This is a genomic window from Brachybacterium sp. EE-P12, assembly GCF_003711805.1.
Taxonomy (GTDB): domain Bacteria; phylum Actinomycetota; class Actinomycetes; order Actinomycetales; family Dermabacteraceae; genus Brachybacterium.
Genome location: NZ_QXCP01000009.1, coordinates 1 through 56585, shown reverse-complemented (window position 1 = coordinate 56585; position 56585 = coordinate 1). Strand labels below are relative to the sequence as shown.

Annotated in this window: 50 protein-coding genes (1 of these 50 running past the window's edge); 33 read left to right on the top strand and 17 right to left on the bottom strand. The window is 73.0% G+C overall.

Features of this window, described 5'->3' with window-relative positions:
* The 4 genes in view from D1648_RS12420 to D1648_RS12405 are tightly spaced (at most 50 nt apart) and all read right to left on the bottom strand, a layout consistent with a single transcriptional unit that may run on beyond the window.
* Positions 1-148: the 5' end (the start) of a TIGR02206 family membrane protein gene (locus D1648_RS12420; protein ID WP_122942320.1), read on the bottom strand. The gene continues 668 nt to the left of window position 1, outside the view; the window shows 148 of its 816 coding nt (coding positions 1-148); the start codon lies at positions 146-148; its stop codon lies off the left edge, out of view.
* 31 nt (positions 149-179) lie between these two features.
* Entirely contained in the window at positions 180-2279 is a 2100-nt protein-coding gene (locus tag D1648_RS12415; protein ID WP_122942317.1) for a fructose-specific PTS transporter subunit EIIC, read from the bottom strand.
* A 50-nt stretch (positions 2280-2329) separates the two neighbouring features.
* Positions 2330-3286, bottom strand: coding sequence for a 1-phosphofructokinase family hexose kinase (locus D1648_RS12410; RefSeq protein WP_122942315.1), 957 nt, complete (start codon positions 3284-3286; stop codon positions 2330-2332).
* Positions 3283-4044 (bottom strand): DeoR/GlpR family DNA-binding transcription regulator, encoded by a 762-nt coding sequence (locus D1648_RS12405; RefSeq protein ID WP_122942312.1) that lies wholly within the window; start codon positions 4042-4044, stop codon positions 3283-3285. The genes D1648_RS12410 and D1648_RS12405 overlap by 4 nt, the downstream gene beginning before the upstream one ends.
* Before the next feature lie 233 nt (positions 4045-4277).
* Here D1648_RS12405 and D1648_RS12400 point away from each other — a divergent pair, with 233 nt between their 5' ends.
* Together D1648_RS12400 and D1648_RS12395 are read left to right on the top strand one after the other, a co-directional pair.
* Positions 4278-6416, top strand: coding sequence for a BCCT family transporter (locus tag D1648_RS12400; RefSeq protein ID WP_164518713.1), 2139 nt, complete (start codon positions 4278-4280; stop codon positions 6414-6416).
* 100 nt (positions 6417-6516) lie between these two features.
* Positions 6517-7029 carry a phosphoribosyltransferase gene (locus tag D1648_RS12395; RefSeq protein ID WP_122942310.1) on the top strand — a complete coding sequence of 171 codons (513 nt, stop codon included), beginning with the start codon at positions 6517-6519 and terminating at the stop codon, positions 7027-7029.
* A 264-nt stretch (positions 7030-7293) separates the two neighbouring features.
* On the opposite strand, the gene D1648_RS12385 is transcribed toward D1648_RS12395, so the two are convergent.
* Together D1648_RS12385 and D1648_RS12375 are read right to left on the bottom strand one after the other, a co-directional pair.
* Positions 7294-8892: a glycoside hydrolase family 10 protein gene (locus D1648_RS12385; RefSeq protein ID WP_122942308.1), complete on the bottom strand. Its 1599-nt coding sequence runs from the start codon at positions 8890-8892 to the stop codon at positions 7294-7296.
* A 314-nt stretch (positions 8893-9206) separates the two neighbouring features.
* On the bottom strand, positions 9207-10211 hold the full coding sequence (locus D1648_RS12375; protein WP_122942306.1) for a DUF808 domain-containing protein: 1005 nt from the start codon (positions 10209-10211) through the stop codon (positions 9207-9209).
* 276 nt (positions 10212-10487) lie between these two features.
* Between D1648_RS12375 and D1648_RS12370 the strand changes: the two genes are divergently transcribed.
* On the top strand, positions 10488-11135 hold the full coding sequence (locus tag D1648_RS12370; RefSeq protein ID WP_122942304.1) for an SDR family oxidoreductase: 648 nt from the start codon (positions 10488-10490) through the stop codon (positions 11133-11135).
* A gap of 21 nt (positions 11136-11156) precedes the next feature.
* Here the strand turns inward: D1648_RS12370 and D1648_RS12365 are convergent, their stop codons facing one another.
* Together D1648_RS12365 and D1648_RS12360 are read right to left on the bottom strand one after the other, a co-directional pair.
* Positions 11157-11486 carry an acylphosphatase gene (locus D1648_RS12365; RefSeq protein WP_122942302.1) on the bottom strand — a complete coding sequence of 110 codons (330 nt, stop codon included), beginning with the start codon at positions 11484-11486 and terminating at the stop codon, positions 11157-11159.
* Positions 11487-11697: 211 nt separating this feature from the next.
* Positions 11698-14166, bottom strand: a complete 2469-nt coding sequence (locus D1648_RS12360) for a phosphoketolase (protein ID WP_122942299.1) — start codon at positions 14164-14166, stop codon at positions 11698-11700.
* Positions 14167-14479: 313 nt separating this feature from the next.
* Here D1648_RS12360 and D1648_RS12355 point away from each other — a divergent pair, with 313 nt between their 5' ends.
* The 5 genes from D1648_RS12355 to D1648_RS12335 all read left to right on the top strand — a co-directional run bounded on the left by D1648_RS12355 (position 14480) and on the right by D1648_RS12335 (position 19376).
* Positions 14480-15229, top strand: coding sequence for a PepSY domain-containing protein (locus D1648_RS12355; protein ID WP_122942297.1), 750 nt, complete (start codon positions 14480-14482; stop codon positions 15227-15229).
* Positions 15230-15409: 180 nt separating this feature from the next.
* Positions 15410-16312, top strand: a complete 903-nt coding sequence (locus D1648_RS12350) for a PPK2 family polyphosphate kinase (protein WP_122942295.1) — start codon at positions 15410-15412, stop codon at positions 16310-16312.
* Positions 16313-16428: 116 nt separating this feature from the next.
* A complete protein-coding gene (gene tpx / locus D1648_RS12345) occupies positions 16429-16926 on the top strand; it encodes a thiol peroxidase (protein WP_122942293.1) in 498 nt (165 codons plus the stop codon).
* Between the two features lie 219 nt (positions 16927-17145).
* Entirely contained in the window at positions 17146-18444 is a 1299-nt protein-coding gene (locus D1648_RS12340; protein ID WP_122942291.1) for a globin domain-containing protein, read from the top strand.
* A 56-nt stretch (positions 18445-18500) separates the two neighbouring features.
* A complete protein-coding gene (locus D1648_RS12335) occupies positions 18501-19376 on the top strand; it encodes a sulfite exporter TauE/SafE family protein (RefSeq protein ID WP_122942289.1) in 876 nt (291 codons plus the stop codon).
* A gap of 63 nt (positions 19377-19439) precedes the next feature.
* Here D1648_RS12335 and D1648_RS12330 read toward each other — a convergent pair whose 3' ends face one another.
* The 3 genes from D1648_RS12330 to zupT all read right to left on the bottom strand — a co-directional run bounded on the left by D1648_RS12330 (position 19440) and on the right by zupT (position 23576).
* Positions 19440-20228: an alpha/beta fold hydrolase gene (locus D1648_RS12330; RefSeq protein WP_122942286.1), complete on the bottom strand. Its 789-nt coding sequence runs from the start codon at positions 20226-20228 to the stop codon at positions 19440-19442.
* 140 nt (positions 20229-20368) lie between these two features.
* Positions 20369-22597: an NADP-dependent isocitrate dehydrogenase gene (locus tag D1648_RS12325; RefSeq protein ID WP_122942284.1), complete on the bottom strand. Its 2229-nt coding sequence runs from the start codon at positions 22595-22597 to the stop codon at positions 20369-20371.
* A 148-nt stretch (positions 22598-22745) separates the two neighbouring features.
* Positions 22746-23576, bottom strand: a complete 831-nt coding sequence (gene zupT, locus D1648_RS12320; RefSeq protein ID WP_122942282.1) for a zinc transporter ZupT — start codon at positions 23574-23576, stop codon at positions 22746-22748.
* 102 nt (positions 23577-23678) lie between these two features.
* Here zupT and hisD point away from each other — a divergent pair, with 102 nt between their 5' ends.
* Complete coding sequence (gene hisD / locus D1648_RS12315; RefSeq protein WP_122942280.1) at positions 23679-25016, top strand: histidinol dehydrogenase; 1338 nt, start codon at positions 23679-23681, stop codon at positions 25014-25016.
* 132 nt (positions 25017-25148) lie between these two features.
* On the opposite strand, the gene D1648_RS12310 is transcribed toward hisD, so the two are convergent.
* Positions 25149-25529, bottom strand: a complete 381-nt coding sequence (locus D1648_RS12310) for a DUF3054 domain-containing protein (RefSeq protein ID WP_122942277.1) — start codon at positions 25527-25529, stop codon at positions 25149-25151.
* A gap of 126 nt (positions 25530-25655) precedes the next feature.
* Between D1648_RS12310 and D1648_RS12305 the strand changes: the two genes are divergently transcribed.
* From D1648_RS12305 to D1648_RS12275, 7 genes are all read left to right on the top strand, one after another.
* The gene (locus D1648_RS12305) at positions 25656-26789 is read left to right on the top strand and encodes a histidinol-phosphate transaminase (RefSeq protein ID WP_164518712.1); all 1134 of its coding nucleotides are present in this window, start codon (positions 25656-25658) and stop codon (positions 26787-26789) included.
* Positions 26786-27403 carry an imidazoleglycerol-phosphate dehydratase HisB gene (gene hisB / locus D1648_RS12300; RefSeq protein ID WP_122942273.1) on the top strand — a complete coding sequence of 206 codons (618 nt, stop codon included), beginning with the start codon at positions 26786-26788 and terminating at the stop codon, positions 27401-27403. The genes D1648_RS12305 and hisB overlap by 4 nt, the downstream gene beginning before the upstream one ends.
* Positions 27400-28005, top strand: a complete 606-nt coding sequence (locus D1648_RS12295; protein ID WP_122942271.1) for a hypothetical protein — start codon at positions 27400-27402, stop codon at positions 28003-28005. Before hisB ends, D1648_RS12295 begins: the two co-directional genes overlap by 4 nt.
* A 53-nt stretch (positions 28006-28058) precedes the next feature.
* Entirely contained in the window at positions 28059-28724 is a 666-nt protein-coding gene (gene hisH / locus D1648_RS12290) for an imidazole glycerol phosphate synthase subunit HisH (RefSeq protein ID WP_122943280.1), read from the top strand.
* Positions 28721-28879 (top strand): hypothetical protein, encoded by a 159-nt coding sequence (locus D1648_RS12285; protein ID WP_122942269.1) that lies wholly within the window; start codon positions 28721-28723, stop codon positions 28877-28879. Before hisH ends, D1648_RS12285 begins: the two co-directional genes overlap by 4 nt.
* Positions 28880-28955: 76 nt before the next feature.
* Positions 28956-29690, top strand: coding sequence for a bifunctional 1-(5-phosphoribosyl)-5-((5-phosphoribosylamino)methylideneamino)imidazole-4-carboxamide isomerase/phosphoribosylanthranilate isomerase PriA (priA, locus tag D1648_RS12280; protein WP_122942267.1), 735 nt, complete (start codon positions 28956-28958; stop codon positions 29688-29690).
* The gene (locus tag D1648_RS12275; RefSeq protein WP_122942265.1) at positions 29687-30571 is read left to right on the top strand and encodes an SseB family protein; all 885 of its coding nucleotides are present in this window, start codon (positions 29687-29689) and stop codon (positions 30569-30571) included. Before priA ends, D1648_RS12275 begins: the two co-directional genes overlap by 4 nt.
* Positions 30572-30577: 6 nt before the next feature.
* Here the strand turns inward: D1648_RS12275 and D1648_RS12270 are convergent, their stop codons facing one another.
* Both D1648_RS12270 and D1648_RS12265 read right to left on the bottom strand, forming a co-directional pair.
* On the bottom strand, positions 30578-30958 hold the full coding sequence (locus D1648_RS12270; RefSeq protein WP_122942263.1) for a DUF1844 domain-containing protein: 381 nt from the start codon (positions 30956-30958) through the stop codon (positions 30578-30580).
* Between the two features lie 78 nt (positions 30959-31036).
* Positions 31037-31927 carry a DUF4352 domain-containing protein gene (locus tag D1648_RS12265; protein ID WP_164518711.1) on the bottom strand — a complete coding sequence of 297 codons (891 nt, stop codon included), beginning with the start codon at positions 31925-31927 and terminating at the stop codon, positions 31037-31039.
* Between the two features lie 297 nt (positions 31928-32224).
* On the opposite strand from D1648_RS12265, the gene infC reads away from it, so the two are divergent.
* Genes infC through D1648_RS12240 form a run of 5 tightly spaced genes read left to right on the top strand, consistent with a single transcriptional unit; the run spans position 32225 to position 36528 of the window.
* Positions 32225-32845: a translation initiation factor IF-3 gene (gene infC / locus D1648_RS12260; protein ID WP_122942259.1), complete on the top strand. Its 621-nt coding sequence runs from the start codon at positions 32225-32227 to the stop codon at positions 32843-32845.
* 25 nt (positions 32846-32870) lie between these two features.
* Positions 32871-33065, top strand: a complete 195-nt coding sequence (rpmI, locus tag D1648_RS12255) for a 50S ribosomal protein L35 (protein WP_010550143.1) — start codon at positions 32871-32873, stop codon at positions 33063-33065.
* A gap of 58 nt (positions 33066-33123) precedes the next feature.
* The gene (gene rplT, locus D1648_RS12250) at positions 33124-33504 is read left to right on the top strand and encodes a 50S ribosomal protein L20 (protein ID WP_115413366.1); all 381 of its coding nucleotides are present in this window, start codon (positions 33124-33126) and stop codon (positions 33502-33504) included.
* A 19-nt stretch (positions 33505-33523) separates the two neighbouring features.
* A complete protein-coding gene (locus tag D1648_RS12245; protein WP_122942256.1) occupies positions 33524-34399 on the top strand; it encodes an RNA methyltransferase in 876 nt (291 codons plus the stop codon).
* Positions 34396-36528, top strand: coding sequence for a cytochrome c oxidase assembly protein (locus D1648_RS12240; protein WP_241155482.1), 2133 nt, complete (start codon positions 34396-34398; stop codon positions 36526-36528). The genes D1648_RS12245 and D1648_RS12240 overlap by 4 nt, the downstream gene beginning before the upstream one ends.
* A 477-nt stretch (positions 36529-37005) precedes the next feature.
* Here D1648_RS12240 and D1648_RS12235 read toward each other — a convergent pair whose 3' ends face one another.
* From D1648_RS12235 to D1648_RS12225, 3 genes are all read right to left on the bottom strand, one after another.
* A complete protein-coding gene (locus D1648_RS12235) occupies positions 37006-37626 on the bottom strand; it encodes an MBL fold metallo-hydrolase (protein ID WP_122942254.1) in 621 nt (206 codons plus the stop codon).
* Positions 37623-38723: an S-(hydroxymethyl)mycothiol dehydrogenase gene (locus D1648_RS12230; RefSeq protein ID WP_122942252.1), complete on the bottom strand. Its 1101-nt coding sequence runs from the start codon at positions 38721-38723 to the stop codon at positions 37623-37625. Before D1648_RS12230 ends, D1648_RS12235 begins: the two co-directional genes overlap by 4 nt.
* 77 nt (positions 38724-38800) lie before the next feature.
* The gene (locus D1648_RS12225; RefSeq protein WP_122942250.1) at positions 38801-40612 is read right to left on the bottom strand and encodes a hypothetical protein; all 1812 of its coding nucleotides are present in this window, start codon (positions 40610-40612) and stop codon (positions 38801-38803) included.
* 316 nt (positions 40613-40928) lie between these two features.
* On the opposite strand from D1648_RS12225, the gene pheS reads away from it, so the two are divergent.
* The 12 genes from pheS to tyrS all read left to right on the top strand — a co-directional run bounded on the left by pheS (position 40929) and on the right by tyrS (position 55868).
* Positions 40929-42035, top strand: coding sequence for a phenylalanine--tRNA ligase subunit alpha (pheS, locus tag D1648_RS12220; protein ID WP_122942248.1), 1107 nt, complete (start codon positions 40929-40931; stop codon positions 42033-42035).
* A 1-nt stretch (position 42036) separates the two neighbouring features.
* Positions 42037-44640 (top strand): phenylalanine--tRNA ligase subunit beta, encoded by a 2604-nt coding sequence (gene pheT, locus D1648_RS12215; RefSeq protein WP_122942246.1) that lies wholly within the window; start codon positions 42037-42039, stop codon positions 44638-44640.
* 115 nt (positions 44641-44755) lie between these two features.
* Complete coding sequence (locus D1648_RS12210) at positions 44756-45277, top strand: DUF4870 domain-containing protein (protein WP_164518710.1); 522 nt, start codon at positions 44756-44758, stop codon at positions 45275-45277.
* Positions 45278-45386: 109 nt separating this feature from the next.
* Entirely contained in the window at positions 45387-46499 is a 1113-nt protein-coding gene (gene argC, locus D1648_RS12205; protein ID WP_241155516.1) for an N-acetyl-gamma-glutamyl-phosphate reductase, read from the top strand.
* A gap of 107 nt (positions 46500-46606) precedes the next feature.
* A complete protein-coding gene (gene argJ, locus D1648_RS12200) occupies positions 46607-47776 on the top strand; it encodes a bifunctional glutamate N-acetyltransferase/amino-acid acetyltransferase ArgJ (RefSeq protein WP_122942244.1) in 1170 nt (389 codons plus the stop codon).
* Positions 47773-48729: an acetylglutamate kinase gene (gene argB / locus D1648_RS12195; RefSeq protein WP_122942242.1), complete on the top strand. Its 957-nt coding sequence runs from the start codon at positions 47773-47775 to the stop codon at positions 48727-48729. The genes argJ and argB overlap by 4 nt, the downstream gene beginning before the upstream one ends.
* The gene (locus D1648_RS12190) at positions 48722-50002 is read left to right on the top strand and encodes an acetylornithine transaminase (RefSeq protein ID WP_122942240.1); all 1281 of its coding nucleotides are present in this window, start codon (positions 48722-48724) and stop codon (positions 50000-50002) included. Before argB ends, D1648_RS12190 begins: the two co-directional genes overlap by 8 nt.
* Before the next feature lies 1 nt (position 50003).
* Positions 50004-51005 (top strand): ornithine carbamoyltransferase, encoded by a 1002-nt coding sequence (gene argF, locus D1648_RS12185; protein WP_122942238.1) that lies wholly within the window; start codon positions 50004-50006, stop codon positions 51003-51005.
* The gene (locus D1648_RS12180; protein WP_122942237.1) at positions 51002-51562 is read left to right on the top strand and encodes an arginine repressor; all 561 of its coding nucleotides are present in this window, start codon (positions 51002-51004) and stop codon (positions 51560-51562) included. The genes argF and D1648_RS12180 overlap by 4 nt, the downstream gene beginning before the upstream one ends.
* Positions 51563-51703: 141 nt before the next feature.
* On the top strand, positions 51704-52939 hold the full coding sequence (locus D1648_RS12175; RefSeq protein ID WP_122942234.1) for an argininosuccinate synthase: 1236 nt from the start codon (positions 51704-51706) through the stop codon (positions 52937-52939).
* Complete coding sequence (gene argH, locus D1648_RS12170) at positions 52936-54432, top strand: argininosuccinate lyase (RefSeq protein WP_122942232.1); 1497 nt, start codon at positions 52936-52938, stop codon at positions 54430-54432. Before D1648_RS12175 ends, argH begins: the two co-directional genes overlap by 4 nt.
* A gap of 167 nt (positions 54433-54599) precedes the next feature.
* Complete coding sequence (tyrS, locus tag D1648_RS12165; RefSeq protein ID WP_122942230.1) at positions 54600-55868, top strand: tyrosine--tRNA ligase; 1269 nt, start codon at positions 54600-54602, stop codon at positions 55866-55868.
* Positions 55869-56585 lie beyond the last annotated feature (717 nt).

Genomic DNA, 56585 nt, shown 5'->3' with positions numbered 1-56585 from the left:
TCCGCAGCGCCCGGTCCACCCGCGCGCCCTCGGCGCGTCGGGCCCAGCGGACCGCGAGGAGGGCTGCGAGGAGCAGCAGTGCGAGCATGACCAGGTGCGCCGCGCCGTAGGCGGGCATATGGCCGATGGAGTCACCTGCCTGGTGCATCGTTCCCGCTCCTCGGATCCGTCGGCCGTGCTCAGGCGGCGGCGCCCTGGCGGCGCACACCGACCGCCTTCAGCACGGTCACGAGCGCGGCGGCGACCACGGTGCCCACGAGCAGCGCGAGCACGAAGCCCCAGACCGGGCTGATCGCGAAGGCGACGAAGATGCCGCCGTGCGGGGCCTGCGAGCCGACGCCGAACGCCATGATCAGCGCACCGGTGACCGCGCCGCCGGTCATCATCGAGGGGATCACGCGCAGCGGATCCGCGGCGGCGAAGGGGATCGCGCCCTCGGAGATGAACGCCGCGCCCAGCAGCCAGGCGGTGGTCCCGTTCTCCCGCTCGACGGGGGAGTAGAGCCGGCGGCGCACCAGCGTGGACAGCGCCATCGCCAGCGGCGGCACCATGCCGGCGGCCATCACGGCGGCCATGATCTCGAAGGCGGCCTCGGTGCCCTGGGACAGGCCCGCGGTCGCGAAGAGATAGGCGGCCTTGTTCACGGGCCCGCCCAGGTCGAAGCACATCATCAGCCCGATGATCACGCCGAGCAGCACCGCCGAGGAGCCGGACATGCCGGTCAGGCCGTCCTGCAGGGCGGTCATGAGGGAGGCCAGCGGGCGGCCCAGGAACAGCAGCATCAGCCCGCCCACCACGAAGGTGGTCACCAGCGGGATGATCACCACGGGCATGAGCCCGGCGAGCCAGCGCGGCGGGGTCAGCGTCGTGAACCACAGGGCGATCAGCCCCGCGAGCAGACCGGTGATCAGGCCGCCGAGGAAGCCGGCGCCCACGGCCACCGACGCGGCGCCGCCGATGAAGCCCGGCGCGATGCCGGGACGGCCCGCGAGGCCGAAGGCGATGTAGCCCGACAGCGCTGCGACGAGGAAGCCCATGCCGAGGTTCCCGAGCGTGAACAGCACCGCGCCGAGATAGAGGGCCAGGCCCGCCCGCTCGGTCTGCAGCATCCCGGTCGCGCCCTCGTACTCCTGATGCCCGGGCAGGGAGGACAGGGAGAAGCCGGTCGCCACGTCCTGGGCGACGAAGGCGACGTCGAAGCCCGCCACGAGGAAGCCGAGCGCCATGAGCAGACCGCCCGCGGCGACGAAGGGGATCATATAGGACACGCCCGTCATCACGGCGCCCTGGATCCGGCGGGGCCAGGACTGGGAGGCGCCGCCCTTCTCCTCCGCCGACGGCTCGGCGCCGGCCTGGACGCGGCGCGCCTCGGGATCGGTCGCGGCGGCGAGAGCCTCGTCGATCAGCTCGGGGCCGTGGGAGATCGCGCGCTTGACAGGATGCTCCACCAGCGGCAGTCCGGCGAAGCGCTCCCGACCGGTGATGTTCACGTCCGCGGCGACGATCAGGGCGCCGGCCGCGGCGATCTGCTCCTCGGTGAAGGGGGTGATCCCGCCGGAGCCCTGGGTCTCCACGTGCAGCGCGACGCCCTTGTCCTTCGCGGCGTTCTCGAGGGACTCCGCGGCCATGTAGGTGTGGGCGATGCCAGTGGGGCAGGAGGTGATCGCCAGCAGCACGGGCGTCTCGTCGGCGCCGGCCGAGGGGGCGGCCTCCTGCGCGGGCGCCGCGTCGGCAGAGTCGGCGGCGCCCGCCTGCGCGGCACCGCCCGCCTGTGCGGCGGACGCCGCGGCGACGCCGGCCTCCTCGGCCTGCGCCTGCGGAGCGGGCTCGGGCTCGAGCACGCCCATGACGAGCCCGGAGGCCTCCTCGGGAGTGCTCGCCCCGCGCAGCGAGGCGAGGAACTCGGGACGGATCAGGGCGCGCGAGAGCTGGGCGAGGAGCTTCAGGTGCTGATCGTCGGTGCCCGCCGGGGCGGTGATCGCGATGATCAGGTCGGCCGGGCCGTCGGCGGCGCCGAAGTCGACCGGCTCGCTCAGGCGCACCAGCGCGAGCGCCGCCTCGCGCACGGCCTCGCTGCGGCAGTGCGGGATCGCGAAGCCCCCGGGCATGCCGGTGGCGAAGGACTCCTCGCGCTTCAGCAGCCCCGCCTCGAGGCCGTCGCGCTCGGCGCGTCCGGTCTCGGCGACGAGGTCGGCCATCAGGGCGATCACGGCGTGCTTGTCCCCGGGCGGGGCGACGTCGAGCCTCACCAGCTCGGGGGACATCAGCGGAGCGGACATGGCGGTTCTCCTTCGAACGGGCTCACCCTTGGGGGCGGGTCGGGGCGGGGTCAGAGGCGGACGACGGCGGAGGCGTCGATCCGGACCTGGTCGGGACGGGGGATGGTGGTGCCGGGCAGGCCGACGGCGGCCGTGCCGTAGGCGAGGGCGCGGGCGAGGCGCTCGGCCGGGCCCTCCTCGAGCGCGCGGCCGATGAGATAGCCGGCGGTCGCGGAGTCGCCCGCGCCGACGGTGGAGACGACCGGCCCGGCCGGGGAGGGGCAGTACCAGGCCGCGCCCTCGGTCGCGAGGAGGCCTCCCGCGCCGCCGAGGGTCACGAGCACCGCGCCGACGCCGCGGCGGTGCAGGTCCAGAGCGGCCGCGGCCACGCCGTCGAGACGCCCGGCGGCGGCCTCGGCCTCCAGGGCGGCGCCGTCGGTGCCGAGGATCTGCCCGAGCTCCTCCGCATTGGGCTTGAGGAAGTCGGGGGCGGCGTCCTCGAGCGCCGCCGCCAGGGCGGCGAGCGGTGCGTCGGAGGTGTCCACGCCCACGCGCGCACCGCGGGCCCGCAGGGCACGGACCAGGCGCACGTACTCGTCGACCGGCAGGCCGGGGGCGAGGGAGCCGGAGAGCATGACGCTGTCCCCGGGCCGGGCGCTGTCCAGCAGCAGCTCCTCGAGCGCGGCGACCTCGGCCGCGTCGAGCGCGGCACCGGGCTCGTTGAGCTTGGTGGTCACGGCGGGGGAGGAGAGCACGGTGAGGTTCGTGCGCACCCGGCCCGCGATCGGGCTCGCGCGGTGGGGGAGGCCCTCCGCCTCGAGCAGGGCCAGCAGCGGGTCCGCCGGCGCTGCGGGCAGCACGGCCGTCACGGGCAGGCCCGCGCAGTGCACGCCGAGGGCGACGTTGATCCCCTTGCCGCCGGGCTGGGTGCGGTCGGCGCCGAGGCGGTGCACCCCGCCGGGGATGAGAGGGCCGGCGAGCTCGACGGTCCGGTCCAGCGACGGGTTCGCGGTGAAGGTGAGGATCATGCCGTGACCACCTCGATCCCGGCGTCCTCGAGCTCGGCGGCGAGCTCGGCGGGCAGGTCCGCGTCCGTGACGAGGGCGTCGATCTCGGCGGTGGTGGCGAAGGCGACCAGGTGGCGGGTCCCGGCCTTCGAGGAGTCCGCGAGCATCACGCGCCGCGCGGCGCAGCGGACCATCGCGGACTTCACGGCGGCCTCGTCGGGGTCGGGGGTGGTGAACCCCGCGGCGTCCAGCCCGTTGCAGCCCAGCACGACGAGCTCGGGGTGCAGGGCGCGCACCGCCTCGACGGTCGCGGCGCCGACGGCGGCCTGGGTGGTGGGGCGCACCCGGCCGGGGAGCACGTGCACCTCGAGGTCGGTGTGGACCAGCGCGCCCTGCGCGATCGCCGGGGCGTGGGTGATGACGGGCCCGCGCCGCCCGCTGAGGTGGGGGACCAGCTCGCCGACGGTGCTGCCCGCGTCGAGCATCACCGCGGCGCGCGGATCCTCGGGCAGCAGCCGTGCGGCAGCACGGGCGATCCGGCGCTTGGCCTCGACGTTCGTGATGCGACGGGCGTCGAGATCGGGCTCGACCTCCGCAGTGCTGGGCGGCACGGCCCCGCCGTGGACCCGCACCAGCAGCCGCTCGGCGGCGAGCTGGTCGAGGTCGCGGCGCACGGTCTCGGTGGTGACCTCGAAGTCGGCGGCGAGGTCGGTGACGGTCACGCGGCCGCTCCCCTCGAGCAGCTCGAGGATGCGGCGCTGGCGTTCACGGGCGTACATGGCACCTGCTTCGTCGGAGGTCGGGCGGCGGCCGAGGCGGCCCCGCGGTGAGGACCACTGTACCCCTCAAACCAACATGAAACAACAGTGGTTTTATCTTCGTTTGCGTGGCCGGCGGAAGAGGGCGGTTGCCGACGCGCCCGCTCGGAGCGGTCGGCGGCGGGCGCGTCCGAGGAGCGCCGACGGCGAGACCGCCCTAGTGTTGGGCCAGCCGCCCACCGCCAGGAGGAACGATGACCCCGCCGGAGAAGTCGTCGCGCGCCGACGCGACCGAGGAGGCCGCCGCCGCGTACGCCGCGCAGGCGCGGGTGCGGTACTACACCCGCCGTGGCCAGGCCAAGAGGTTCCTCGACGAGGTGAACTACCCGCACAGCATCCACCCGGCGCTCGTGCCGGGCGTCTCCGTCGAGGACCAGAAGGTCCGCTACGGGATCGACACGGTCATCGTCGGGGCGGTCGGCGCGGTGATCATCGGCTTCGTGGCTTGGGGCGTGCTCGCCCCGCAGCAGGTCTTCGACATCTCCGGCAGCGCCCTGACCTGGGTGATGCACAACCTCGGCTGGGTCTTCAACGTCCTCGCGATCGGCATGGTGCTGCTCCTGCTGGTCATCGCCCTGTCCCGCTACGGGAGGATCCCGCTGGGGCTGGACGGGGAGGAGCCCGAGTACGGCACCGCCTCCTGGGCGGCGATGCTGTTCGGCGCCGGCATCGGCATCGGCATCATCTTCTTCGGCCCCTTCGAGCCGCTGACCTACTACCTCTCCCCGCGCCCCGGCGCCCCCTTCGACGCCGGCTCCGTCGCCGCGATGAAGGGCGCGATCGCGCAGTCGGCGCTGCACTGGGGCGTCAACGCCTGGGCGATCTACGCGATCGTCGGCCTCGCCGTCGCCTACATCTCCTTCCGACGCGGCCGGGTGCCGCTGATGAGCGCGATCGTCGCCGGGCTCTGGGGCGGGGACTCCACCTCGCCCGCGAGCCGCATCATCGATGCCCTCGCGATCGTCGCGACCCTCTTCGGCACCGCCGCGTCCCTCGGCATCGGCGCGCTCCAGATCGCCCGCGGCGTCGAGATCGTCGGCGGCCTGCCGCCCACCGGCACCGCGCTGGCCATGGTGATCATCGGCGTGCTGACCCTCGGCACGATCGCCTCCGCGGTCTCCGGCGTCGCCCGCGGCATCCGCTGGCTGTCGAACATCAACATGGCGCTCGCCCTGGTGCTGGCCGTGTTCATCTTCGTGGTCGGGCCGACGGTGTTCCTCGTGAACATCATCCCCGGCGCGATCACCGAGTACCTCGGCACCCTGCCCGACATGCTCGGCGCGAACATGTCCGAGGGCGCGGACATGCAGGACTTCCTCTCCTCCTGGACCACCTTCTACTGGGCGTGGTGGGTGAGCTGGGCGCCCTTCGTGGGCGTGTTCACCGCGAAGATCTCCCGCGGTCGCACCATCCGGCAGTTCGTGCTCGGCGTGCTGCTGATCCCCTCCTCCATCATCGTGCTCGCCTTCGCGGTGCTCGGCGGCACCGCGATCTGGTTGCAGCGACGCGCGAGCGAGCTGGACGCCGCCGGGAACACCACCGGCATCGCCGACGCCTCGCGGGCGATCGCCCCGGACGGCACCGTCGACTCCCTGCCCGCCCCGGAGGAGATCTTCTTCGCCGTGGTCGACCAGCTGCCCGGCGCCGGCATCATCTCCGCAGTGGTGATCGTGATGCTCGCGATCTTCTTCATCACCTCCGCGGACTCCGCCTCGCTCGTGAACTCGCAGCTCTCACAGAAGGGGAATCCCTCCCCGAACCGGCTCGTGACCGCGTTCTGGGCGCTGTGCATGGCCGGGATCGCCGTGGTGATCCTGCTGTTCGGGGGCGAGAACGCGCTGCAGGGCCTGCAGAACCTCATCGTCGTCTCCGCCCTGCCCTTCGCGGTGGTGCTCGTGCTGATGGCCGTCGCGCTGGTCAAGGAGCTGCGCAACGACCCGATGACGATCCGCGATCACTACCAGGAGGTCGCGGTCGAGAACGCCGTCAAGGCCGGAGTGGCCGAGTACGGCGACCACTTCGCCCTCGCGATCGAGCCGACGGCCCCGGACAGCGAGTACGCCACCGGCGGCGAGTTCGACTCGACCGCCCCCGAGGTCACGGACTGGTACGCCCGCACCGACGAGGACGGCAACCCGATCGACTACGACTACGAGCTGGGCGCCTATCTCGACGAGAACGGCGACCCGCTGCCGGAGGTCGAGGGCGAGAGCGAGGGCGAGGGCGAGGGGGACGGCGATGGCGACGCCGACATCGGCGGCGAAGGCCACGGCACCGACGGCGAGGCGGACGAGCCGGCGGAACGCCCGGACGGGGGTGCTCCGCGGGACTGAGGCGTCGGCCATCCGGAGGCCCTCGCAGGGGCGGGCCGCCCCGGTCGGGCCGCTACCATCGGAGCACTCCGCGACGCCCACCCACAGGAGCAGTGACCCGATGACCCAGGCCTACCACGCCGATTCCTCCGACCTCGTGGAGAAGGAGGTGCTGACCTGGGAGCTGTTCGGCACCGCATCCCGTGAGCTCGCGCAGACCATCGCCGACTCCGACTTCGACCCGGAGATCATCATCGCCGTGGCCCGCGGCGGCCTGCTCCCGGCCGGCGCGCTCTCCTACGCCCTCGGCGTGAAGCTCTCCGACGCGATCAACGTCGAGTTCTACACCGACGTCCACGAGACGCTGCCCGATCCGGTGCTGCTCGCCCCGATGCTCGATACCGAGTCGATCAAGGGCAAGCGCCTGCTGGTCGTCGACGACGTCGCCGACTCCGGCCGCACCCTCGCCCTCGTCCTCGAGCTGCTGCGCGAGATGGGCGCCGACGCCCGCAGCGCCGTCGTCTACGCCAAGCCGCGCTCCGTGGTGGACCCCGACTTCGTGTGGCGTCGCACCGACGAGTGGATCGTCTTCCCCTGGTCGGCCGAGCCGCCGGTCACCCCCTCGGCGAGCTGACGCCGCGCCGCCCCGGGCGTCGGCGGACCATCTCCGCCGGTGCCCATCTCCGCCGGTGCCCGGCGCGGAACGGTCCGTGTCAGATTCTGAGCCACTTCTGCGTCGGAAGTGGCTCAGAATCTGACACTCGTGCTGGGTGCTGGGTGCTGGGTGCTGGGTGCTGGGTGCTGGGTGCTGGGTGCTGGGTGCTGGGTGCTGCGGGGCGCGGGCGCGGGTGCGGGGCGCGGGCTGCGTGCTGCGGGCTGCCGCACCGCGGCGGCGCCGTCAGCCGCGGGCGGCGCGGACGGGACGGGCCTCGGAGGGCTCGCTCTGCTGCCAGGTGCGGTCGTAGGCGGTGACCGCGTAGCAGCCGCTCCCGTCGGCCCCCTCGTGCACGAGCTCCCCGGCGGCGCGCTCGGCCCGCACCACCGCGACCAGGTTCCGCCCGTCGGCGAGCTCGGCCTCGCCGACCTCGGCGGTGGGCAGGTGCCACAGCGCGAGGGTCGTCGCGCCGGGAGCGCGCCAGCGCACCTGCACGCCCTCCTCGACCGCGCGCGCCGAGATCACCGTCGGACGCTCGGGCGCCTCGCCGGGGACGGAGTCGAGCGCGGGCACCAGGGCCGGGCGGCCGTAGTGGCGGGAGACGAGGTCGTCGACCGAGCCTGTGGAATCGTCGCGCAGGCTCTTCGCGCTGAAGAACACGTTCCCGCCCACCTCCGGCAGGGAGCGGGTGAGATCGAGATGGTCGCCGAGCTCGGTCACCGCCTCGAAGGTGCCGTCGATCGCCTTGTAGGCGGCCTCGCCGATGAACAGACCGACCCCGGAGCCCTCGACCGTGTCGCTCCACCAGTGCACGAGGGTCTCGTAGTCGGCGGCCGGGTGCCCGAACTCCCAGTAGATCTGGGGGTTGATGTAGTCGACCCAGCCCTCGCGCACCCAGCGCCGTGAGTCCGCGCAGATGATCTCGTAGGACTCAGAGCCGGAGGTGTCCGAGCCCGCCGGATCGCTGCTCGCGTTGCGCCAGATCCCGAAGGGGCTGATCCCGAAGCGCACCCAGGGCTTCTCCTCCCGGATCCGCTCGTGCATCTCGCGCACCAGTGCGTCGATGTTCCCGCGCCGCCAGTCCTGGATCGGGGTGCTGCCGTCGGAGTGGGCGGCGTAGGTCTCCTGGTCCGGGTAGTCCTCGCCCTCGACCACGTAGGGGTAGAAGTAGTCGTCGAAGTGCACCCCGTCCACGTCGTAGCGCGTGACGGCGTCCATCATCGCGTCCTGCACGAAGGCCCGCACCTCGGGCAGGCCCGGGTCGTAGTAGAGCTTCCCGCCGTAGGGCCACACCCACTGCGGGTGCTGCCGTGCCGGATGGTCCTCGACCAGATCCGGCTCCTCCGACATCGCCACACGGTAGGGATTGAACCAGGCGTGGTACTCCAGACCCCGGGCATGGGCCTGTTCGATCTGGAAGGCGAGCGGGTCGTAGCCGGGGTCCTGCCCCTGCGTGCCGGTGAGATACATCGACCACGGCTCGAGGCGGGAGGGCCAGAATGCGTCGGCGGTGGGCCGCACCTGGGCGATCACCGCGTTCAGCCCCAGCTCCTCGGCGAGGTCGAGCCAGGCCAGGTACTCCGCCCGCTGCTCCTCGACGTCGAGGCCGGGGGCGGAGGGCCAGTCGATGTTCTCCACGGAGGAGAGCCACATGGCCCGGAACTCCCGGGACGGCGGCGCGGGTTCCTCCTGGGCGTCCGCAGCCGCGTGCGCGGCGGGGCCGGCCAGTGCGGAGCCGCCGACGAGGGCGGGGCCTCCGGCCAGCGCGGCGACAACGGCGGTCGAGCCGACGGCCGCGGAGCCGGACAGGCGCAGGAAGGAACGACGATCGACGGGATGCACAGCGCTGAGCTCCTCGGTCGGGATCAGAGGGCCCACCGTCGCACAGCCGACGGAGACGGGCAAGCATGCCGCGCACGGAGGCGGGCGGAGCCGTCAGGAACCATCCGGAGGGAACCATCCGGAGTCGGCCGGAGCCGTCCGTGTCAGATTCTGAACCACTTCCGGCGTCGAAGTGGTTCAGAATCCAGCATGATCGCGGGTGATGATCGCAGGTGCAGGCGCAGGCGCAGGCGCAGGCGCAGGCGCAGGGGCAGGGGCAGGGGCAGGTGCGGGTGCAGGCGCAGGCGCAGGGGCGGGTGCGGGTGCAGGTGCGTTCATCGGGGCGCCGGTGGCTCCGCCGCGCCGCCCGTCGCACCGCCGTGAGCGTCCAGTCCGTGCACCGCTCCCTCCCCGTGATGCCCGAAGGGCAGGAAGTGCACGATCACCGCGACGACCGCGCCGACGACCAGGCCGAGCACGAAGGAGGAGAAGGTGTTGACGAGCCAGGCGAGCACCGCCCCGACACCGGCCGCGCCCGCGACGACCCCCTCGAGATGGTGCACGAGGCCGTAGGGCTGGGCGAGGCCGAGCTCGTGCGTGCCGACCAGCAGGATGTGGCCGCCCACCCACAGCATCGCGACCATGCCCACGTAGCTGATCACGTCCATGACGCGCGGCATCGCGCCGACCAAGCCCCGCCCGAAGCGCTTCTTCCCCTCGGAGGCCTCCTCGTCCGAGGCCATCGCCAGGCCGATGTCGTCCATCTTCACCAGCAGGCCGACGGCGCCGTAGACCAGCGCGGTGATGCCGATCGCGATCACGACGAGCACCGCGGCGCGCATCCACAGGTCGTCGGTGTCCACCGCGTTCATCGAGATCACCATGATCTCGGCGGAGAGGATCAGATCGGTGCGCACCGCGCCGGAGACGACCTTGTCCTCCGCCCCGGCGCCCTTGCTGCTCGCGGGGGCCGCCTTGGGCTTCCCCCGCACGAGCTCCCAGATCTTCTCCGCCCCCTCGAAGCTGAGGTAGAGCCCGCCGAGCATCAGGATCGGCGTGAGCAGCCAGGGGGCGAACACGCTCAGCAGCAGCAGGAGGGGCAGGATGAAGATCAGCTTGTTGCGCAGGGAGCCCTTCGTGATCCGCCAGATGATCGGCAGCTCCCGGTTCGGCGTGATCCCCTGGACGTACTGCGGCGTCACGGCGGCATCGTCGATCACGACGCCCAGCGCCTTCGAGCCGGCCTTGGCGGAGGCGGCGGCGACGTCGTCGGCGCCGGCGGCCGCGAGGCGCGCGAGCGCGGCGATGTCGTCGAGCAGTGCGGCGAGTCCACCGGCCATGAGGGTCCCTTCCACAGTTGTGCGTCGCGTGCGCGACCGGGCAAGGATAACGGCGCGCAGCGCTCCCGCCCTGCGCAGCGCTGCCGCCCTGTGCAGCGCTGCCGCCCCGCGCAGCGCTCCCGCCCTGCGCAGCGCTGCCGCCCTGTGCAGCGCTGCCGCCCCGCGCAGCGCTGCTGCCCTGCGCTCCCGCCCTGCACGGCGTCCCGGCAGTCCCCTCGCGGCGAACACCCCGCCCTGCCCCTCGACGTGATGTCGGGTCGGTGACAGGGTGGGGGCATGGATATCGCACTCATCGGAGGACATGGCAAGGTCGCGCTGCTCGCGGCCCCGCTGCTGGTGGAGGCCGGACACACCGTGCACTCGGTGATCCGCAACCCCGAGCACGTCGACGAGGTCGAGGCGACCGGCGCGAACGCCGTGCTGGCGGACGTCGAAACGCTCGATGCGGGCGGCTGGGACGAGCTGCTGCGCGGGAGGGACGCCGTGGTGTGGTCCGCGGGCGCCGGCGGCGGCAACCCCGAGCGCACCCGCGCGGTCGATCTCGACGCGGCGGTCGCCTCGATGGACGCGGCCGAGCGGGTCGGCGCGCGCCGCTACGTGATGGTCAGCTACTTCGGCGCCTCGCTCGAGCACGGCGTGCCCGAGGGCAACCCCTTCCACGCCTATGCGGAGGCGAAGGCCCGGGCCGACGAGCACCTGCGCGGCACCGGTCTGGACTGGACGATCCTCGGCCCCTCGGGCCTCACGCTCGAGGAGCCGACCGGCCGGATCGACACCGCTGCGGCCGAGAGCGGCACGGTCTCGCGCGGCAACGTCGCACGGGCGATCGTCGCGGCGCTCGCCGAGCCCGGCTCCGTCGGGACGTTCGTGACCTTCAACGACGGCGAGCAGGAGATCGGCGAGGCCTTCGCCGCGCTCTCTTGAGCCCCGGCCCCGCAAGCCGGTTCAGCCGCTGATCCGGAACTCCCTCGCGCCGCGCGGCGCCTCGCGGCGCACGTCGATCCCGTCGACGCGGGCGCCGGGCGGGCCCTGACGGAGGTGGTCGAGCATCGCCTCGACCACCTCCGGGCTGCCCTCGACGTCCGCCTCCACCGTGCCATCCCACAGGTTGCGCACGGTCCCCGCCGCGCCGAGCCGCTCCGCCTCCCGGGCGGCGTCCATCCGGAAGCCGACTCCCTGGACGCTTCCGTGCACGCGCACGATCCGACGGATCCGCTCCGCGCCGTCGACGCCTGCGTCGGCGCCGTGATCCCGGTCCTGCTCAGGCTCGCTCATCGCTCCTGCCTCCTGCTCTCCTCGCCTCGCTCGTGCGCCGTCTCCGTCCCGCGGCCGGGCCCGGCAGCCCCGGGCTCATCGAACCGCTCGGCGGGCTGTCGGGCGCTGACCGAGGCCCCGGACCCCGAGCGACCCTGCACCTGAGCCCGCCCCGACCCGCCAGGCAGCCCCGACCCGCGGGCCGAGGCGCCGCGGACCGGGGCGGGCGGGGTCACTCGTTGTCGCCGCCGGTGTCCTCCATCGCGTTCGCGACCGCGTCGCCGCCGTCGCTCCACTGCCAGGAGACGATCTCCGGGGCGTCCTCGCCGTGCTCGTAGGCGTGGGCACGGGCCCGGATCCTCGTGTCCACCATCCGCTGGCGCAGGGTCGCGCAGCGCACCGCGAGCCCCTCGACGTGGTCGATCACGTCCATCACCAGGTGGTAGCGGTCCGTGTCGTTGCGCATCAGCATGTCGAAGGGCGTGGTGGTGGTGCCCTCCTCCTTGTAGCCGCGCACGTGGATGCGCGAGTGCCGGTCGTGGCGGTAGGCGAGACGGTGGATCAGCCACGGGTAGCCGTGATACGCGAACACCACCGGGATGTCCTCGCCGAAGTACCCGTCGAAGTCCCGCTCCGAGAGCCCGTGCGGATGCTCGGTGTCGTCCTGCAGGCGCATCAGGTCCACCACGTTCACCACGCGCACCCGCAGGCCCGGCACCTCCTCGCGGAGGATCTTCGCCGCTGCGAGCACCTCGATGGTGGGGATGTCGCCCGCGCAGGCGAGGACCACGTCGGGCTCCTCGCCCGGCTGCTCGGTCCCGGCCCAGTCCCAGACCCCCAGGCCCCGCGTGCAGTGCACGATCGCCTCGTCCATCGACAGCCAGTTCGGGTTCGGCTGCTTCCCGGCCACGACCACGTTGACGTACTGCTTCGAGCGCAGGCAGTGGTCGTAGGTGGACAGCAGGGTGTTCGCGTCCGGCGGGAGGTAGACCCGCACGATCTCGGCCTTCTTGTTGACCATGTGGTCGATGAAGCCCGGGTCCTGGTGGCTGAAGCCGTTGTGGTCCTGCCGCCACACGTGAGAGCTGAGCAGGTAGTTCAGCGAGGCGATCGGCCTGCGCCACTCGATCTCGTTCGTGACCTTCAGCCACTTCGCGTGCTGGTTGACCATCGAGTCGACGATGTGGATGAACGCCTCGTAGGAGGAGAACAGGCCGTGCCGGCCGGTGAGCAGGTAGCCCTCGAGCCAGCCCTGGCACTGGTGCTCGGAGAGCATCTCCATCACACGGCCCGCCCGGGCCAGGTGCTCGGTGCGGTCGTGGTCCTCGAGCTCGGCGTTCCACTGCTTGTCGGTGACCTCGTAGACGGCCTGGAGACGATTCGAGGCGGTCTCGTCGGGCCCGAAGATCCGGAACGTCTCGGGATTGTCCCGCACCACGTCCCGCAGCCAGGTGCCCAGCACACGCGTGGACTCGGACACGGACCCGCCGGGGGTGGGGACCTCCACGGCGTAATCGCGGAAGTCGGGCAGGCGCAGGGGCTTCAGCACCGAGCCGCCGTTGGTGGAGGGGTTGGCCGACATCCGCTGCTCGCCGCGCGGGGCGATCTCCGCGACCTCCCGGACGAGCCGTCCGTCCTCGTCGAACAGCTCCTCGGGCCGGTAGGAGCGCAGCCATGCGTCGAGGTCGGCGAGGTGCTGGTCGGTGTCGCGGGCGCTCGCGAGCGGCACCTGGTGCGAGCGCCAGGAACCCTCGGTGCGCTGCCCGTCGATCTCCTTCGGACCGGTCCAGCCCTTCGGGGTGCGCAGCACGATCATCGGCCAGGCGGGCCGCTCGGTCTCCCGGCCGGCCGCGGCGTCCTCGGCGGCCTGCGCCTTGATCTCGGCGATGCGGTCCAGCGCCGTATCGAGCACCTCCGCGAAGCGGCGGTGGATCTCCAGCGGGTCCTCGTCGTCGAAGCCGCCGGTGAACAGCAGCGGCTCGTGCCCGTAGCCGCGCATCAGCGCCTCGAGCTCGTCGTCGCCGATGCGGGCCAGCACCGTGGGGTTCGCGATCTTGTACCCGTTCAGGTGCAGGATCGGGAGCACCACGCCGTCCTGCTGGGGGTTGACGAACTTGTTGGAGTGCCAGGAGGTCGCCAGCGGTCCGGTCTCCGCCTCGCCGTCGCCCACCACGGTGAACGCGATCTGCTCGGGGCTGTCGAACATCGCGCCGTAGGCGTGGGAGAGCGCGTAGCCGAGCTCGCCGCCCTCGTGGATCGAGCCGGGGGTCTCCGGGGCGACGTGGGAGGGGATCCCGCCGGGGAAGGAGAACTGGGTGAACAGCCGCTTCATCCCGGCCTCGTCCTCGCTGACCGCGGGATACACCTCGGAATAGGTGCCCTCGAGATAGGTCGCGGCGACCAGCCCCGGCCCGCCATGGCCCGGACCGGTGATGAACATGGCGTCCAGCCCGCGCTGGGCGATCGCCCGGTTCGCATGGGCGTACAGGAAGGTCAGCCCGGGGGTGGTGCCCCAGTGGCCGAGCAGGCGGGGCTTGACGTGCTCCCGCTGCAGGGGCTTGCGCAGCAGCGGGTTGTCCATGAGGTAGATCTGGCCGACGGAGAGGTAGTTCGCGGCGCGCCACCAGGCGTGGAGCCGCACGAGGTCGGTGTCGGTCGGGGCGGAGGCGGGTGCGCTGGGCCACGCGGGAACGGGAGACATGGTGCCTTCCTTGTCGAGCCGATGGGATCGTGCCGGTCGTGTCGGATGTGCCGGTCGCGCCGGTGCTGCGCTGACAGGACCACCGTAGGTCGCAAGGGCAGGTCCGGGAAGGGACCACCGGGCCAGGCCCCCGGAGCGGCAGCTGATACCCGAGCGCTCCGAGCGGTGGCGGGGGAGCCGTCGATGAGGGCTCGATGAGCGGCCGATGAGAAGACGCTCAGGAACCGTCGGCGCCCCGGATCGTCGGCCTAGCCTGGGGGCACACGCAGACCGACGGCCCCCGCCGTCGGCAGATCCCAGGAAGGCCGATCCCATGACCATCACCCGCACCCGCACCCGCAGCACCGTTCGTGCCTTCGCCCTCGGAGCCCTCGTGGCGGGCCTCGCCGCCGGCTGCGGCTCCGACAACGGCAGCGAGGAGGCGCCCGCCGTCGAGGGACCCGGCACCTCCGAGCAGGGGAGCGACGGCGCCGCCTCCGACGACGGCGGAGCGGCGTCCGACGACGGCGGCGCGGCCTCCGACGGCGCGGCCTCCGACGACGCAGCCTCCGACGACGGGGCGGACGGTGCCGCGGCGAGCGACGAGGGAGGGAAGACGCCCGCCGCCGGCGGCGAGGCCCTGCCCGAGGACGCCGACCTCGCGACCGAGCAGCTGCCGATCACCGCCGAGAAGGCGATCGAGATCGGCCTCGACGCCGTCGGCGGGGGCGAGCTCGTCCAGATCGAGATCGACCACGACGACGTCGCCTGGGAGTGGGAGCTCGAGCTCGTCCAGGACGGTCGCCAGCACGAGCTCGACATCGACGCGACCAGCGGCGAGGTCACCGAGCACGAGCAGGACGACGACGAGGACCGGGACCCGGTCGTGGACGTCACCTCCCCGATGACCTACGACGAGGCGATCGAGATCGCGCTCGGGGTGGAGCCGGGCCGGGTCTCGGGCTGGGACCTCGACTCCGACGACGGCCGCATCCTGTACACGATCGACATCGACCGCAGCGGCGGCGACGACGTCGAGGTCGAGGTGGACGTCGAGACCGGGCAGACCCGCGTCGACGACTGAGCCCGAGCGCGCGCCGGTGAGTGTCGGATTCTCAGCCGCTCCCGCGTGCCGAACGGCTGAGAATCCGACACTCGCCGGGCCGGGGCGAGCAGGGCCGTGGCGGGCTGGGGCGAGCAGGGCCGTGGCGGGCCGGGGCGAGCAGGGCCGTGGCGGGCCGGGCCGCCCGTTACCCTCCTGCCCATGGCTACAGCGAAGAAGGCCTCGACGCGCACCCCGGCGACCGCGAGGAGCTCCGGGCCGCGGACGCCCCGCGGGATCCTGATCCCGCAGGACTGGACGGGCGACGTGCGGGATCTCGATCCGCGCGCCACCCCCGGCTTCTCCGGGAAGAAGGCCCAGGGCAAGGAGTTCCTGCTCGCCCGCGACGCGGAGCTCGACGAGCTCCAGGAGCGGCTCTACGCCGCCCACCACGGCAACGGCGACGGCCGCTCCGTGCTGCTGATCGTGCAGGGGATGGACACCTCCGGCAAGGGCGGGATCATGCGCCACGTGGTGGGCAGCGTGGATCCCCAGGGCGTGCAGATCACAGCCTTCAAGGCCCCGACGGCGGAGGAGGAGAAGCATGACTTCCTGTGGCGGATCCGTCCCCACGCCCCCGCCCCGGGGATGATCGGGGTGTTCGACCGCTCCCAGTACGAGGACGTGCTCATCCATCGCGTCCACGGCTGGGCCGACGCGAAGGAGATCCGCTCGCGGTACACGGCGATCAACGCCTTCGAGCGGGAGCTCGCCGCGGCCGGCACCACGATCGTGAAGGTCATGCTCCACATCTCCCACGAGGAGCAGGGCTCCCGGCTGATGGAGCGGCTCGAGCGCCCGGACAAGCACTGGAAGTTCAGCCCCCGCGACGTCGACGAGCGCGAGCACTGGGACGACTACATGGAGGCGTACACCCGGGCGCTGCGCGCCACCTCCACCGTCGGCGCGCCGTGGCACGTGATCCCCGCCGACCGCAAGTGGTATGCGCGGATCGCCGTGCAGCAGCTGCTCATCGATGCGCTCAGCGACATCGACCCCAGGTGGCCGGCAGCGGACTTCGACGTCCTCGCGGAGATCGCGCGCCTGCGGGAGACCATGGGCTGAACTGTGACGGACCGATCGCGGCCACGCGGGACCTCCCCGTCGGCCCCGCCGCGCGGGCCGGCCCATGCCGGTGACCTCGGCTTGTGTCCTCGCGCTCGCGGGCCGATGATGGGGCCATGGCTTCCATCACCTTCAAGAACGATCCCGTCACCACCGTCGGCGAGCTGCCCGCGAAGGGCTCGACCCTCCCGGCCTTCGAGCTCGTGGGCCAGGACCTCGGCGCCGTCGCGAGCGCCGACCTCGCCGGCAAGCGTGTGGTGCTGAACATCTTCCCGTCGCTGGACACCGGCACCTGCGCGATGAGCGTGCGGAAGTTCAACGAGGTCGCGGCCGGCCTCGACAACACCGTGGTCGTCTGCGTCTCGAAGGACCTCCCCTTCGCGCAGGCCCGCTTCTGCGGCGCCGAGGGCATCGAGAACGTCGTCACCGGCTCCGCCTTCCGCTCCTCCTTCGGAGAGGACTTCGGCGTGACCATGGCCGACGGCCCGCTCGCGGGTCTGCTCTCCCGTGCGGTGATCGTCGCCGACGCCGAGGGCACGGTCCTGTACACCGAGCAGGTCGGCGAGGTCTCCGAGGAGCCCGACTACGACGCCGCCCGGGCCGCTCTCGCCTGAGCCTGCCCGCACCCTTCGAGGACCCGGTCCGCGCCGCCACGGCGCGTGCCGGGTCCTTGCACGTCCGAGACGTCGTGCGGTCATCGACGGCGCAGGTGAGGCAGGTCACGAGGCGGGACCTTGGTCTGCGGAGGGTCCGGAGGGGCGCTCCTAGCGTGGCGGGGCCGGCCCTCGCCGAACCGCGGGCCGGGCCCCATCCGCGTCCAGGAAGGACCACCCATGTCCGTCGCGCTCTCCGCCGTCCGCACCCCGCAGCTCGATGTCGAGGAGCGGCTCGCCCCCGATCTCGAACAGATCGTGCGTGACACCCTCCCGCTGGTGGGAGCCCGTATCGACGAGATCGCCCCGTGCTTCTACCGGCGCATGTTCACCGCGCGCCCCGAGCTGCTGCGGAACACCTTCAACCGGGGCAACCAGGCCCAGGGCGCCCAGCAGAAGGCGCTCGCCGCGTCCGTGGCGACCTACGCGACGCTGCTGGTGGACCCGGATGCCCCGAGCCCGCGCGAGCTGCTCTCCCGCATCGGCCACAAGCACGTCTCCCTCGGCATCACCGAGGACCAGTACGACATCGTCCACGAGCACCTGATGGCCGCGATCGTCGAGGTGCTCGGCGAGGACGTCGTCACGGCCGAGATCGCCGCCGCCTGGGACGCCGTCTACTGGCACATGGCCCGCACCCTGATCTCCTTCGAGAAGGATCTCTACGCCGACGCGGGCGTGACCGAGGGAGACGTCTTCCGCGAAGCCGTCGTGGTGCGCCGCACCGAGGAGAGCTCGAGGGTGGTCAGCTTCGAGCTCGCCGCCGGGGAGGGCGAGGAGCCGCTGCGCGACTTCGTGCCCGGCCAGTACGTCTCCGTCGGCGTCGTCCTGCCCGACGGGGCGCGCCAGCTGCGTCAGTACTCGCTCTCGGACGCTCCGGGGGAGGGGCGCTGGCGGATCAGCGTGGCCCGGGAGGACGGCATCGACGGCGCGCCCCAGGGCGAGGTCTCGAACCATCTCCACGCACACCTGCGCGAGGGCGACCACCTGCAGGTGACCCTCCCGGCCGGTGACCTCGCCCTGGACACCGGATCCACCGCGCCGGTGGTGCTGGTCTCCGCGGGCATCGGCGTGACCCCGATGCTGGGGATGCTGCGGCACATCGCGGCCGCCCAGCCCGAGCGCGAGGTGGTCGTGCTGCACGCCGACGGCCATGCCGACGACGCCGCGCTGGTGCCCGAGCTGCTGGAGACCGTCGCGTCCCTGCCCGAGCACGGCGGCGCCCGCGCCCACCTGTGGTTCTCCCGCTCCCTCGCTGCGGACCCGCTGGCCGGGCGCACGGACCCGCGACTGGCCGTCCGTGAAGGACGCATGCTGATCTCCGCCGAGCACCTGCCGCCGGCCGCCGAGATCTACCTCTGCGGATCCAGCGCCTTCCTGCAGGGCGCCCAGGAGCAGCTGCTGGCCGCCGGGGCCGACGAGGAGCGGATGCACGTGGAGCTCTTCGCTCCGAACGACTGGCTGCTGCCGACGGCCTGAGCGGCCCGCGCGGACGTCCCGCCGCCTGATCCGGCCAGGGACTAGGGTCGTCGCTCGTGGAACCCCTCTCCCTGCTCCTCCTGCTCGTCATGGGCGTCGTCGCCGGAGCCATCAACGCGGCGGTCGGCTCAGGATCCCTGCTGACCCTGCCGGTGCTGATGGCGGTCGGCCTCCCGCCGGGCGTCGCCGTGCGCACCAACACCGTGGGCATGTTCTTCTCGACCGTCGGCTCGGTGCTCGGCTACCGCCGCGAGATCGACGCGGAGCGCCCCCAGCTCCCGCCGCTCGTGCTCGTCTCCACGCTCGGCGCGACCGCCGGGGCACTTCTGCTGCTGGCCTCGCCGGCCTCGACGCTCGACGTGGTGGTGCCCGTGCTGATCGTGGTGGCGCTGGCCCTGGTCGTCTTCCAGAAGCCGCTCACCGCGGCGCTGCACTCCTCCTCGCGGAAGCGGGCGGACCGGCGCGAGGCAGCGGCGCGGGAGCAGGCGGCGCGCGGCGACGCGGGCGCGGCCTCGAGCGTCCCCACGGCGAGCGCGACCTCGGCGGGCTCGGGGGAGCGCAGCCCCCTGCGCTCGCCGGCGCTGCTCGGGTCCCTCGGGGCCGCGAGCGTCTACGGCGGCTACTTCACCGCCGCGCAGGGGGTGCTGTACCTGGGGATCCTGGGCGTGTTCACGGGCCGGTCGATGGGCTCGGTCAACGCCGTGAAGAACCTGATGAGCCTGTGCGTGAACCTCGCCGCGGCGCTGATCTACGTCATCGCGTTCTTCGCCCTCGGCACCCAGATCGTGTGGCTGGCGAGCCTCGCGATCGCCGTCGGCTCGCTGCTCGGCGGATTCTTCGGCGCGCACCTGGCCAAGCGACTGCCCGAGTGGGCGTTGCGCGGCGTGATCGTCGTGGTGGCGCTCAGCGCGCTGCTGCGCGAGGTGCTCTGAGGGCCGACGACGCCCGCGCGTGACTCGGCGACGGCACCGCGGAGCCCGGCGCCGTCGCCGTGGTCAGCGCAGGAACGGAAGGACGTGCTCGAGCACCGGGCCCGACGGGGAGAGCGTGCCGCCGTGGTCCCGGCCCGGCAGGGACACGAACTCCCCCTCGGGCATCAGCGACGCCGCGCGGCGCGACTCCTCGTGCCGCGGATGGTCCTCGCTCCCTGCCATCCACAGGGCAGGCACCGGGCACGCGGCGAGAGCCTCGTCGGGCACGCCGGGCGTGGCGTCGGTCGCGGCCAGCAGCGCGGAGACCGCTCGGTGATCGGCGGCGAGGAAGGCGGTGCGGGTGGCGCGCGCCCGGCGTGAGGTGACCTCGGGGCCCAGACCCTGCGCGGCGCAGAACGCCTCCATCCCCTCCTCGCGCACGGCGTCGATCACGCCGGGGAAGAACACCGTGTCCACCGCGCCCCGCTGCGCTGCGGCGGAGCCGCCGAGGCTCACCACTCGGGTGATCCGGCCCGGGTGGGCGAGGGTCGTGCTCAGCGCGATCCGTGCCCCGAGCGAGTACCCGAGCAGGGCCGTGCGCCCGATCCCTTCCGCGTCGAGCACCGCGAGCAGGTCGCGGACGAGGACGTCCTGCGTGTACGCGGCCTGCTCGTGCGGCGCGCCGGACATGCCGTGGCCGCGCAGGTCCACCCGCACCACCGTGTGATCCTGCGCGAGCGGCGCGAGATAGCCCAGCCCCCGCCAGATCGCGCGGGAGAGCACCGAGCCGTGCAGCAGCACCAGCGCCGGCCCGTCGCCGGAGATGTCGTAGCGCAGGTCGATGCCGTCGACGGGGGAGGGGATGACGGGCATCGGGGATCCTTCAGCGGGCGAGGTGACAGGGACGGGAGGGACGGAGGGGCCGGACCGATCGGGACGGGGCGGGCCACGACGCCTCGGGGCAGGCCACCACACGGTGGCCTGCCCCGAGGCGTCTCAGCGCGACGGCGCGGTCACAGCGCCGCGGAGATCTCCTCGAGGATCCGGTTGAAGGTCGCCGACGGGCGCATCACCGCGGCGGCCTTCTCCGGGTCGGGGCGGTAGTAGCCGCCGATGTCCGCCGGCTTGCCCTGCACGGCGAGCAGCTCGGCGGCGATGGTCTCCTCGCTCTCGGTGAGCTCCTTCGCGATGGGCCCGAAGGCGGTGGCCAGCTCCGCGTCCTCGCTCTGCTGCGCGAGCTCCTGCGCCCAGTAGAGGGCGAGGTAGAAGTGGCTGCCGCGGTTGTCGATCGAGCCGAGCCTGCGCTGCGGGGACCTGCCCTCGTTCAGCAGGGTCTCGGTGGCTCGGTCCAGTGCGTCGGCCAGCACGGCGGCGCGGGCGTTGTCCGCGGTGCGCGCGAGGTGGCGCAGCGACTCGGCCAGCGCCAGGAACTCGCCGAGGGAGTCCCAGCGCAGGTAGTCCTCCTCGATCAGCTGCTGGACGTGCTTGGGGGCGGAGCCGCCGGCCCCGGTCTCGAAGAGGCCGCCGCCGTTCATCAGCGGGACCACGGAGAGCATCTTGGCGCTCGTGCCGAGCTCCATGATCGGGAACAGGTCGGTGAGGTAGTCGCGCAGCACGTTGCCGGTCACGGAGATCGTGTCCTCGCCGGCGCGGACGCGGGCCAGGGTGTGCTTCGTCGCCTCGATCGGGGAGAGGATCCGGATGTCGAGGCCCTCGGTGTCCTCGTCGGCCAGGTACTTCTCGACCTTGGCGATGAGGTTTCGGTCGTGGGCGCGGGTCTCGTCCAGCCAGAACACGGCCGGCATCCCGGAGGTGCGCGAGCGGCGCACCGCGAGCTGCACCCAGTCGCGGATCGGGGCGTCCTTGGCCTGGCAGGCGCGGAAGATGTCCCCGGCGGCGACCTCGTGGCTCATCAGCGCCGCGCCGGAGGCGTCGCGCACCTCGACCCGCCCGTCGGCGGCGATCTCGAAGGTCTTGTCGTGGGAGCCGTACTCCTCGGCCTTCTGCGCCATGAGGCCCACGTTCGGGACGGTGCCCATGGTGGTGGGGTCGAAGGCGCCGTTCTCCTGGCAGTCCTCGATCGTCGCGGCGTAGACGCCGGCGTAGGAGGAGTCGGGGATGACGGCGAGGGTGTCCTGCTCGGCGTCGTCCTTGTTCCACATGTGGCCCGAGGTGCGGATCATCGCCGGCATGGAGGCGTCGATGATCACGTCGGAGGGGACGTGGAGGTTGGTGATGCCCTTGTGGGAGTTGACCATCGCGAGGTCCGGGCCGTCGGCCAGGTCCTGCTCGATCGCGGCCTTGATGCCCTCCTGCACGGTCTCCTCGAGCGCGTCGACACCGGCGAGGATTCCGCCAAGCCCGTTGTTCGGGGACAGGCCCGCCTCGGCGAGCACGTCGCCGTACTGCGTGAACAGGGTGGGGAGGAAGGCACGCACCGCGTGGCCGAACAGGATCGGGTCGGAGACCTTCATCATCGTGGCCTTCAGGTGCAGGGAGAACAGCACGCCCTGCTCCTTCGCGGCCGCGATCTGCGCGCGCAGGAACTCCTCCAGCGCGGCCACGCGCATCACGGTCGAGTCCACGACCTCGCCGGCGAGCACCGGGATCGAGGACTTCAGCACCGTCTCGGTGCCGTCGGCGGCGACGTGCACGATCGAGAGCGCGTCCTCGGCCTCCAGCACGACGGACTGCTCGTTGGCGCGGAAGTCGTCGGCGCCCATGGTCGCGACGGAGGTCTTGGAGTCCTTGCTCCACTCGCCCATGCGGTGGGGGTGCTTCTTGGCGAAGTTCTTCACCGCGGCGGGAGCGCGGCGGTCGGAGTTGCCCTCGCGCAGCACGGGGTTGACGGCCGAGCCCTTGACCGAGTCGTAGCGGGCGCGGATGTCCTTCTCCTCGTCGGTCTCGGGGGACTCGGGGTAGTCCGGCAGCTCGATGCCCTGACCCTGCAGCTCGGCGATCGCGGCCTTCAGCTGCGGCACGGAGGCGGAGATGTTCGGCAGTTTGATGATGTTCGCCTCGGGCGTCTTCGCGAGCTCGCCCAGCTCGGCGAGCGCGTCCGCCTCCCGCTGCTCCTCGGGCAGCAGGTCCGAGAAGGCGGCGACGATGCGGCCGGCCAGGGAGATGTCACGGGTGGAGACGTCGATCCCGGCGGTGTCGGAGAAGGCGTCGAGGATCGGCAGGAACGAGGCGGTGGCCAGCATCGGCGCCTCGTCGGTGTGGGTGTAGATGATGCGCGCCATGTGTCGCGATGCTCCCTCGGGTCGGTGCGGCATGGGTCCTGGGACCAAGACTATCTTGACGTCAAGAATGATTCGACGGGGGCGGGTCCGCCCGGTCGATCCGGACGTCCCCACGGTACGTGAGGGCGGCCCGTCCGGCAGCGGGCCCTCAGAGCACCAGCAGCGTCACGGCCATCACGGCCATGCCCGCGATGAGCGAGTAGATCACCGTGTGGTGCTCCCCGGTCTCCTCGGCGGCCGGCAGCAGCTCGTCGAGGGAGACGAACACCATCACCCCGGCCACGCCCGCGAGGATCGCGCCCATCGCCTCGCCCGTCAGCACCGGGGCGAGCAGGAGATAGCCGATCACGGCACCGACGGGCTCGGCCAGGCCCGTCATCGTCGAGAGCCAGAACGCCTTCGCCCGCGATCCGGTGGCGCGCCGCACCGGCACCGCCACGGCGAGGCCCTCGGGGATGTTGTGCAGCGCGATCGCGGCGACCACGGGGATCGCGATCTCGGGGGCCTGCAGCGCGGCGACGAAGGTCGCGAACCCCTCGGGCACGTTGTGCAGGGCCAGCGCGATCGCCGTGACCGCGCCGGTGCGCAGCAGCCGCGCCCGCAGCGCCCGGTCCTCGCGCAGCTCGGCCGGACCGCGCACCTCGGCGTGGCCGTGGCTGCCCGCCATGCGGCCGGAGAACTCGTGCGGGCTGACCGACTCGGGCACGAGCCGGTCCAGCACCGCGATCAGCGCGATACCGAGGAAGAACGACAGGGTCGCCAGCGCCGTCCCCCTCACGTCAGGGCCCGTGCCGCCCGAGAGCACGATCGCGCCCTGGGGCAGCAGCTCGACGAAGGAGACGTAGAGCATCACCCCGGCGGAGAGCCCGAGCCCGCCGGCGAGGAACTTCGGCCCCGTGCCGCGGCCGAGCACGCCGAGGGCGGCACCGATGGACGTGGCACCGCCGGCGAGGAGGGTGAGGAGGAACGCGACGAGCACCCGTGCACCTTACCCACGGGTCGCCACCGGGCCGCGGACCCTCGTCCCGTGCCGCCGTGGGCACCCCGGGCCGCTCCGGTCTGGCGCTCCTAGACTGGCCCCATGCCCGACACCGACGCCTTCCTGACCGTCACCGATCTGCGCTCCCGCCGCCTCGGTGCCGCCGAGCTCGCCGCCGCCCTGCCCCGGGCGGAGCTGGACGTCGCCGCGGCCGCCGAGGCCGTGCGCCCCGTGGTCGAGGACGTCGCCGCCCGCGGCGCGGACGCCGTGCTCGAGGCCTCCGAGCGTTTCGACGGGATCCGCCCCGCGCACCTGCGGGTGCCGGCCGAGGCGCTCGAGCGGGCGCTCGAGGAGCTGGACCCGGCGATCCGTGCCGCGCTCGAGGAGTCGATCGCCCGTGTGCGGGCCGTCGACGGCGCCCAGGTCCGCCCCGCCGAGCGCGTCGAGGTCGTGCCCGGCGGTACCGTCACCCAGCGCTGGGTCCCGGTGCGCAGGGTGGGGCTGTACGTGCCGGGTGGCCGTGCCGTGCTGCCCAGCTCCGTCGTGATGAACGTGGTGCCCGCCCAGGTCGCCGGGGTCGAGCAGATCGTGCTGGCCTCTCCGCCGCAGAAGGAGTTCGGCGGCCTCCCGCACCCCACCATCCTCGCCGCCTGCGCGCTGCTCGGCGTCACCGAGGTGCTCGCCGCGGGCGGCGCCCAGGCGATCGCCCTGCTCGCCCACGGCGCGAGCGACCTCGGCGACGGGACCGGGCTCGAGGGCGTGGACCTCATCACCGGCCCCGGCAACGTCTACGTCGCCGCCGCCAAGCGCCTGGTCCGCGGCCGGGTCGGCATCGACGCGGAGGCCGGCCCGACCGAGATCGCGATCCTCGCCGACGACACCGCCGACCCGGCCTACGTCGCCGCGGACCTCATCTCGCAGGCCGAGCACGACCCGTTGGCCGCGAGCGTGCTGGTCACCCCCTCCGCCGCGCTCGTGGAGGAGGTCGAGGCCGAGCTCGCGACGCAGGTCCCCCGCACCCTCCACCACGAGCGGATCGGCCAGGCGCTGCGCGGCGCGCAGAGCGGCGCCGTGCTCGTGGACGACCTCGAGCAGGGCCTGGCGACCGTCGACGCCTACGGCGCCGAGCACCTCGAGGTCCAGACCGCCTCCGCCGAGGAGCTCGCCGCGCGCGTGACGAACGCCGGTGCCGTCTTCGTGGGCCCGCACAGCCCCGTGAGCCTCGGCGACTACGCCGCCGGCTCCAACCACGTCCTGCCCACCGGCGGGACCTCCCGCTTCACCGGAGGACTCGGCGTGCAGACCTTCCTGCGCGGCATCCACGTCGTCCACTACGACCGCGACGCGCTCGCCGGGGCGCGCGAGGCCGCGACCACCCTCGCCCGCGCCGAGGGCCTGCCCGCCCACGGCACGGCGATCGACGTGCGCTTCGAGGGCTGAGCCGCCGGGGAGCGGCTGAGGACCGACCGGCTCCGCAGCCCCAGCCGGGCCGGTCCTGCTGGTGGGAGCGGATGTGGTCGGGGCCTCGGGCGGGTTCGGGGCCGTGCGGACGCGCCCGGGCCCCTGAGCGGCTCACGCCCCGGCGGGAGCTCTCCGACGCTCGGCGCGGGTGAGCCACAGCGCCACGGCGCGCCAGCCCAGCATCCCCAGCGCGGTCACGATCGCGGTGACGACCACGAAGGAGACCTCGGTGCCCGCCCCGAACAGGGTGCGCACGGCCATCCCGGTGGCCAGCGTGATCGCCCACACGAAGATCCCATGGGGCCAGATCCGGAAGGGGGCGCGCCAGGCGCGGATCGCGAGATGCCCCAGCAGGGTGCCGACGGCGAAGGGCCAGCCGACGAGGAAAATGTTCTCGGTGGTCAGAGCTGTGCCGTGCTGCACGAAGCCGATCGCGACGAAGAGGATGACGACCAGCAGGTCGCCGACGAGGGCACCCAGGGAGCGGAACATCCCGCCAGCGTACTGGCGCGAGGCCGGGAGGCACCTGCGCCGCGGGGGAGGAACCCGTCACCCGGTGCCGTGCCGTACGGCGGACCGGGAGCGCCGCCCGCGGTGCCGCCAACTACCATGAGCGGCATGTCCCCCTCGTCCGCCCCGACGCGTGAGCCCTCGGTCCTGCCCGCTCCCCGTGACGGCATCGCCGGCGCCGCCCCCTACGGCGCGCCGCAGCTGCCCGTCGCCCATGCGCTGAACGTCAACGAGAACCCCTACGGGCCCTCCGCCGAGCTCGCCGCCGCGATCGGCGCCGCCGCCGCGGAGGCGGCCGTCGGCCTGAACCGCTATCCGGACCGGGAAGCGCTGGACCTGCGTCGCGAGCTGGGGGAGTATCTCGCCGCGGAGTCGGGCGTGCCCGCCCCGCCGGCCGAGGCGGTCTGGGCCGCGAACGGCTCGAACGAGGTCATGCACCAGCTGCTGCTCGCCTACGGCGGGCCGGGCCGCACGGCGCTGGGCTTCACCCCGCACTACTCGATGTACCCCGAGTACGCGCGCGACACCTACACCGGCTGGGTCACCGCCGAGCGCGGCCCGGCCCCCGACTTCGCGCTCACCGCTCAGACCGTCACCGCCGCGATCTCCGAGCACCGCCCGAGCATCGTGATCCTCACCTCCCCGAACAACCCCACCGGCACCGCGCTCGACCTCGAGGTCGCCCGTGCCGCGGCCCGTGCGCTCGAGCCCGTGCGCGGGCTGCTCGTGATCGACGAGGCCTACGGCGAGTTCCGCCGCGACGGGGTGCCCAGCGCCCTGACGCTCCTGCCCGAGCATTCGAACCTCGTCGTCGCCCGCACCATGTCCAAGGCCTTCGCGCTCGCCGGCGCCCGCCTCGGCTATCTCGTCGCCGATCCGGCGATCGTCGACACCGTGCGCGTGGTGCGCCTGCCCTACCACCTCTCGGCCGTGACCCAGGCGGTGGCCCGCACCGCCCTGGCCCACCGCGACGAGCTGCTGGGCAAGGTCGAGCTGCTGCGCGCCGAGCGGGACGCGCTCGCCGCCCATCTCGCCGGGCGCGGCCACGAGGTCGCCCCGTCCGACGCCAACTTCGTCCTCTTCCGCACCTTCAGAGGCCGCGACGACGTGTTCCGGGCCCTCCTGGATCGTGACGTGCTGATCCGTGCGGTGGGCCCGGCCGGCTGGCTCCGTGTCAGCGTGGGCACCCCCGAGGACAACTCCGCATTCCGCACCGCCCTCGAGGAGGCCGACCCCCGATGACCGAGACCGCCCGCCCGTCACGCACCGCGACCCTCTCCCGCACCACCCGCGAGTCCTCCGTCGAGGTCAGCCTCGACATCGACGGCACCGGCCAGGTGGACGTCTCCACCACGGTGCCCTTCTACGACCACATGCTCACGGCGCTGGGCACCCACGCCCGCTTCGACCTGAAGGTGTCGGCGACAGGCGATACTCATATCGACGCGCACCACACCGTCGAGGACACCGCGATCGTGCTCGGCCAGGCGCTGCGCGAGGCGCTCGGCGACAAGCACGGCATCACCCGCTTCGGCGATGCGCTCGTGCCGCTGGACGAGGCGCTCGCCCAGGCCGTCGTGGACCTCTCCGGCCGCCCCTACTGCGTCCACTCCGGCGAGAGCGAGGCTCAGGCCCTGCACCTCATCGGCGGGCACTTCACGGGGTCCCTCACCCGCCACGTCTTCGAGTCCCTCGCCCACCACGCCGCGATCTGCCTGCACATCCGCGTGATCGAGGGGCGCGACCCCCACCACATCGTCGAGGCCCAGTTCAAGGCCCTCGCCCGGGCGCTGCGCGTGGCCTGCGCCCCGGACGAGCGGGTCATCGGCGTCCCGTCCACCAAGGGAGCACTGTGAGCACCGAGGACAGCACCGGCCCCGGACCCGAGCCCGAGGACATCGACGCCGAGTTCGCCCGTCTCACCGAGGGACTCTCCCTCGACGACGAGCCGCTGACCGTCGAGGACGTCCTGTCCGACGCCTCCGCCGCGCCGGAGGAGGACGACGTCCCCACCATCGCCGTGGTCGCCACCTCGGTCGCGACCGCGAAGGCGCTCGCCGGCGTGATCCGGCTGGGCCGCGAGGCCCGCACCGACGGGATCGACATCCCCGCCGGCACCGCCGCCTTCGACACCGGCACCGGCGCCGTCGCCGTCGGCGCCCTGACCGAGACCGCCGCGCACGACCTCGCCGCGATCACCTCCACCGCCCTGCAGCGCAACGGGATCGTGCTCTTCTGGCGCCGCGGGGACCGCATGACCGCGACGCGCTACAAGAACGGCGAGCGCGGCGAGGACATCTCGCCCGCGATCGTGCTCGGCGCGGTCGACGACCTCGTCGAGGAGCTGCTGCTCGGCGCGACCTCGATCGAGGAGCTGGGCGAGGGGCTGGACCCCGCCGCGCTCACCCGCGCCGAGGCCCTCGAATGGATCGCCTCCGGCGGGAAGAAGCGGCCGTGAGCGAGGTCCGCCCCGATCCCTCCGCCGCGACCGCGCAGGACGCCGACGCCCCGGTGCGCCCCGCGCCCCGGGTGGTCGTCCTCGACCACGGCTCCGGCAACGTCCGCTCCGTGGTGCGCGCGCTCGAGGCCGCGGGCGCCGAGGTCGAGCTCACCGCGGACCGAGAGCGCGCCCTCGCCGCCGACGGGCTCGTCGTCCCCGGCGTCGGCGCGTACTCCGCGACCATCGCGCAGATCCTCGCCGTCGGCGGGGACCGCATCATCGAGCGCCGCCTCGCCGGCGGTCTGCCCGTCCTCGGGATCTGCGTGGGCCTGCAGGCCATGTTCGAGGCCGGCACCGAGCACGGCGAGCGCACCCGCGGTCTCGGCCAGTGGCCCGGCGAGGTCACCCGCCTGCAGGCCGAGGTCGTCCCCCACATGGGCTGGAACACGGTCGAGGCCGCACCGGACAGCACGCTCTTCGCCGGCATCGGCGACGAGCGCTTCTACTTCGTCCACTCCTATGCCGCGCGCAGCTGGGAGCTGGAGGACACCGGTCCGCTCAAGGCGCCGCAGGTGACCTGGGCCGTGCACGGGCAGGACCGCTTCGTCGCCGCCGTCGAGAACGGGGCGCTGAGCGCCACCCAGTTCCATCCCGAGAAGTCCGGTGCGGCCGGCGCCCGCCTGCTGGCGAACTGGCTGGGCGGCCTGCCCCGCCGCGGTGCGGGGGCCCCCGCATGATCCTCGCCTTCGTGATGCTCTTCGCCGGGGGCATGATCCTCGGCGGGGCCTGGTCGTTCTACCGCTCGAAGAAGCCCTGGTGGGCGGTCCTCGGACTGCTCGTCCTCGGTCTGGTGTGCCTGGGCATCTCGTTCTGGCGCATCCGCACCGGCTGATCCCCGGCCCGCCGTCCCCGTCCCACCGCGTGCCCGACCGGGCATCGCCCCCCCACCGTCCCAGGAGACCCCACCCATGACCGCTCCCGTGCTCGAGCTGCTGCCCGCCGTCGACGTGCAGTCCGGCCAGGCCGTCCGACTCGTCCAGGGCGAGGCCGGCACCGAGACCGGCTACGGCGCCCCGCTGGACGCCGCGCTGACCTTCCAGGAGGGCGGCGCGAGCTGGCTGCACCTGGTCGACCTCGACGCCGCCTTCGGCCGCGGCTCCAATGCCTCGCTCCTCGCCGAGGTCGTCGCCGCCGTGGACATGAACGTCGAGCTCTCCGGCGGGATCCGCGACGACGAGTCGCTCACCGCGGCGCTGGCCACCGGCTGCCGCCGCGTGAACCTCGGCACCGCCGCGCTCGAGCACCCCGAGTGGACGGCCGATGTCATCGCCGAGCACGGCGACCGCATCGCCGTCGGCCTCGACGTGCGCGGAACCACCCTCGCCGCCCGCGGCTGGACCCGCGAGGGCGGGGACCTGTGGGAGACCCTCGAGCGGCTCGACGCGGCAGGCTGCCAGCGCTACGTCGTCACCGACGTGACCAAGGACGGAACCCTGCGCGGGCCGAACGTCGACCTGCTCGCGCAGGTGTGCGAGCGCACCGACGCGAAGGTCGTCGCCTCCGGCGGCATCTCCTCCCTCGACGACCTCCGCGCGCTGCGCGAGCTCGTCCCCGCCGGGGTCGAGGGCGCGATCGTCGGCAAGGCCCTGTACGCGCAGGCCTTCACGATGGGCGAGGCGCTCGACGTCGCGGGCCGCCCATGAGCTCCCGCCACGACGACGTCCCCGATGCACCTGACACGCCGCCGGGCGACGGCGGCGCACCGGGCCCGGCCGGGCCCGGTGCGCGCGCCGAGCAGGCGCGTCGGACGCTGCCTGCGCACTTCCGCGAGAAGTCGCCGCTGACCGACACGGCCGGGGTGTCCTGGGCGGGGCGGGACTACACCGTCAGCCCCTTCCCGGACGACGACGGCGGGACACCCGCCGCGCTGGCCGCGGCGCTGCGGGCGCACCGCGCGGGGGAGGATCCGCATCGGCGGGCGCTCGTCGCGGCGCTCGCGGACTCGCGGGTGCTCGTGCCGATCATGGCGGTCGCCACCGAGACGGGCACGACGGCGCACGGACTGACCGGCGACAACGGCGCCGACATGGCGATGGTCTCGATCACCGCGCCCGACGGGACGACCGTGCTGCCGCTGTTCAGCTCCGTCGCCCAGCTCGCAGCCTGGCGCAGCGACGCCCGCCCCGTGCCCGTCGTCGCCCCGCAGGCGGCGCAGGCCGCCGTGCAGGAGGGCTGCACGGCCCTGCTGCTGGACCCGGCGAACCCTGCCGAGGAGGGCGGGCCCGTGCTGCTGCCCCGCTCGGTGCTGTGGGCGCTGGGCCAGGGGCGGGAGTGGATCCCCCCGCATGAGGACCCGCAGCTCGCCGAGGAGCTCGAGCGCCTCGGCACCTCCGCCTCCGCGGAGGTGCTGGGGCTGAGCGCCCGCGCGGGCGAGAGCGCCGAGGTGGACCTCCACCTGCGACTGCGCCCCGGGCTGACCGCGGAGCAGGTCTCCGCGGTAGTCGGTCAGGTGACGCAGGCGCTCGGCAGCTCGCAGCTGGTCGCCGAGCGGATCAGCTCGATGCGGCTCGTGCTCGGCTCCTGAGCCCGCTCAGGAGACCCGGCCGGTGTACTTCTCGCCCGGGGCCTCGCCGGGCGCATCGGGGAACGGCAGCGCCTCGGCGAAGGCCAGCTGCAGCGAGCGCAGGCCGTCGCGCAGCGAGCGCGCGTGCTCGTTCCCGATCTCCGGCGCGGCGGCAGTGACCAGGCCGGCGAGGGCGTTGATGAGCTTCCGCGCCTCGGCGAGGTCCTGGTACTGACCGGTCTCCTCGTCCTCGGCCAGCCCCACCTTCACCGCCGCGGCGCTCATGAGGTGCACGCAGGCGGAGGTGATGATCTCGACCGCGGCGACATCGGCGATGTCGCGCAGCTCCTCCGCCCCGGTCGCGGCGTCGTGGGAATGGGGGGCGGTCTCGTGCGAGTGCTCGGTCACTGGTGGTCCTTCGTGGTCGTGCCGTGCCAGGGGCGGGCGCGGCGGGGCTGGTCGGTCGGGCAGGTGGCTCGGCGCGGTTCAGGTGCCGAGGGGGAGATCGCCCTCGCCGGCACCGGGCAGGTCGAACCGGAGCGATTCGACCTCGGTGCCGAGGGGGACGTCGTAGACGAGGTGCATGCGCTCGGTGGACTCTCCCGGGAGCAGGCCCGGGGGATCGGTCCGGGCGATGTGCGCCCGGCTCGCCGCGCGGTCGAGCTGATGGCTCTCGCCGTCGGCGGAGACCAGCGAGACCGTGTCCTCCGAGAGCCGCTCGGGGCGGGTCCCCTCGTTGGCGATCTCGACGGTGACGATCACGAACTCGCCCTCGGGCTCCTGAGGGTCGTTGCGGGGGCCGACGCTGCGCACGCCGAGCTCGGTGCTGCGTGCGGAGACCGTCAGCTCGCCGATCCGGACGGTGCCTCCGGCCGCGGGGTCCTGCGGCGTGTCGCTCGCCCCGGCCGGGGAGGCGTCCTCCGCGCCCCCGGTGCCGAGGGCGCGCACGGCGAGCACGCCGCCGACGATGACGGCGGCGAGCAGCGGCGCCGCGAGCACGAGGACCGCGGCCGCGAGCAGGCCGCGCCGCGGACGGGTGCCGCCCTCCGGGGCAGGACTCCTGGGCGGTCGACGGTTCGGGGCCTCGGGCTGCGGGGGAGGCGGAGGGAAGCCCTCGGGCACCGGGCGCAGCATCGCGCGGGGGGCGCGGACCCCCTGCACTCCGGTGACCGAGCGGGCCTCGGTCGCGGCGGGGTCCCCGGGCGTCGCCGCGTCGTGGTGCGGCGGGCCGCCGGCTGCGTCGACCGGCTCGGAGGCCGTGTACGGTCCGGCGAGGACGGCGTCGTCGTCGCCGTAGCCGTACTCATGAGCGGCGGCGGGCGCCTCGGGGGGCGGAGGTGGGCCGTCCCCGGCGGACGTCTCGCGGTCGCTGTGCACCTGAACTCCTCGCTGACGGCGGCCTGACGGCGCGACGCACATCACCTGGACGCACGTCCTTCTGCTGCTAGGATAGACGACTGGAACAGGTCGAAACCCTCGTCATACGTTCCTCAAGTGGAGTCCCTTCCCACCTCGTGGCACCCAGCCGCCAGGTCAGTATCGCAGTCGGGCGTCACCGTCCGACGGGCAGGCCGTCGCGCTCGCTCGTCGCCGCAGCGCACGCACCTTGGGGCCTCCGCATGACTGCGGGGGCCTTCGTCGTCTTCCGACTCGAAAACAAGGTGAGGAGCCAACATCAGCGAACAGCGCATCAACGGTCAGATCAGGGTCCCCAAGGTCCTCCTGGTCGGTCCCAACGGCGAGCAGGTCGGTGAGGTCCGTGTCGAGGACGCCCTGCGTCTCGCCCAGGAAGCAGACCTCGACCTGGTCGAGGTCGCACCGGGTGCGAACCCGCCGGTCGCGCGGCTCATGGATTACGGCAAGTACAAGTACGAAGCCAACCTGAAGGCCCGTGAGGCGCGGAAGAACCAGGCCAACACGGTCCAGAAGGAGATCCGGATGGGCCTGAAGATCGACACCCATGACTACGAGACCAAGCGTCGCAACGTCGAGAAGTTCCTCGACGGCGGCGACAAGGTCAAGGTCATCATCCGCTTCCGAGGCCGTGAGCAGTCCCGTCCCGAGCGGGGCGTGAAGCTCCTGCAGCGCATGGCGGAGGATGTCGCCGACTACGGCTTCGTCGAGTCCCACCCGCGGCAGGACGGCCGCAACATGGTGATGGTCTTCGGACCTCACAAGAAGAAGGCCCAGGCCATGGCCGAGGCCCGCAAGCGCAAGACCGACGCCGAGAAGGCAGCGGCCCGGGGCAAGGACGAGACGTCCGCGCCCGAGGCCGAGGCCGGCGCCGAGTCCTGAGAACGTCACAAGGAGAAACAGGCCAATGCCGAAGAACAAGACCCACTCGGGCACCAAGAAGCGCGTCCGCGTCACCGGCTCGGGCAAGCTCATGCGCGAGAAGGCGAACGCCCGCCACCTGCTGGAGCACAAGTCCTCCACCCGCAAGCGCCGTCTGGGCTCCGACACCGATGTGTCGAAGGCCGACGCCAAGCGCATGAAGAAGCTGCTGGGCCGCTGATCGCCCACGCGGGAGCACGCCTCCCGCGACCCTGAACTTACGATCGAAGGAGTATCACGTGGCACGCGTGAAGCGGGCGGTCAACGCCCAGAAGAAGCGTCGGGAGATCCTCGAGCAGGCCAGCGGCTACCGCGGCCAGCGCTCGCGCCTGTACCGCAAGGCGAAGGAGCAGGTGCTGCACTCGCAGACCTACAACTTCCGCGACCGCAAGAAGCGCAAGGGCGACTTCCGTCAGCTCTGGATCCAGCGCATCAACGCTGCCTCCCGCGCCAACGGCCTGACCTACAACCGCTTCATCCAGGGCCTCGGCCTCGCGGGTGTCGAGGTTGACCGTCGCATGCTCGCCGAGCTCGCCGTCAACGACGCGCCGGCTTTCGCCGCCCTGGTCGAGGTCGCCAAGAACGCCCTCCCCAAGGACGTCAACGCCCCCGCGGCCTGACATCGCGGCACGTCTGGCGATGACCGAGCGCCCGGATCAGTCCCCGATCACCTCCCCCCGCTCCGAGCGGGTGCGGAAGGTGGCGGCGCTGACCGGGCGCTCTGCGCGTCGCAAGCAGGGACGATTCCGCATCGAGGGACCGCAGGCCGTGCGCTCCCTGCTCACGCACCGACCCGAGCTCGCCCTCGAGGTGCACCTCACCGAGCGCGCCGCCGACGACCACCCCGACCTGGTGAGCCTCGCCCGCGCGGCGGGAGCGCCTGCGAACACGCTCGACGAGCAGGTGCTGCGCGCCATGGTCCGCGAGGACGCCGCGAGCCCGGCTGCCCACGGCGCGCTCGTCTCCCCGCAGGGCGTCGTCGCGCTCGGCACGCTGCCGGCCGAGGACCCGCTCGCCGCGCTCACCGCGCTGGAGACGCTGCCCGCCGACGAGCCGCTCACCGTGGTCGTGCTCCACGAGGTGCGCGACCCCGGAAACGTCGGCACCCTGATCCGCACCGCGGACGCCGCCGGCGCCGACCTCGTGCTGCTGACCCGCACCAGCGCCGACCCGTACTCCCCGAAGGCCGTCCGCGCCGCCGTCGGCAGCCTCTTCCACCTCCCCGTCCTCGCCGGCGCGGAGATCGCGCCCGTGCTCGAGACCCTCGCCGCGCGAGGCATCACCGCCGCCGCGACCAGCGGCCACGCCGAGGTCGAGCTGTTCACCGTCGAGCTGCCGCAGCGACTGGCCTGGATCCTCGGCAACGAGGCCCGCGGACTGGACGAGGAGACCCTCTCCGCCGCCCCGCTCACCGTGCGGATCCCGCTGGCCGGGCACGCGGAGTCCCTGAACGTGCACACCGCCGCGACCGTGTGCCTGTTCGAGACGCTCCGTCGCCGGCGGGCGCGCGCATGACCACTCCTTCCCGCTCCGCGCCCCGCACGGACGACGAGCATCCCCGCTCCGCGGTCGGCGCTCGACCCGGCCGCGCCCTCGCCGCCGCGGCCGTGCCGCTCCTCCTGCTCCTCTCGCTGCTCGCAGCAGGGCTCGGGATGCTCGCCACCGGTGCGGTGTCCCCCGCCACGCTCGTGCCCGCCTCCCCGCTGGTCACCTGGGGTCTGCCCGTCGTGCGGGCCCTGCACCACCTCGGGCTGCTGATCGCCGTCGGCGCGGGCGGGACCGCCGTGCTGCTGCTGCCCGGCCCCTCCCGCCGGGAGGTGACGGTGCTGGACCCGCTGCGCCGCCGCACGGTGCGTCTCGCCGCGGCCGGCGCCCTGCTCTGGACCCTCGCCGCCGCCGCGCAGATCCCGCTCGGCGGGCTCGAGGCGACGGGAGCGGGCACCGACCTGAACGTCTGGGACGTGGCGATGGGCGGCGCTCTCGGACGCCTGCAGATGCTGGTCGCGGTGCTCGCCGCGCTCGCGACCCTGGCGTACGCCCTCGCCCGCTCGACCGTGCTGGCCTGCTGGGGGCTCGCCTTCGCCGGGCTCGGCACGCTCTCCCTGGGCCTGGTGGGCCACGCCGGCGCGAGCCTCGACCACATCAACGCTGTCAACGCCATGGCGCTGCACCTCGTCGCCGTGACCGTCTGGGCGGGCGGGCTGCTGGTCATCGCCCTGCTGGCCCCGCGGATGGACGACGCCGTGCTCGGCACGGTGGTGCGTCGCTTCTCGCCCTGGGCCCTGGCCGCGGTGGTCTCCCTCGCCCTCAGCGGACTGATCAGCGCCTGGATCCGGCTGTCGGGCTGGGGGGACCTGCTGAGCACCGGCTACGGACGCGTCGTGCTCGCCAAGACCATCGGGCTGCTCGTGCTCGCCGTGCTCGGCGCGCTGCAGCGCAGGCGGCTCGGGGAACGCCTGCGCTTCCGCCACCTCGCGCTGACCGAGGGCGTGCTCATGGCCGCGGTGATCGGGGCGTCGATCGCGCTGGGCCGCTCCGCCCCGCCCGTGCCGCAGTCGGTCCCCGAGATCGGCGAGCTGCGGGTGATGGCGCTGGTCGGCTTCCTCCCGCCGTCCGAGGAGTTCTCGCCGACGACGATGTTCACCGTGATCCAGCCCGACTGGATCGCCCTCGCCCTCGCCGCGGCGATGGCGGGCGCCTACCTCATCGGCGCGGTGCGCCTGGCTCGGCGCGGCGATGACTGGCCGTGGCACCGCACGCTCGCCTTCGTCGCCGGCTGCCTCGCCTTCGCGTGGGTCCTCTCCGGAGGTGCGGCGGCCTGGGGGAAGTTCCGCTTCGACGCTCACATGGTCCAGCACATGGCGATGATGATGATCGTGCCGCCGCTGTGGGTGCTGGGCGCTCCGGTGACGATGCTCTCCCGCGCCACGGCCCCGCGCACCGACGGTTCCCGCGGGGTGCGCGAGTGGGTGCTCGCGGCGCTGCACTCGGGCTACTCTCGCGTAATCTCCTCCCCGCCGATGGCCGGGCTGATCTTCGCCGGGTCGCTCGTGATCTTCTACTTCTCGCCTCTCTTCGAGCTGGCGATGTACGACCATCTCGGCCACGTGCTGATGACGGTGCACTTCCTCGCCTCCGGCTATCTCTTCGCCTGGGTGCTGATCGGCATCGACCCGTCGACAAGACCGATCAACCCGGTGCTCAAGCTGCTCACCCTCCTGGTCACCCTCGCGTTCCACGCCTTCTTCGGGGTGGCGCTGTACTCGGCGACCTGGCTGGTCGCGCAGGACTGGTACACGGACCTGGGGATGTACGGGCCCGAGCGCCTGATGCTGATCCAGGAGCGCGGCGCCTCGATCATGTGGGCGATCTCGGAGGTGCCGACGGTCGGGTACGCGATCGTCGTGGTGGTGCTGTGGATGGGCTCCGAGGACCGGCGCGCGAGGCAGTACGACCGCAAGGCCGAGCGGGACGGCGGCGCCGAGCTCGCCGCGTACAACGCCTATCTCGAGAGCCTGGGCGGCGAGGCCCGGTCGGACGGCGTGGCTCAGCCGGGCGGCGAGGCCCAGCCGGGCGGCGTAGCTCAGCCGGGCGGCGAGGTCCGGCTGGACGGCGCGGATCGGCCGGACGGGCCGACTCAGTAAGGCGGCGGATCGCTCGGCGGATGCAGGCCGCCGTCGCGCACCGGGTCGAGCAGCCCGAGCGTCTTCAGCCGGTGGTGCTCGCGTCAGAGGTCGGGGAGGTTCTCGACAGCGGTCGCCCCGCCGGCAGGAGGATCGGCGGGTCGTACTCCTCGATGTGGTCCGTCTCGGACACTGTCACGTTCACCCGGACGTCCGGGGGCGGGAGGCTCGAGGCCGCCCGTCGTGAGCGCGGAGCTCATCAGCACGTTGTAGCGGGTGCGCGAGAGCGAGGGGATCAGGTCGCTCGCTTCGATCTCCCCGCCGGGATCCGCCGGGAGCGGGGTGCTCTCCTCGAAGGACCGTGTCTGTCCGTCGCGCACGGATGCCCGGACATGACACGGCGGCGGCCCTCCGCAGAGGACCGTCGCCGTGGTCGTCGATCGGTGCCGTCGCCTCGGGGCGCGAAGTCCGCGGACGTCGACCCGAGCGCCTCGTCGCTCAGAGCCAGTCGCCCTGCGCCGCCCGCTTCTCGGTGCCGATGGTGGTGTCCGGTCCGTGGCCGGTGTGCACCACCGTGTCGTCCGGGAGCCGGAACAGCCGCTCGCGGATCGACTCCTCGATGGTCTCCCGCGAGGAGAAGGAGCGGCCGGTCGCGCCGGGCCCGCCCTGGAACAGGGTGTCGCCGGTGAACACGGCGCCGAGCTCCTCGCTGTAGTAGCAGGTCGAGCCGGGGGAGTGGCCCGGGGTGTGCAGCGCCTCGAGGTTCACGCCCGCGATGGTGAACATGTCCCCGTCGGCGACGTCGTCGTCCCAGGGGAGGTCGCCGTGGGTGAGCTGCCAGACCTCGCGGTCGGCGGGGTTCAGCAGGATCGGCGCCTCGAGGGCCTCGGAGAGCTCCGGGGCGAAGCGGACGTGGTCGTCGTGCGCGTGGGTGAGCAGGATGCCCACGCACTCGCGGTCCCCGACGAGCTCCTCGACGGTCTCCACGTCGTGCGGGGCGTCGAAGACGACGCACTGCTCGTCGTCGCCGAGCACCCACACGTTGTTGTCGACCTCGTGGGTCTCCCCGTCCAGGGAGAAGGTCCCCGAGGTCACGGCGTGCGAGAGGTGTGCGGTCACTTCGCCACCTCCGCCACGGTGCGCAGGGTGTCGCCCTCGTGCAGCGAGGACAGCGCCGCGTCGACCCCGGCGAGGTCCGTGCGGCCGGTGACGAAGCGGTCCAGCGGCAGGCGGCCCTGCAGGAACAGGTCGATCAGGTACGGGAAGTCCCGCTCAGGCAGGCAGTCGCCGTACCAGGAGGACTTCAGCGCCCCGCCGCGGCCGAACACGTCCAGCAGCGGGAGCGTGATCTCGATGCCCGGACGAGGCACGCCGACGAGCACCACGCGGCCGGCGAGGTCGCGGGCGTAGAACGCGGTCTCGTAGGTCTGCGGGATGCCGACCGCGTCGACGACGACGTCCGCGCCGAAGCCGCCGGTGAGCTCCTGCACCTTCTCCGCGACCTGCTGCGGCGAGAGGTCCTTGGTGCACAGGGTGTGGGTCGCGCCGAGCTCCTCCGCGGCGGCGAGCTTCTTCTCGTCGACGTCGAGGCCGATGATGGTGGTGGCGCCGGCGAGCTTCGCGCCCGCGATCGCGGCGCAGCCCACCCCGCCCAGGCCGATCACGGCGAGGGATTCTCCGCGCTGGACCTGGCCGGTGTTGATCGCGGCGCCGATGCCGGCCATCACGCCGCAGCCCAGCAGGCCGGCGACCTCGGCCGGGGCGTCCTCGGAGACCTTCGTGCACTGGCCCTCGTGGACCAGGGTCTTCTCGGCGAAGGAGCCGATGCCGAGGGCGGCGGTGAGCTCGGTGCCGTCGGTCAGCGTCATGGGCCTCGAGGCGTTGTGGGTGTCGAAGCAGTACTGCAGCACGCCCTTCTTGCAGGCGCGGCACTGCCCGCACACGGCGCGCCAGTTCAGCACGACGTAGTCGCCGACCTCCACATGGGTGACGTGCTCGCCGACGGCGGAGACGCGGCCCGCGGACTCGTGCCCGAGCAGGAACGGGAACTCGTCGTTGATGCCGCCGTCGCGATAGGCGAGGTCGGTGTGGCACACACCGGTCGCCTCGATGTCGACGACGACGTCGTTCGGGCCCGGATCGGGGATCACGACGTCCACGAGCTCAGCGGGCTTCTTCTCTGCGAGGGCGACGACGCCCTTCACGGTCCAGGACATGCTGGCCTCCTTCGAGGGAACAGGGTCCTGGCCAGCCTATCCGGGACGTTCCGGGTGCGTCTGACGGAGACTGGACGTCAGCTCGCGGAAGGGACCGCACGCGTGCCGCGGGATCCGCCGGAGCCGCCGGTGCTGCCGCCGCCTCCCTGAGAGGGGTCGCTCCCGGCGCCGGGCTCGGTGATCCTTCCCGGGGCAGCGGCCGGCTGCCCCGAGCCGACGCCGGAGAAGTCCTCCGCCATCTGCTGCGCGCCCTGGGGTCCGGATGCCGCGTAGGCGTTGAGCACCTCCTCGGGAGTCTCCCCCTTTCCGCGATTCTCGATGATCTGCTGCATCTCCGCCTCGCTGAGCTGCACGTTGATCGTCTGGTCCTCGCCGAAGGTGTAGGGCAGGTCGCCGTACTTCTCGTGGTAGGAGTTCGGCGGGGCCGAGCCGTGCTGCGGGTAGCGCAGCTCGTAGTACGTGGGGCCGTCCGAGCTGGAGTGGGCGACGCCGTAGGGCCCGTTCTCGTCCATGCCCTCGCCGTGGGGGTTGAACCGATGCTCCTTCACCGAGCTGCCGTCGGAGTAGGTCCGCTCCACGGAGGTGACCTTCGCGTTCTCCGCAGCGGCACCGGCGGAGGTCTCGGTGCCGTCGCCGTCCCCGGCGGTCGCGGTGAGGGCCGATTTGCTCACCTTCGACGTGACGAGATCGGAGTAGGCGTCGTCGACGCCGGGCGATCCTGCCTCCGGCTGCTCTCCTGTGAACATGTAGCCGTCGAACGCTGCCCGTCCCTCGGGAGTGTCCGAGAACTCCGTGTGCTCGATCGTCGACTTCTTGACATAGCTCTCGCCGTCGAACGTGACGTTCGCCTGATCCGGACCGATCTGCAGACTCGCGTCCACGCCGCTCGTGGTGCCGGGCCCCATGTCGACCGCCACGGTGCCGTCCGCGTCCTTGGCGACGGTGGTGACCATCTCCTCGCCCCCGGTGAGAGCGAGCTTGCCGGTCGCGGCGTCCCCGTACCCGAGGCTCGCCCCGACCGATCCCGACAGCTCGCCGGTGATCTTCACGGAGGCTCCCGGCGGAATCGTGTCGGGGTCGAAGGGATTGATGCCCACGGCGTCGTCCGGACTCGAGCCGGGAGGCAGCGTGACCGAGTACGAGCCCTTGCCGCTCACCTCGGACTCGACGCCGCCCTCGACGCCGCGGACCTGGCCGTGCATCTCGGCGCTGCCTGTCACCTCGGCATCGAAGGTCACGGTGAGGGTTCCGTCGGGATTCTCGGAGACCGTCGTGGTGTCGCCGGTCTTCAGCGTCGCCGAGCCGCCTGCGGCCTCGCTGCCCACCTCGAGCTCGCGCTCCTCGGAGACCTCGTAGCTGTAGGTCCTCGTCCCGTCGTCCTCCACGGTGACGCTGCCCTTGCGGGTGGTGTCGCCCGTCTTCACCGATCCTCCGGCGGTGGTGCTGGTGCTGTCGTCGGGCTCGAACACCGACGGGTCGATCGGAGTGCCCATCTCGCTGCGCAGCCCTGTGGTGTCGAAGCCGCCGCCGGCGAGTCCCGTGAGGAGTCCCGCCGCCGTGCCGCTCACCCCGAGGAACGGGCTCCCGGCGCCGACGCCCGCGGGGCCCGTGCCGCGGACGGAGCCGATCAGCCCGCCCAGCGCGCCGCCGAGCAGATCGGTCAGCGGGTCGCCGGGCAGTCCGGCGAGAGTGCGCCCGCCCGCCTCCGAGGCCGAGTCCTGCTCCTCGGCCTGCTCGGTCAGCGATGTGCCGAAGGTGCGCAGCGACGAGGCGAGGGCCACCCCGCGGACCCGGATCCCGACGCACCGCCGGCGGAAGTCCTCCGCATCCGAGCCCTCCCACGGGACGCCGGCCGCGGCATCCATGAGGTCGGAGACGAGCACCTCCACGCGGCGAGCCTGCGTCTGCGTCGTCGTCGCATGTCCTCGCAGAGCCTCTGTGTCCGCGCCGAGGAATGTCATGGGGGCCCTTCCGCCGTCGTGCCGCACCGACGTGCGGCGTACTGCGTGTCAGCGTAGGGCGGGCAGAGCGCGACGGCGATGGGCAGAACTCCCCACCCCTCGCGGTCACGGAAGCCGACTGCACGGAACGGGTGCTCGGACCGCCCCGGGCGGTACGACCGCTCGCGATGCCTCCTAGAATGGTCCGCGGTGCCCGCGCCCCGGCGCGTGCGCCCCCGAGCACTCCAGGACGAAAGCGAACCCCGTGTCCGAGACATCCCCCGCGCCCGGCGGTCCGGTGATCGACGAGCAGTCGATCGCCGCCGCGGTCGACGCCGCCCTCGCCGCGATCGCCGCGGCGCCCGACACCGCCTCCCTCAAGCAGGTGCGCATCGACCACGTCGGTGACGCGAGCGTGCTGACCACGGCGAACCGCGCCATCAAGGACCTGCCCAAGGACCAGAAGGCCGCCGCGGGCAAGCTCGTCGGCCAGGGCAAGGGCCGTGTGCAGAAGGAGCTCGCCGCCCGTCAGGCCGAGCTCGCCGCCGCCGAGGAGGAGGCGGCGCTCGCCGCGGAGACCGTCGACATGACGCTGCCCACGGACCGCCGCCCGCGCGGCGCCGCGCACCCGCTGTGGACCCTCACCGAGCGGATCGAGGACTTCTTCGTCGGCATCGGCTGGGAGATCGCCGAAGGCCCCGAGGCGGAGTCCTCCTGGCTGAACTTCGACGCCCTGAACGCGGACGCGGACCACCCCTCCCGCTCCCTCCAGGACACCCTCTACCTCGCCCCCGAGGACTCCGGGATGCTGCTGCGCACCCAGACCTCCCCGGTGCAGATCCGCGCGATGCTCGAGCGCGGTGCACCCCTGTACGTCGCGTGTCCCGGCACCGTCTACCGGGCCGACGAGATGGACGCGACCCACTCGCCGATGTTCAACCAGGTCGAGGGCCTCGCGATCGACAAGGGCCTGACGATGGCGAACCTCGTCGGCACCCTCGACGCGCTCGCCGCGCACCTCTTCGGCGGCGCGCCGATCACGCGCCTGCGCCCCAACCACTTCCCCTTCACCGAGCCCAGCGCCGAGATGGACTTCCGATGCTTCGCCTGCGACGCCCGGCACGGGCTGGAGCACGACGCGGACCCGGAGTGCCGGGTCTGCGGCGGCACGGGCTGGATCGAGATGGGCGGCTGCGGCATGGTCCACCCGAACGTGCTGCGCTCGGCCGGGGTGGACCCCGAGGAGCACCAGGGCTTCGCCTTCGGACTCGGCATCGAGCGCATCCTCATGCTGCGCAACGGCGTGGCGGACATGCGAGACATGGTGGAGGGCGACGTCCGCTTCTCCCAGCACTACGGGACGGAGATCTGAGATGCCGCGCATCCCCCTGACCTGGCTCGGCGAGCACGTCGAGCTCCCCGCGACCGCGTCCGCGCTCGAGGTCGCCACCGACCTCTCCCGCCTCGGGCTCGAGGAGGAGGCACTGTTCGGCGCGCAGGTGACCGGCCCGCTGGTCGTCGGCCGCGTGCTCGAGCTCGTGAAGGAGCCGCAGAAGAACGGCAAGACCATCAACTGGGTGCGCGTGGACGTCGGCCCCGAGCACAACGAGGACGCCGACGATCCCAAGGATCCCCAGCCCGGGCGGGAGCGTCCGAGCCGCGGCATCGTCTGCGGCGCGCACAACTTCGAAGGCGGCGACCTCGTGGTCGTCTCCCTGCCCGGCACCGTGCTGCCCGGCGACTTCGCGATCGCGGCGCGGAAGACCTACGGCCACACCTCCGACGGCATGATCTGTTCCGGCGAGGAGCTGGGGCTGGGGCCCGACCCCGCGGGCGAGGACGGCATCATCGTGCTGGGCCGCGGCCACGCCGCGGGCCTGACCGGCGAGCCCGGCGACGACGCGATCGCGCTGCTGGGCCTGGCCGACGAGGTCGTCGAGATCAACGTGACCCCGGACCGCGGCTACTGCTTCTCGATGCGGGGCGTGGCACGGGAGTACTCGCACGCCACCGACGCCGCGTACACCGATCCGGCGACGACGGTGGAGACCACCGCGACCCCGGGCGAGGACGCGGGCGTGGGTGTTCGTCTCGCCGACGATGCCCCGCTCGAGGGCGCCGACGGCTGCACCCGCTTCGTCGCCCTCGGCGTGCAGGGCGTGGACCCCTCCGCACAGACCCCGCGCTGGATGGCACGTAGGCTCACGCTCGCCGGGATGCGCCCGATCTCCCTGATCGTCGACGTCACCAACTACGTGATGCTCGACCTCGGTCAGCCGCTGCACGCCTACGACGCCGCGAAGCTCGTCGGCCCCATCACCGTGCGCCGCGCCCGCCGGGGCGAGCAGCTCACGACCCTCGACGACGTCACGCGCACCCTCGACCCCGAGGACCTGCTGATCACCGACGCCGGCGGCGACGGCGACCGCGTGCTCGGCCTCGCCGGCGTGATGGGCGGCGAGGACACCGAGGTATCCGCGACGACCACCGACATCGTACTCGAGGCCGCGACCTTCGACCCCGTCACCGTGGCCCGCACCGCGCGCCGCCACCGCCTGCCCTCCGAGGCGTCCAAGCGCTTCGAGCGGGGCGTGGACCCGCAGCTGCCGCTGATCGCCGCGCACCGCGCCGCGCAGCTGATCGTCGAGCACGGCGGCGGCACGATCGCCGCTCAGGTCACCGACGAGGGCTCGGCGACCGCGCCCGCACCGATCACCGCGGGCCTGCGCGATGCGGAGCGGATCGTCGGCATCCCCTACACCGACGCACAGGTCACGGGCAGCCTCGAGGCGATCGGCTGCACCCTCGCGCACGGCGCCGAGGGCGAGCTGACCGTGACCCCGCCGTCCTGGCGCCCCGATCTCGAGATCCGTGAGGACCTCGTCGAGGAGATCGCACGCCTGGTCGGCTACGCGCAGATCCCCTCCGAGCTGCCGACGGCGCCGGGCGGCCGCGGCCTCACCGTCGCCCAGCGCGCCCGCCGCGCCGCCCGTCGCGCGCTCGCCGAGGTCGGTCTCATCGAGGTGAACTCCGCCCCGTTCGTCGCCCCGGCGATCCACGACCGGCTGCGCTACGCGGAGGCTGACGCACGCCGCGAGGCAGTGCGGATCCTCAACCCCCTCTCCGAGGACGAGCCGCTGCTGCGCACCGAGCTGCTGCAGACCCTCCTGCCCGTCGCACGTCGCAACCTCGGCCGCGGTGAGGAGCAGATCGCGATCTTCCAGCGCGGCTCCGTGTTCCGCGCCCGCTCCGGGCAGGGCTCCGCCCCGGTGCCCGCCGCCGCGCAGCGCCCGAGCGAGCAGGAGCTCGAGCAGATCCTCGCCGCCCTGCCCGCGCAGACCTCGGCGCTCGCCTCGGTGATCGGCGGCGCCTCCGGCCCCGACTCCTGGCAGGGCGAGCCCGCGCCGTGGGGCTGGGCCGACGCGCTCGACCTCGCCCGCCGCGCGGCTGCCGCCGTCGGCGCCGAGCTCGAGGTGCGCCAGACCGAGCACGCACCCTTCCACCCCGGCCGCGCCGCGGAGCTGCGCGTCCGCACGGACAGCGGGGACGGCCTCGCGGTCGGCGCCGCGGGCGAGCTCCACCCCGCCGTGATCAAGGAGTTCGGGCTGCCGGCCCGCACGGCCGCCTTCGAGCTCGACCTCGAGGCCGTGATCGCCGCCGCCCCCGCCGTGGTGCGGGCCGAGCCCGTGCCCACCTACCCGCCGGCGAAGGAGGACTTCGCCTTCGTGGTCGAGCAGTCCGTGCCCGCGAGCGCGGTCGAGGCCGCGATCGTGGTCGGCGCCGGGGACCTCGCCGAGCGGGTGCATCTGTTCGACGTCTTCACCGGCGAGCAGATCGGGGAGGGGAAGAAGTCCCTCGCCTTCGCGATCCGGCTGCGCTCCACCGAGGGCACGTTGACAGCCGAGCAGATCGGCGAGACCCGGCAGCGGATCATCGCCGCGGTGGAGTCTGCGGTCGGCGGCGAGCTGCGGGCCTGAGCACCTCCGTGTCCGGACGGGTCCCGCTCCTCGGAGCGGGGCCCGTCGTGCATGGAGGCGACGGCGCGGCCCCGAGATCCCCACGCGCAGCCCGGGCGCTGGATAGGGTGCGTGCGTGAACTCGACGAACGGACTTCCCGACCCGTCAGCGCCCGCCGACGCCTCGCCCCTCGGACCCCGGTCCGGGCCGGCGCCGGGGCAGTTCCCGCAGCCGGTCCCGCGCCACGGCACGATCGCCTGGGCGCTCGGCTTCCTCGCCTACGTCCCGATCCCCTTCGTGAACGTGCTCGTCGCGGGGATCACGCAGCTCGTCGTCGGTCTCCGTCAGCGCCGCCACGGCGGACTCGCCGCCGCGAACGGCGTGCGCGCCGCGAACTGGGGCCTGATGCAGCTGTGCTGGCCCGTGCTGATGGCGCTCTCCCTCACGCTCGCCGCCCTCACCGGCGAGCCCTCGCCGACGGGCGACGGCATGCGATTCACGCCGGTCATGGAAGCGATCGTGTTCACGATGCTGGGGCTGTACCTCCTGCTCGGCCTGATGCAGCTGGTCTACGCGATCGTCGGCACAGTGCAGGCGTCGAAGGGGTGCGGGGTGCGCCTGCCCGTGATCCCGTTCCTCCGGGCGCCGCAGGGGTGAGGCGGGGCCTCCTCGGGCTCCGTCCTCGCTGGAGGCGCACCGCGTCCACCACGTGAACACGCCCCACCCGCACTGGCTGATCATGCAGAGCGCTGTATATACTTCCGGCATGTCGTCCGCGATCTCCAGCCCCGCCCCTGCCACGTCGTCGACCCCGGGTGCAGCCCGCCCGCGCGTCGCCGTCGTCGGCGCCTCCGGGTACGCCGGCGGGGAGACCCTGCGACTGCTCTCCGCGCATCCCGAGGTCGAGGTCGCGACCGTGACCGCGCACTCGAGCGCGGGGAAGCACCTCTCCGAGGTCGCCCCGCACATCGACCTCGGTCATGATCCGGTCCTGGCGGAGACGAGCGTGGACACGCTCCACGGCCACGACGTGGTCGTCCTCGCCCTCCCGCACGGCCAGTCCGGCCGGATCGCGGCCGCGCTGCGCGCCGAGGACCCGGACGTCCTCGTGCTCGACCTCGGCGCGGACCACCGCCTCGAGAGCGCCGAGGAGTGGGAGGCCTACTACCGCAGCGAGCACTCCGGAACCTGGACCTACGGCATGCCCGAGCTGCCCCTCGCGGACGGTAACCGCCAGCGCGAGCTGCTGGTCGGCGCCCGCGAGATCGCGGTGCCCGGCTGCAACGCGACCGCGGTCACCCTCGCCCTCGCGCCGCTCCTGCGCGCCGAGCTCGTGGATCCCGCGCGCCTCGCCGCGGTGCTGCCCGTCGGATACTCCGGCGCCGGCCGCGCCGCGAAGCAGCACCTGCTGTTCTCCGAGGCCTCCGGCACCGCCGCGCCCTACGCCGTGGGCGGCACGCATCGCCATGTCCCGGAGGTGCTGCAGAACTTCCGCCGGTCCACGGGGCGCGACGACGCCCGGCTCGGCTTCACCCCGGTCCTCGTCCCGATGAGCCGCGGCATCCTCGCCGTGTGCACCGCGCCCGTGCCCGAGGGGACCACCACGGCGGATCTCCTCGCGGCACTCTCCGCCGACTACGCGGACGAGCACTTCGTCTCGGTCCTGCCCGAGGGGGTCTTCCCCGCCACGGGCGAGGTGGTCGGCGCGAACACGATCCGCATCGGGGCGGCGGTCGATGCCCGCAGCGGACAGGCCACCGTGATCTCCGCGATCGACAACCTCGTCAAGGGCACGGCCGGGGCCGCGGTCCAGTCGCTGAACCTGGCCCTCGGCCTGCCGGAGACCACGGGCCTCACCCGCACCGCGCTCGCCCCGTGACCGTCCGTGCGGCGCTCCGACCGGTGCCCGCGCCGACAGATGTCTCCACCCCTCTCGCCCCCGGGCCCGCCGGTCCGTCGGCCCCGCACCCACTCCCAGGAGTCCCCGTGACGATCACCCGCCCCCGCGGCTTCCGCGCCGTCGGCCTCGCCGCCGGCATCAAGTCCTCCGGCACGGAGGACCTCGCCCTCGTCGTCAACGACGGCCCGCGCGATGTCGCCGCCGCCGTGTTCACCGCCAACCGGGTCCAGGCCGCGCCCGTGCTCTGGTCCCGCCGCGCCGTCGCGGACGGCCGCGCCCGTGCCGTGGTCCTGAACTCCGGCGGCGCGAACGCCTGCACCGGCCCGGAGGGCTTCGCCGACACGCACCGCACCGCCGAGCACCTCGCGGACCTGCTCGACATCGCCGCGCAGGACGTGCTGGTGTGCTCGACCGGCCTGATCGGCGAGCGGCTGCCGATGGAGCCGCTGCTGGCGGGGGCGAGCGAGGCGACCGGCCGTCTGGCCGCCGGCCCCGAGGCCGACGCCTCCGCGTCCCGCGCCATCATGACCACCGACACCGTCCCCAAGACCGCCGAGGCCACGACCGCCTCGGGCGTCGTCGTCGGCGGGATGGCGAAGGGTGCCGGGATGCTCGCCCCGCAGCTCGCGACGATGCTCGTGGTGCTCACCACCGACGCGGACGTCGACGCCGAGACCGCGCAGCGCGCGCTGCGCGACGCGACCCGCACCACCTTCGACCGGGTCGACTCCGACGCCTGCATGTCCACCAACGACACCGTCATCCTGCTGGCCTCCGGCGCGAGCGGCGTCACCGTCCCGCTCGCGGAGCTGACCGAGGCGGTGCGCGCCGTCAGCGCCGATCTCGCCCGGCAGCTCGTCGCCGACGCCGAGGGCGCGAGCCACGACGTGCACGTCGTGGTCCGCTCGGCGAGCACCGAGGACGCCGCCGAGGCCGTGGCCCGGGAGATCGCTCGCTCCAACCTCGTCAAGGCCGCGATCTTCGGCAACGACCCCAACTGGGGCCGGATCGTGGCCGCGGCCGGCTGCGTGCCCGAGGCCGTCGCGCCCTTCGACGTCGCGGACCTCTCCGTCACCGTCAACGGCGTCGAGGTGTGCCGCGCCGGCGGCGCCCATCGCGACCGCTCCGAGGTCGACATGACGCCCCGCGAGATCCTCATCGAGGTGGACCTCGGGGCGGGCGACGCGAGCGCGGACATCTGGACCAACGACCTCACCCACGACTACGTCGAAGAGAACAGCGCCTACTCCTCATGACCTCGCCCTCCGGCACCTCGCCGTCCAAGAACCCCCTCGCGGACCTCACCCCGGCCCAGGCCGACGCCCGCGCGAAGTCCGAGATCCTCATCGAGGCGCTGCCCTGGATGCAGCGCTTCCGCGGCAAGATCGTCGTGGTCAAGTACGGCGGGAACGCCATGATCGATGACGACCTGCGGCGCGCCTTCGCGGCCGACATGGTGTTCATGCGCCACGCCGGCATCCACGTCGTCGTCGTCCACGGCGGCGGCCCCCAGATCAACACGATGCTCGACCGGGTCGGCATCGTGTCCGAGTTCCGCGGCGGGCTGCGCGTGACCGACGAGGACACGATGGACGTGGTGCGGATGGTGCTGGTGGGTCAGGTGGGCCGCGAGCTCGTCGGCCTCATCAACAGCCACGGCCCCTACGCGATCGGCATGTCCGGCGAGGACGCGCGCCTGTTCGCCGCGCGCCGCCGCGGCACCGTCGTCGACGGCGAGGAGGTCGACCTCGGCAACGTCGGCGCGGTGACCCGGGTGCGGCCCGAGTCGATCCAGGACCTCCTGGACGCCGGCCGGATCCCGGTGGTCTCCTCGATCGCGCCCGAGATCGACGAGGACGGCCGGCCCACCGGCGCCGTCCTGAACATCAACGCCGACCTCGCCGCGGCCGCGCTCGCCGCGGGCCTGGACGCGGAGAAGCTCGTGGTGCTCACCGACGTCGAGGGCCTGTACCGCGACTGGCCGGACCGAGACTCGCTGATCCCCGAGATCCCCGCGAGCGAGCTGCGCGCGATGCTGCCCACGCTCACCGCGGGCATGATCCCGAAGGCCGAGTCGCTGCTGGACGCGGTGGACTCCGGGGTGCGCACCGCCGCGATGACCGACGGCAGGATCGAGCACGCCGTGCTGCTGGAGGTCTTCACCGACAAGGGCGTGGGAACGATGGTCAGGAGGGACGACTATGTCTGAGACGCAGACGCCCGTGCAGGGCACGACCGCCGCGCCGGGGGAGCCCGGCGCCCAGGAGCTCGCCGGCCGCTACTCCCGCTCGATGATCGGCGTGTTCGGCACCCCGCAGCGGGTGCTCGTGCGCGGCGAGGGAACCCGGGTGTGGGACGCCGACGGCAAGGAGTACCTCGACCTCCTCGGCGGCATCGCCGTCAATGCGCTCGGCCACGCCCACCCGGACGTCGTCGCCGCGATGACGAAGCAGGCCGGCACCCTGGTGCACGTCTCGAACTTCTTCGCCACCCCCACCCAGATCGAGCTCGCCGAGCGCCTCCTGCAGCTCGCCGCGGCGCCGGAGGGCTCGGGCGTGTTCTTCACGAACTCCGGCACCGAGTCCAACGAGGCGGCCTTCAAGATCGCCCGCCGCACCGGCCGGCCCCGGATCCTGGCGCTGGAGAACAGCTTCCACGGCCGCACCATGGGCGCTCTCGCCCTCACCCACAAGGAGGCCTACCGCGTCCCCTTCGAGCCGCTGCCCGGCGGCGTCGAGTTCCTGCCTGCGGGGGACATCGCCGCACTCGAGGCGGCCCTCGCCCCGGGCGACGTCGCCGCGCTCGTGCTCGAGCCGATCCAGGGCGAGGCCGGCGTGCTGCCGCTGCCGGAGGGGTACCTGCGCGCGGCGCGCGAGCTCACCGCCCGCCACGGCGCCCTGCTGATCCTCGACGAGGTCCAGACCGGGGTGGGGCGCACGGGGGAGTGGTTCGCCCATCAGCGCACAGGCGGGGTCGTGCCTGACGTGATGACCCTCGCCAAGGGCCTCGGCGGCGGCTTCCCGATCGGTGCGGTGCTGACCTTCGGCGAGCACGCCACCGGCCTGCTCAGCCCCGGCCAGCACGGCACCACCTTCGGCGGCAACCCGCTCGGCGCGGCCGTGTCCCTCGCGGTGCTCGGCACGATCGCGGAGGACGACCTGCTCGGCAATGTCCGCACCCTCGGTGGGCGGCTGCAGGCGCAGGTGAGCGAGCTCGCGGGGCGCGACGCACGGATCACGGGCGTGCGCGGCGCCGGGCTGCTGCAGGGGATCACCCTCGCCGCACCGATCGCGCCGCAGGTCGTCGCCGCCGCGCTCGAGGCCGGCTTCATCCTCAACGCCGCGAACCCCACCACGCTGCGGCTCGCCCCGCCGCTGATCATCACCGGCGAGGAGCTCGACTCCTTCGTCGAGGCGCTGCCTGCCCTGCTCGACCGCGCCGAGCAGGCCGCCGCCGACACCACCGACGAGAAGAGGTCCTGACATGCCCCGCCATTTCCTGCGCGACGACGACCTGAGCCCCGCCGAGCAGAAGGAGGTCCTCGCCCTCGCCCTCGAACTCGCGAGCGACCGCTTCGCCAAGCGCCCCCTCGAGGGCCCGCGCACCGTCGCCGTCATGTTCGACAAGGCCTCCACCCGCACCCGCGTCTCCTTCGCGACCGGGATCGCCGAGCTCGGCGGCAGCCCGCTGGTGATCGACGCGGGCTCGAGCCAGCTGGGACGCGGCGAGTCCGTCGCGGACACCACCGAGGTGCTCACCCGCATGGTCTCCGCGATCGTGTGGCGCACCTTCGGCCAGGAGCGGATCGAGGAGATGGCCGCCCACGCGACCGTCCCGGTGATCAACGCCCTGACCGACGAGTTCCACCCCTGCCAGATCCTCGCCGACCTGCAGACCATCGCCCAGCACACCGGCGGGCTCGCCGACGGGGACGCGGCGCTCGCCGGGCGCTCCCTCGCCTATCTCGGCGACGGCGCGAACAACATGGCCCACTCCTACCTGCTCGGCGGCGTGACCGCGGGGATGGACGTGCGCATCGCCGCCCCCGCCTCCCATCGGCCCGACCCCGCCGTGGTCGCCCGCGCCGAGGAGATCGCCGCGACGACCGGCGGCGCGGTGCTCGTCACCGACGACCCGCGCGAGGCGGTCGCCGGCGCCACCGCCGTCATCACCGATACCTGGGTGTCGATGGGCCAGGAGGGCGAGGACGGCCGCGGCGAGGCGACCTTCGCCCCCTTCCAGGTCACCGCCGAGCTGATGGAGCTCTCCGGCGGGATCTTCCTGCACTGCCTGCCCGCCTACCGCGGGAAGGAGGTCACCGCCGAGGTGATCGACGGCCCCGCCTCGGTGGTGTGGGACGAGGCGGAGAACCGCCTGCACGCCCAGAAGGCGCTGCTGACCTGGCTGCTGGAGCACCCCGACGAGTCCACGGCAGCGCACGCCATGCCGCATGTGCGCACCCGCGGCGCCCGGGAGCGCGGATGAGCGACTCCCGGCGCGCCCTCGCGCAGACCAAGACCTCCCGCCAGCAGCGGATCGTGCAGCTGCTGACCCATGAGGAGGTCTCCTCCCAGTCCCAGCTCGCACAGCTGCTGACCGCGGAGGGCATCGAGGTCACCCAGGCCACCCTCTCCCGGGACCTCGTCGAGCTGCAGGCGGAGAAGGTCCGCGGCTCGGCGGGCAGCCTCGTCTACCGCCTCCCCCCGGAGGGCGGCACCGCCCGGCCCGCCGGCACCGAGGGCGAGCTGCTCGAGGCGCGCCTGCCGCGGCTGGCCGAGGGGCTGCTCGTCTCCGCGGAGGCGAGCGGGAACCTGGTCGTCGTGCGCACCCCGCCCGGGGGTGCGCAGTATCTCGCCTCCGCCATGGACCGGTCCGTCATGCCCGACGTGCTCGGTACCATCGCCGGTGATGACACCGTGCTGCTGGTCTCCCGCGACCCCGCCGGGGGCGACCGCCTCGCCGAGCGGCTCCTCGACCTCGCGGAGGGCCGACGCGACGCCGCCCTCCTCGACGAGGACGACCACGGCCAGGAGGCGCCGTGAGCCCGGCCCCGCAGCACGCCCTCCCTGCGGCCTCCCGCCCGACGCCGCGCCCCTGACCCCCTGAACCCGGGGCCGGGCCCCGCGCCCGCCCTCCATGCACGGTCCGACCGGACCACCACCCCACGACACAGGAGCACACTCGTGACCGAAAAGATCGTCCTCGCCTACTCCGGCGGCCTCGACACCTCCGTCGCCATCGGCTGGATCCACGACGCCACCGGCGCCGACGTCATCGCCTGCGCGGTCGACGTCGGCCAGGGCGGCGAGGACCTCGAGGTCATCCGCCAGCGCGCCCTGGACTGCGGCGCCGTGGAGGCCTACGTCGCCGACGCCCGCGACGAGTTCGCGAACGAGTACTGCATGCCGGCGCTCAAGGCGAACTCGCTGTACATGGACGCCTACCCGAACGTCTCCGCGATCTCCCGCCCGGTGATCACCAAGCACCTGGTCAAGGCCGCGAAGAAGCACGGCGCGAGCACCGTCGCCCACGGCTGCACCGGCAAGGGCAACGACCAGGTGCGCTTCGAGGTCTCGATCACCTCGCTCGCCCCGGAGCTGAAGTGCATCGCCCCGGTGCGCGACCTGGCGCTGACCCGCGACAAGGCGATCGAGTACGCCGAGCGCAAGGGCCTGCCGATCGCGACCACGAAGCACAACCCCTTCTCGATCGACCAGAACGTGTGGGGCCGCGCCATCGAGACCGGCTTCCTCGAGGACATCTGGAACGAGCCCACCAAGGACGTCTTCAGCTACACCGATGACCCGGCCTTCCCGCCGGTCGCCGACGAGGTCGTGATCTCCTTCGCGGAAGGCGTCCCGGTCGCGATCGACGGCCGCGCCGTCACCCCGCTCGAGGCGATCCAGGAGCTCAACCGCCGCGCCGGCGCGCAGGGCATCGGCCGGATCGACATCGTCGAGGACCGTCTGGTGGGCATCAAGTCCCGCGAGGTCTACGAGGCGCCGGGCGCGATGACGCTGATCACCGCGCACCAGGAGCTCGAGCGTGTGACCCTCGAGCGCGAGCAGGCACGGTTCAAGCGCCAGGTCGGCGACCGCTGGACCGAGATGGTCTACGACGGCCAGTGGTTCTCGCCGTTGAAGAAGTCGCTGGACGCCTTCATCGAGGACACCCAGCGCTACGTCAACGGCGACATCCGCCTGATCCTGCACGGCGGGCGCGCGACCGTCACCGGACGCCGCAGCGAGACCGGTCTGTACGACTTCAACCTCGCCACCTACGACGAGGGCGACACCTTCGACCAGGCCAGCGCCCGCGGCTTCATCGACATCTACGGCCTCGCCGCGAAGCAGGCCGCGGCGCGCGACGTGGCGCTCGGCAACGGCGAGGACCTCGACTCCGCCGAGGAGCAGGCATGAGCGAGAAGGACTCCGCCGCGCCCGCTGCCGGCACGTCGGGCGCCGGCACGACCGGTGCCGACCCGTCGGCCGCGAAGGCGAACGCGTCCCTGTGGGGCGGCCGCTTCGGCTCCGGCCCCGCGGCCGCCCTCGCGGCGCTGTCGGTGTCCACGCACTTCGACTGGCGCCTCGCTCAGTACGACCTGCGTGGCTCCAAGGCGCACGCGAACGTGCTCCACGCCGCGGGCCTGCTGAGCGACGAGGAGCTCGCGGGGATGCAGGACGCGCTCGACCGCCTCGCGGCCGACGTCGCCTCCGGCGCCTTCGCCGCGGTGCCCGAGGACGAGGACGTGCACACCGCCCTCGAGCGCGGTCTGATCGAGCGGGCCGGGAAGGACCTCGGCGGGAAGCTGCGCGCCGGCCGCTCCCGCAACGACCAGATCGCGACCCTGATCCGCCTGTTCGTCCGTGACCAGGCGCGGGCCGTCGGCGAGCAGGTCCTCGACCTGGTCGAGGTGCTCGTGGCCCGGGCGCGCGAGGTGCACGGCGCGCCCATGCCGGGTCGCACCCACCTCCAGCACGCCCAGCCGCTGCTGCTCAGCCACCATCTGCTGGCCCATGCCTGGCCGCTGCTGCGGGACGTGGAGCGGCTGCGGGACCTGGACGCGCGGGCGGACAGCTCCCCCTACGGCTCCGGGGCCCTGGCCGGCTCGAGCCTGGGCCTGGACCCGCAGGCGGTCGCCCGCGAGCTCGGCTTCTCCGACTCGGTGTGGAACTCGATCGACGGGACCGCCTCGCGGGACCTGACGGCGGAGTTCTCCTTCGCGCTCGCGATGATCGGCATCGACCTCTCCCGGCTCGCGGAGGAGGTCATCCTGTGGAACACCAAGGAGTTCTCGTTCATCACCCTGGACGACTCCTACTCCACCGGCTCCTCGATCATGCCGCAGAAGAAGAACCCGGACATCGCCGAGCTCGCGCGCGGCAAGGCCGGGCGCGTGGTGGGCGACCTCGTGGGCCTGCTGACCACGCTCAAGGCGCTGCCGCTCGCGTACAACCGCGATCTGCAGGAGGACAAGGAGCCGGTCTTCGACCAGGTCGACTCGCTCGACCTCGTGCTCCCGGCCTTCACCGGGATGATGGCGACGCTGACCTTCCACACCGAGCGGATGGCGGAGCTGGCGCCGCAGGGCTTCTCCCTGGCGACCGACATCGCCGACCACCTGGTGCGGCGTGGCGTGCCCTTCCGCACCGCGCACGAGATCTCGGGCGCCTGCGTGAAGGTGGCCGAGTCCCAGGACAAGGAGCTGTGGGATCTCACCGATGCCGAGCTCGCGGAGATCTCCGAGCATCTCGACCCCTCGGTCCGGGAGGTGCTCTCCGTGGAGGGCTCCATCGCCTCCCGTGATGCGAAGGGCGGCACCGCCCCGGTGCGGGTCGCCGAGCAGACCGACGCCGCGGCCGCCCAGGTCGCCGGCCTGCGCTCCTTCACCCGGGACCGCGCCGAGAGCTGAGCCCCGGGCGGCTCGGGCCGACGGGGCGCTGCTCCCGTCGGCCCGTTCGGCCGTCGGCCCGCCGATATCGCGTGGCGGCCCCGGCCGCGCGTGGGGGACAATGGCCCCGGCCCCCACAGCCCGGCGCCCGGAGGGCGCCGCACCGCACCACCGAGAGGAAACGATCGATGCATTCCGTCCTGGACGAACTCGCCTGGCGAGGACTCGTCGTGCAGACCACCGGGCGCGAGGCGCTCGGCAGCGCTCTGGCGGACGGACCGATCAGCCTCTATTGCGGATTCGACCCGACCGCGGCCTCCCTGCACGTCGGCCACCTCACCCAGGTGCTCACCATGCGGCGCCTCCAGCTGGCGGGCCACCACCCCTACGCCCTCGTGGGCGGGGCGACGGGCCTGATCGGCGACCCGCGCATGTCCGGCGAGCGAGTGCTCAACGACGCGGAGATCGTCTCGACCTGGGTCGAGAGCCTGCGCGGCCAGATCTCCCGTTTCCTCGACCTCGAGGGCGAGTTCGCCGTGACCATGGTGAACAACCTCGACTGGATCGGGCAGATGAGCGCACTGGACTTCCTGCGCGACATGGGCAAGCACTACCGCCTGGGCACGATGCTCGCCAAGGACACCGTCGCCCGTCGCCTCCAGAGCGACGAGGGCATCAGCTACACGGAGTTCAGCTACCAGGTGCTCCAGGGGATCGACTACCTCGAGCTGCACCGCCGGCACGGGGTCAGCCTGCAGTACGGCGGGAACGACCAGTGGGGCAACCTGCTCTCCGGCGTGGACCTGGTCCACAAGGTCGAGGGGCATGAGGTCCACGCCCTGACCACACCGCTGGTCACCAAGGCCGACGGCACGAAGTTCGGCAAGAGCGAGGGCGGCGCGGTGTGGCTGGACGCGGAGCTGACCAGCCCCTACGCCTTCCACCAGTTCTGGCTGAACGCCGCGGACGCGGACGTCATGAACTACCTGCGCTTCTTCACCTTCCGCACCCAGGAGGAGATCGCCGAGCTCGAGCACGCCACCGAGACGGCCTCCCATGAGCGGGCGGCGCAGAAGGCGCTGGCCGACGAGATCACGTCGATGGTCCACGGCACCCGGGCGACAGAGCAGGCGAAGGCCGCCGCAGCGGTCCTGTTCGGACGCGGTGACGTGCGGACGCTGGACGAGCAGACGCTGCGGACGGTCGCCCGGGAGCTCCCGGGCGCGGAGGCCTCCTCGACCACCCCGCTGGTGGACGCCTTCGTCGAGGCCGGCATCGCGCAGTCCAAGGGCGCGGCCCGACGGGACGCCGACGGGGGAGGGCTGTCGGTGAACGGGGAGAAGATCTCCGCCGACGACCTCGCTCGGGAGGTCGGGGAGCTCGATCTGCTGCCCGGGGGGCATCTGCTGCTGCGTCGCGGACGCAAGAACGCCGCCATGGTGCGGCGCCAGGACTGACCCGCACGGCGTCGCGCGCACGCCCCACCCCATCGAGCGGCCGATACCGGCCCCTCGCCATGAGAGCCCCGCTCCCGACCCACGGTCGGCGACGGGGCTCTCGTCGTCCCCGGCGGAACACGGCCCGTCCGCCTAGCTGCGGACTACGGCGCTTGTCAATCTGACGATAAGGGCCGGTGACCCCTCTCTCAAGCGTGGGTCACATCCGACTCGACGAGCGCTTTCCGTCGCACCGTAAACCCGTACTGACCTGCAGTGATGCACCCCAATCGAGGTGAACAGACGATGAATTGCGCGGCTTGACGACCCCCTCCCGGCCCCGTAATGTCTTCTCTTGTCAGCAGCGAGGACGCAGACGCGAAGGGCCGAGAGCCTCCCCCCGGGGAGCGGGCGGCACGGAGCGGCTGCCTCTCGCCGAGGACCCGCTGGAACGGGAGACCGGGACAGCGGCCGTGGCACCGACGCGGACGGCTCGCAGCGCGAGCCGGCAGTGGCGGGAGGCACACGGAGCGGAGTTGGACCGGGCCGCGAGGAACTGCTAGAGTAGTGATCCGCGCCGGGACGACGAAGCATGAAGTCAGTCGTCGGTCGGGACTCCCGCCGGTAGCGAGCCTCAGAGTCTTCCCCGCAGAGCGGGGATGATGACGATGTGCGCGTGTTGCTTGATATCTCAATAGCGTGTCTGTTTATCGATGCCATTATTTTGAATGGCAAATC

What these genes read in the sequence shown, in the direction of transcription:
- argF (WP_122942238.1), top strand. Translation starts at nt 50,004, where the DNA reads ATGCCCCGCCATTTCCTGCGCGACGACGACCTGAGCCCCGCCGAGCAG.
- D1648_RS12365 (WP_122942302.1), bottom strand. Translation starts at nt 11,486, where the DNA reads ATGAGCGAGCCTGAGCAGGACCGGGATCACGGCGCCGACGCAGGCGTC.
- D1648_RS12325 (WP_122942284.1), bottom strand. Translation starts at nt 22,597, where the DNA reads ATGGCGCGCATCATCTACACCCACACCGACGAGGCGCCGATGCTGGCC.
- D1648_RS12285 (WP_122942269.1), top strand. Translation starts at nt 28,721, where the DNA reads ATGATCCTCGCCTTCGTGATGCTCTTCGCCGGGGGCATGATCCTCGGC.
- D1648_RS12405 (WP_122942312.1), bottom strand. Translation starts at nt 4,044, where the DNA reads ATGTACGCCCGTGAACGCCAGCGCCGCATCCTCGAGCTGCTCGAGGGG.
- D1648_RS12410 (WP_122942315.1), bottom strand. Translation starts at nt 3,286, where the DNA reads ATGATCCTCACCTTCACCGCGAACCCGTCGCTGGACCGGACCGTCGAG.
- D1648_RS12190 (WP_122942240.1), top strand. Translation starts at nt 48,722, where the DNA reads ATGTCTGAGACGCAGACGCCCGTGCAGGGCACGACCGCCGCGCCGGGG.
- D1648_RS12360 (WP_122942299.1), bottom strand. Translation starts at nt 14,166, where the DNA reads ATGTCTCCCGTTCCCGCGTGGCCCAGCGCACCCGCCTCCGCCCCGACC.
- D1648_RS12330 (WP_122942286.1), bottom strand. Translation starts at nt 20,228, where the DNA reads ATGCCCGTCATCCCCTCCCCCGTCGACGGCATCGACCTGCGCTACGAC.
- D1648_RS12240 (WP_241155482.1), top strand. Translation starts at nt 34,396, where the DNA reads ATGACCACTCCTTCCCGCTCCGCGCCCCGCACGGACGACGAGCATCCC.
- D1648_RS12245 (WP_122942256.1), top strand. Translation starts at nt 33,524, where the DNA reads ATGACCGAGCGCCCGGATCAGTCCCCGATCACCTCCCCCCGCTCCGAG.
- D1648_RS12415 (WP_122942317.1), bottom strand. Translation starts at nt 2,279, where the DNA reads ATGTCCGCTCCGCTGATGTCCCCCGAGCTGGTGAGGCTCGACGTCGCC.
- hisD (WP_122942280.1), top strand. Translation starts at nt 23,679, where the DNA reads ATGCCCGACACCGACGCCTTCCTGACCGTCACCGATCTGCGCTCCCGC.
- D1648_RS12275 (WP_122942265.1), top strand. Translation starts at nt 29,687, where the DNA reads ATGAGCTCCCGCCACGACGACGTCCCCGATGCACCTGACACGCCGCCG.
- D1648_RS12375 (WP_122942306.1), bottom strand. Translation starts at nt 10,211, where the DNA reads ATGGCCGGTGGACTCGCCGCACTGCTCGACGACATCGCCGCGCTCGCG.
- D1648_RS12400 (WP_164518713.1), top strand. Translation starts at nt 4,278, where the DNA reads ATGACCCCGCCGGAGAAGTCGTCGCGCGCCGACGCGACCGAGGAGGCC.
- tyrS (WP_122942230.1), top strand. Translation starts at nt 54,600, where the DNA reads ATGCATTCCGTCCTGGACGAACTCGCCTGGCGAGGACTCGTCGTGCAG.
- D1648_RS12340 (WP_122942291.1), top strand. Translation starts at nt 17,146, where the DNA reads ATGTCCGTCGCGCTCTCCGCCGTCCGCACCCCGCAGCTCGATGTCGAG.
- argC (WP_241155516.1), top strand. Translation starts at nt 45,387, where the DNA reads ATGTCGTCCGCGATCTCCAGCCCCGCCCCTGCCACGTCGTCGACCCCG.
- priA (WP_122942267.1), top strand. Translation starts at nt 28,956, where the DNA reads ATGACCGCTCCCGTGCTCGAGCTGCTGCCCGCCGTCGACGTGCAGTCC.
- argB (WP_122942242.1), top strand. Translation starts at nt 47,773, where the DNA reads ATGACCTCGCCCTCCGGCACCTCGCCGTCCAAGAACCCCCTCGCGGAC.
- pheT (WP_122942246.1), top strand. Translation starts at nt 42,037, where the DNA reads ATGCCGCGCATCCCCCTGACCTGGCTCGGCGAGCACGTCGAGCTCCCC.
- D1648_RS12305 (WP_164518712.1), top strand. Translation starts at nt 25,656, where the DNA reads ATGTCCCCCTCGTCCGCCCCGACGCGTGAGCCCTCGGTCCTGCCCGCT.
- D1648_RS12395 (WP_122942310.1), top strand. Translation starts at nt 6,517, where the DNA reads ATGACCCAGGCCTACCACGCCGATTCCTCCGACCTCGTGGAGAAGGAG.
- D1648_RS12310 (WP_122942277.1), bottom strand. Translation starts at nt 25,529, where the DNA reads ATGTTCCGCTCCCTGGGTGCCCTCGTCGGCGACCTGCTGGTCGTCATC.
- argH (WP_122942232.1), top strand. Translation starts at nt 52,936, where the DNA reads ATGAGCGAGAAGGACTCCGCCGCGCCCGCTGCCGGCACGTCGGGCGCC.
- tpx (WP_122942293.1), top strand. Translation starts at nt 16,429, where the DNA reads ATGGCTTCCATCACCTTCAAGAACGATCCCGTCACCACCGTCGGCGAG.
- D1648_RS12355 (WP_122942297.1), top strand. Translation starts at nt 14,480, where the DNA reads ATGACCATCACCCGCACCCGCACCCGCAGCACCGTTCGTGCCTTCGCC.
- D1648_RS12370 (WP_122942304.1), top strand. Translation starts at nt 10,488, where the DNA reads ATGGATATCGCACTCATCGGAGGACATGGCAAGGTCGCGCTGCTCGCG.
- D1648_RS12350 (WP_122942295.1), top strand. Translation starts at nt 15,410, where the DNA reads ATGGCTACAGCGAAGAAGGCCTCGACGCGCACCCCGGCGACCGCGAGG.
- rpmI (WP_010550143.1), top strand. Translation starts at nt 32,871, where the DNA reads ATGCCGAAGAACAAGACCCACTCGGGCACCAAGAAGCGCGTCCGCGTC.
- hisB (WP_122942273.1), top strand. Translation starts at nt 26,786, where the DNA reads ATGACCGAGACCGCCCGCCCGTCACGCACCGCGACCCTCTCCCGCACC.
- D1648_RS12180 (WP_122942237.1), top strand. Translation starts at nt 51,002, where the DNA reads ATGAGCGACTCCCGGCGCGCCCTCGCGCAGACCAAGACCTCCCGCCAG.
- D1648_RS12230 (WP_122942252.1), bottom strand. Translation starts at nt 38,723, where the DNA reads ATGTCCTGGACCGTGAAGGGCGTCGTCGCCCTCGCAGAGAAGAAGCCC.